Origin of the sequence: Mesorhizobium sp. M1088, from assembly GCF_040318575.1 — a bacterium.
GTDB lineage: Bacteria > Pseudomonadota > Alphaproteobacteria > Rhizobiales > Rhizobiaceae > Mesorhizobium.
Genome location: NZ_JAMYMO010000002.1, coordinates 57672 through 114735, shown reverse-complemented (window position 1 = coordinate 114735; position 57064 = coordinate 57672). Strand labels below are relative to the sequence as shown.

Below are 57064 nucleotides of genomic sequence, written 5' to 3'. Positions count from 1 at the left end.
TGCCGCGGCCATAGCCGCCGACGGCGACGACCGCCATGCGCTCGGCCGAAGACGGGTTTTTGACGCGATAGACATGGGTGGCGGCGAAATCGTAGAGCGCGCGGATGATCTCATCCATCAGATGCGACAGCCGGGCGGCGCAGGCGGTGCCGCTGCCATCGTCCATCAGCATGCGTTCGGCGACCGTGCGGCCGTCGGCGAGCCGGCTTTTGAGAAGCTTGAGGACGCCGCTGCGCGCGGCCTTGCCGGAGCCGTCGCCTGCCGTGGCCGCGGTCAGTTCGGTCATCTCGCGGCGCAAGGCTTCGCCGTCGATCAGTTCCTCGAGCTTCAGGGATATTCTTGCCATAGATGCCGTTCGGCCTCGCCGTTTCGGCGGCGTCTATAGCGCGTTTTCGCGGCGCTGGGTATGGGGCGGACGGACGCGTTCTCCGCAGCCGCCGACAGGAGGATCATCTCGCGCCCGCGGCCGGTTCGGTTAGCGCCTGGCCACGAAAAATCGAAATCGGCCCTTGACCTTCCAGTTACTGGAAGCACTACCTCCGCCGCAACATCGAAATACAGGGGCTTTCGGCATGACGCATTCCGATCACCATCATCACGCCCATGGCAGCTGCTGCTCGGCAAAAGGCGCCCCCTCTGCTGCGGACGCCGTCATCCGCGATCCGGTCTGCGGCATGACCGTCGATCCGGCTGCCGGCAAGCCGACGGCCGAGCATGACGGCCGTCGCTATCATTTCTGCAGCGAGAGCTGCCGCGCGAAATTCGTCGCCGAGCCGGAAAAATACCTGACCGCTACCGATCCCGTCTGCGGCATGAGCGTCGATCGCGCCACGGCCAAGCACTTTTTGCGGCACGAGGGCCGGGGCTTCTATTTCTGCTCGGCCGCTTGCCAGGCGAAGTTCGAGGCCGAGCCGGCAAAATATCTCGGCGACAGGCCGGCGCCGCAGCCGATGCCCAAGGGCACGCAATACACCTGCCCGATGCATCCGGAAATCATCCGCGACAAGCCCGGCTCCTGCCCGATCTGCGGCATGGCGCTGGAACCGATGGGCGTGCCGACCGGCGACGAGGGGCCTAACCCGGAACTGGTCGACTTCACCAGGCGCTTTTGGGTGAGCGCGGTGCTGTCCGTGCCGTTGCTGCTCATCGCCATGGCGCCGATGCTCGGCCTGACGTTTCAGGCCTTCATCGACGACCGCGCGAAGGTCTGGCTGGAGCTGGCGCTGGCCAGCCCGGTGGTGCTGTGGGCGGCATTCCCGTTCTTCCACCGCGGCTGGGATTCGATCCTCAACCGCAGCCCCAATATGTGGACGCTGATTTCGCTCGGCGTCGGTGCCGCCTACCTCTACAGCGTCATCGCCACGCTGTTTCCAGGCCTCTTTCCGCACCAGTTCCGCGGCCATGACGGCACCGTACCGGTCTATTTCGAGGCGGCGGCGGTAATCGTCGCGCTGGTGTTCCTCGGCCAGGTGCTGGAATTGCGTGCCCGCGAGAAAACCGGTTCGGCGATCCGTGCGCTGCTCGACCTGGCGCCGAAGACGGCGCGGCTGATCGGCGCGGACGGTTCCGAAGACGACGTGCCGCTCGAAACCGTCAAGGCCGGCGACCGCTTGCGCATCCGCCCAGGCGACGCCGTGCCGGTCGACGGCATTGTGCTCGAAGGGCGCTCCTCCATCGACGAATCGATGATCACAGGCGAGCCGCTGCCGGTCGAAAAGACCGACGGCGACAACCTCACCGGCGGTACGCTCAACAAGAACGGCTCGCTGATCATGCGCGCCGACAAAGTCGGCGCCGAGACGACGCTGGCGCGCATCGTCGAGCTGGTCGCCAAGGCGCAGCGTTCACGCGCGCCGATCCAGGGGTTGGCCGACCGCGTCTCGTTCTACTTCGTCCCGGCCGTCGTTCTGGTTGCGATCATTGCGTTCGTCGCCTGGGCGATCGTCGGACCGGAACCCAGCCTGGTCTTTGCCATCGTCTCGGCGGTCTCGGTGCTGATCATCGCCTGTCCCTGTGCGCTCGGCCTTGCCACGCCAATGTCGATCATGACCGCCACCGGGCGCGGCGCGCATGCCGGCGTGCTGATCAAGGAAGCGGCGGCGCTCGAACGCTTCGCCTCGGTCGATACGCTGATCGTCGACAAGACGGGAACGCTGACCGAAGGCCGGCCGCGACTGACCGATGTCGTTGCCGTCGAAGGCATGGCGCAGGACGAGCTGCTGTCGCTCGCCGCCGGTCTCGAAAAAGGCTCGGAGCATCCGCTGGCCGAGGCGATCGTCGAAGGCGCCCGCGAACGCGGCGTGAAGGTCCCCGACTCCGGCGGTTTCGAGGCCGTCACCGGCAAGGGCGTTTCCGGCACGGTTTCGGGGCAGAAGGTGGCGCTCGGCAATGCCGCGATGATGGCCGATCTCGGCATCGACACGGCGTCGGTCCTGGCCAGCGCCGAGGCGCTGCAGGCCGACGGCAAGACCGCGATGTTCGTCGCTGTCGCAGGCAAGCTCGCCGGCCTCGTCGCCGTTGCCGACCCGATCAAGGCGACCACCGCCGAGGCGATCAAGGCGCTGCATGACAGCGGGCTGAGGATCGTCATGGCGACCGGCGACAACGAGCGCACCGCCAAGGCCATCGCAGCCAAGCTCGGCATCGACGCGGTGCGTGCTGGGCTTTTGCCCGAGCAGAAGGGTGCGCTGGTCGAGGAATTGCGTGCAAACGGCGCCGGCGTCGCCATGGCCGGCGACGGGGTCAACGATGCGCCAGCACTGGCCGCTGCCGATGTCGGCATCGCTATGGGCACCGGCGCCGATGTTGCGGTCGAAAGTGCGGGAATTACGCTGGTCAAGGGCGATCTCAACGGCATCGTCAGGGCGAGGACGCTGGCCCGCGCGACGATCCGCAACATCCGCCAGAACCTGTTTTTCGCTTTCCTCTACAATGTGCTTGGCGTGCCGGTTGCTGCCGGCGTGCTTTATCCGCTCACCGGCACGCTGCTGTCGCCGATGATTGCGGCGGCGGCGATGAGCCTGTCTTCGGTTTCGGTCATCGCCAACGCATTGCGGCTCAGGACGTTGAAACTCTGATTAAAACTTCCAGATAGACCCTGTTCAAAAAAGGAGACGATGAATGACCCTGGCCAAGAAGATCGTGCTGCTGATGATGGCGGCGGGAATGCTGCTTGCCGTTTTCCTCGAAAGCGTTCCGGCACAAGCCGAGGAGATGAAGCACGACATGGGCGCAATGGGCGCGCAGAGCCCCTCGACCGAGGGCTATAAGGCGGCGATGGACAAGATGCATACCGACATGATGGCAATCGAATATTCCGGCAATGCCGACGTCGATTTCGCTCGCGGCATGATCCCGCATCACCAGGCGGCCATCGACATGGCCAAGGTTGAGCTCGCCAATGGCAAGGATCCGGAAATCCGCAAGCTGGCCGAAGCAGTGATCGCCGCGCAGCAAGCCGAGATCAAGCAGATGCAGGACTGGCTCGCCGCCCATCCGGTGAAGTAGGCGTCACGCTGTCGGGAAATCCGGGCGAGAGGCCTCACCTGGATTCTGCTTCACCTGGATTTGCCTTGGCGACTGTGGTGCTATCCGGGCCTCGGACTGGAGCATGCCATGCCATCGACGATAAGAACGACCACCCTGCCCTGCGGCGAAGCCGTGCCGGTGCTCGGCCAGGGCACCTGGAAGATGGGCGAGGACGGTCGCCGCCGCGGCGATGAGGCCAATGCCCTGAAGCTCGGGCTGGATCTCGGCATGACGCTGATCGACACCGCCGAAATGTATGCCAGCGGCGGCGCCGAGGAGGTGGTGGCGGAGGCCACCGCCGGTCGCCGCGACGAGGTTTTCCTGGTCTCCAAGGTGCTGCCGTCCAATGCCTCGCGCGCCGGCGTGAAACGGGCATGCGAGAACAGCCTGAGGCATCTCGCCACCGACCGCATCGATCTCTATCTCTTGCATTGGCCGGGCAGCGTGCCTTTGATGGAAACGGTAGAGGCGTTCGAAGCGTTGAAGGCGGCCGGCAAGATCCGCCATTGGGGCGTCAGCAATTTCGATACCGACGAGATGGAAGAGCTGGTTCGGTTGCCGGCCGGCGGCAACGTCCAGACCAACCAGGTGCTCTACAATCTGTCGCAGCGCGGCGTCGAGTTCGACCTCGCCCCGTGGAGCCGGCAACGCGGCATGCCGCTGATGGCCTATTCGCCGGTCGATCAGGGGGTATTGGCACGCAACGCCAGGTTAGATGCCATCGCCGCCCGCCACGGTGCGACGCCGGCGCAGATCGCGCTTACCTGGGTGATGGCGCAGGAGGGCGTGATTGCCATTCCGAAGGCCAGCCGCCCGGAGCATATCCGGCAGAATGTCGCGGCGTTGGAGATCGAGCTCACGAGCGAAGATTTCGCCGAAATTGACCGCGCCTTCCCACCACCGAGGCGGAAGTCCGGCTTGGCGATGATTTGAGGGGTGGGGCGGAAGGCAAGCCAAAGCAGCGTTCCGTCACACCCCCTCTGTCCTGCCGGACAGTCCGGCAGGACAGAGGGGGGGTGCCGTAGAGCGCTATCGGACGAGCACTACTTCCCAGCCAGCCCCTTCAGCCGGTACAGCGCTTCCAGCGCCTCCCTTGGAGTCATCTCGTCGGGATTGATCTCCGCTAGCGCCGCGCCCAGCCCGTCACTCTTCGCCGGCTTCGACGCTTCCCGCTGCGCCGCCACGGAAAACAGCGGCAGGTCGTCGACCAGACGGTTGGCCTTGCCCGAGACCTCGCCTGCTTCAAGCTGGTGCAGCACTTCCTTGGCCCGGCCGACGACGGCCTCTGGCAGGCCGGCCAGCCGCGCAACCTGGACGCCGTAGGAACGGTCGGCCGCACCCTTGCCGACCTCGTGCAGGAAGACCACGTCGCCCTCCCATTCCTTGACCCGCATGGTGACGTTGGAGAGCCGCGGCAGTTTTCCGGCCAGCGCCGTCATCTCGTGGAAATGCGTGGCGAAGATCGCCCGGCAGCGGTTTTTCTCGTGCAGATATTCGACCGCCGCCCAGGCGATGGACAGGCCGTCGAAAGTGGCGGTGCCGCGGCCGATCTCATCGAGGATGACCAGTGCGCGTTCGCCTGCCTGGTTGAGGATCGCCGCCGTCTCGACCATCTCGACCATGAAGGTGGAGCGGCCGCGCGCCAGGTCGTCGGAGGCGCCGACCCGCGAAAACAGCCGGTCGACGACGCCGATATGGGCTGATGCCGCCGGCACGAAGGAGCCGGTCTGGGCGAGGATGGCGATCAGCGCGTTTTGCCTGAGGAAGGTCGATTTGCCGCCCATATTGGGGCCAGTCAGCAGCCAGATCGCGCCGGCCTTGGCATCGCCTTGCGGCGACAGATCGCAATCATTGTCGACGAACGGACCTTCGCCGGAACGCCGCAGCGCCTGTTCGACCACCGGGTGGCGTCCGCCCGCAATCTCGAAGGCAAGGCTCGCATCGACCAGCGGCCGGCACCAGGCCTCGCTCTCGGAAAGCAAGGCAAGCGCGGCCGAAACGTCGAGCACGGCGAGCGCTTCGGCGCCGGCGCGGATCGTGTCGGCTTGGCCGACCACTTCTGCCATCAGCGCCTCGAAAGCGGCAAGCTCGATCGCCAGCGCCCGGTCGGCGGCGTTGGCGATCCTGGTTTCCAGCTCGGCGAGTTCGGTGGTGGTGAAGCGCATGGCGTTGGCCATGGTCTGGCGATGGATGAAGCGCGCCCTGGCGCCGTCGCTGCCGGTCATCAGCGCATGGTGGTTGGCGGTGACTTCGATATAATACCCCAGCATATTGTTGTGCCTGATCTTCAGCGAGCGGATGCCGGTCTCGTCGATCAGCGAACGCTCCAGCCCGGCGATCACCTTTCGCGACTCGTCGCGCAGTGCCCGCATCTCGTCGAGTTCGGCGTGGTAGCCGCCGCGGACGAAGCCGCCGTCGCGCTTGAGCAACGGCAGCTCGTCGCTGAGCGCCTGCGCCAGATGCGTCGCCAGTTCATTCGGCAGTGCCTTGATAGCTCCCAACGCCGTGCTCAGTTCGCCCGGCAAGGCGGTTTGGCCGAACAGTTCGGCGATGGCGCCGGCTGCTTCGAAACCGGCGCGCAGCGCGCCGAGGTCGCGCGGGCCGCCGCGGTTGAGCGCCAGCCTGGACAGCGCGCGCGGCATATCGGCAACGCTCTTCAGGCTTGTCCGCACCGCCTGGCAAAGGCGCGTCTCGGAGCGGAAGAACGACACCGAGTCCAGCCTTGCGGCGATTGCCGCCGGATCGGTCAGCGGCGCCATCAGCCGGTCGGCGAGCAGCCTTGCACCGCCGCCGGTCACCGTGCGGTCGATCGCCTTGAACAGCGATCCGTCGCGGCTGCCGGACAGCGTGCGCAGCAGTTCCAGATTGGCGCGCGTCGCCGGGTCGATGAACAGCGTCGAACCCTGCTCCTCGCGCTGCGGCCGCGACAGCGGCGGCCGCTCGGCCTTCTGCGTCTTTTCGACATAGGCGATGACGCCTGAGATCGCCGACAGTTCGGCGCGCGAAAACGTGCCGAAACTGTCCGGCGTTGCCACCTCGAAGAAGCGGGCGATGCGGCCGGCGGCCGAAGCCGAATCGAACAGCGACGGCGGCTGCGGGCTGGCGACGCGGCCAAGCACGTCGAAGACCGGTTTCAGCTCCGGGTCGTAAAACACCGGCTCGGCGACGATCAGCTCGCGCGGATCGACGCGGAAGACATCGGCGAGCAGCCGGTCGGCGGTGGTCTCGGCGACGCGGAAGACACCGGTCGAGATCTCGATCCAGGCTAGGGCGAAACTTCCTTGGTTCCCTGTCGCGCTGCCGCGCTCCCCGCCTCTTGTATCGCTGCTGCCGCCCTTGACCCGTCCCAGCGCCATCAGAAAACTCGATTCCGACGGCGCCAGCAACTTGTCCTCGGTGATGGTGCCCGGGGTGACCAGCCGCACCACGTCGCGGCGCACCACCGATTTGCCGCCGCGCTTCTTCGCCTCGGCCGGATCCTCGATCTGCTCGCAGACGGCGACGCGGAACCCCTGGCCGATCAGCTTCTGCAGATAATCGTCGGCGGCATGCACTGGCACGCCGCACATCGGGATGTCGAGCCCCTGGTGCTTGCCGCGCTTGGTCAGCACGATGCCGAGCGCCCGGCTTGCCTTCTCGGCATCGTCGAAGAACAGCTCGTAGAAATCGCCCATGCGGTAGAACAGCAGCGAATCCGGGTTCGCCGCCTTGATCTCGATATACTGCTCCATCATCGGCGTCGCCGGCGCGAAGGCCGGCGTGGCGTTGTCGCTTCGAATGGGCGTCTCGTCGTTCAAGAAGCTGCTTCCAAAATTTTGCAAGCCATGCTTGGCGGTTTACAGCGGCGAAGTGTAGCCTTAATCCCGAACCTTCCACAAAAGAAAGCATGCGCACCCATCTCAAGCGGTGCCGTACGGGCGAGGAAACCGAAAGTACCATGGTCAAGAAAACCGAAAGCAACGGGCCCTCCGTCAGCGCCCAGGAGGCATTGGAATTCCATGCCATGGGCCGCCCTGGCAAGCTGGAGATCGTCGCCACAAAACCAATGGCGACGCAGCGCGATCTCAGCCTTGCCTATTCGCCGGGCGTCGCCGTTCCGGTCCTCGCCATCGCCGAGGATCCGAGCCGCGCCTTCGACTATACGGTTCGCGGCAACATGGTCGCCGTCATCTCCAACGGCACCGCCATCCTCGGCCTCGGCAATCTCGGCGCGCTTGCTTCGAAGCCGGTGATGGAAGGCAAGGCGGTGCTGTTCAAGCGCTTCGCCGATGTCGATTCCATCGATCTCGAGGTCGACACCGAGGATGCCGACGAATTCATCAACTGCGTGCGTTTTCTCGGCCCCTCCTTCGGCGGCATCAACCTCGAGGACATCAAGGCACCGGAATGCTTCATCATCGAGCAGCGGCTGCGCGAGCTGATGGACATACCGGTCTTCCATGACGACCAGCACGGCACCGCCATCATTTCGGCCGCCGGCCTGATCAACGCGCTGGAAATCACCGGCCGCGACATGAAGACCACGAAAATGGTCTGCAACGGCGCCGGCGCTGCCGGCATCGCCTGCATCGAATTGATGAAGGCGATGGGCTTTGCGCCTGAGAATATCATCCTGTGCGACACCAAGGGCGTGGTCTTCCAGGGCCGCACCGAAGGCATGAACCAGTGGAAATCGGCGCACGCCGTGAAAACCGGCGCGCGCTCGCTGGCCGAGGCGCTGGACGGCGCCGACGTGTTCCTCGGCCTCTCGGCCAAGGGCACTCTGACCACCAGGATGGTGCAGTCGATGGCCAAGAACCCGATCATCTTCGCCATGGCCAATCCCGACCCCGAGATCACGCCGGAGGAGGTCGCCGAGATCCGCACCGACGCCATCATGGCGACGGGGCGGTCCGACTACCCGAACCAGGTCAACAACGTGCTTGGCTTCCCCTACATTTTCCGCGGCGCGCTCGATGTGCGGGCGACCACCATCAACGACGACATGAAGATCGCCGCGGCCAAAGCGCTCGCAGAGCTGGCGCGCCAGGACGTGCCCGACGACGTCGCCGCCGCCTACCAGGGCATGCGGCCGAAATTCGGCCCCAACTACATCATCCCGGTGCCGTTCGATCCGCGCCTGATATCGGCGATCCCGATCGCCGTCGCCAAGGCGGCGATGGACTCCGGCGTCGCGCGCAAGCCGATCCTCGATCTCGACCGTTACGCGCAGGAGCTTTCCGCCCGCCGCGACCCGATCGCCTCGACGCTGCAGCGCATCTACGACCGGGTGCGCCGCCAGCCCAAGCGCATCGTCTTTGCCGAGGGCGAGGAGGAGCAGGTGATGCGCGCCGCCGTCTCCTATGTGAACCAGCGGCTCGGCACCGCCATCCTGCTCGGACGCGACGACATCATCAAGGAAAACGCCAGGAACGCCGGCATCGACCTCGGCAAGCAAGGCATCGAGATCATCAATGCGCGGCTGTCGCGCCGCAACTCGATCTACACCGACTATCTCTACGAGCGCATGCAGCGCAAAGGCTTCCTGTTCCGCGACTGCCAGCGGCTGATCAACAACGACCGCAACCATTTCGCCGCCTGCATGGTGGCGCTGGGCGATGCCGACGGCATCGTCACCGGCGTTACCCGCAACTATTCGACGGCGCTCGACGACATCCGCCGCGTCATCGACGCAAGGCCCGGCCATTGCGTCATCGGCGTGTCGATCGTGCTCGCGCGCGGTCGCACCGTCCTCGTTGCCGACACCGCGGTGCACGACATGCCGGATGCCGTCGAGATCGCCGACATCGCCGAGGAGGCCGCCGGTTTCGCCCGCCGCATGGGCTACGAGCCGAGGCTCGCCATGCTCGCCTATTCGACCTTCGGCCATCCGCAGGGCGAGCGCTCCGAGCGCGTCCAGGAAGCGGTGCGCATCCTCGACAAGCGCCGCGTCGATTTCGAGTATGACGGCGAGATGGCCGCCGACGTGGCGCTCAACGCCCGTGCCATGGCGCAGTACCCGTTCATCAGGCTGACCGGCCCGGCCAACGTGCTGGTCATGCCGGCCTTCCACTCGGCCTCGATCTCGACCAAGATGCTGCAGGAGCTCGGCGGCTCGACCGTCATCGGCCCGCTGCTGGTCGGCCTGAACAAGCCGGTTCAGATCGTCTCGCTGAATGCCAAGGATTCAGACATCGTCAACATGGCGGCGATCGCGGCGTATAGCGCGGGAGCTTGACGAGCGGGGGCAGCAGCAGCGCCTCTCCCTTCTCCCCTTGTTGTGGGAGAAGGTGGCCGAGCGAAGCTCGGTCGGATGAGGGGTGTTCCAGCTTGGCACCGGCAGCACTCCGTCCAGCACCCCTCAACCGTCTCGGCGCTGCGCGCCGATCCACCTTCTCCCACAGGGGAGAAGGAAGAGATGCCGCTACAGCAGCCCCGCCTGCTCGGCCTCTCTGCGCAAATTCTGGCGTGGCCTTGGGCCGATCTGCTGGATGACCAGCCCGGCCGCTAGCGAGCCGAGATCGCCGCAATCCTTGAGGCTGCGGCCTTGCGTGTAGCCGTAGAGGAAGCCGGCGGCATAGAGGTCGCCGGCGCCTGTCGTGTCGACCAGCTCGCGGATCCTGGTCGCATTGATGGTCACGGTCTCGTCGCCGCGCACGATCACCGAGCCCTTTTCCGAGCGGGTGACGGCGGCGATCTTGCAGTCCCTGCGGATCCGCGCCAGCGCCTCGTCGAATGAAGCGGTCTGGTAGAGCGACTTGATCTCGTGGCTGTTGGCAAAGACGATATCGACGGTGCCGGAGCGCATGAGATCGAGGAACTCGTCGCGGTAGCGGTCGACGCAGAACGAGTCCGACAATGTCATCGACACTTCGCGCCCGGCGGCATGGGCGAGCTTCGCCGTCTGCCGGATCGCCTCCTTGGCGCGCGGCGGGTCCCACAGATAACCCTCGAAATAGGTGACCGCGGCGCCCGACGCCTTGTCGGCCTCGACGTCCTCCGGGCCGAGCTCGACGCAAGCGCCGAGATAGGTGTTCATCGAGCGCTCGCCGTCCGGCGTGACGAAGATCATCGAGCGCGCCGTCGGCGGTTCGCCGTTAAGCGGCCTGGTGTCGAAGGCGACGCCCTGGGCATGGATGTCATGCGCGTAGATTTCGCCGAGTGCGTCGTTGGAGACCTTGCCGAAGAAAGCGGCGCGGCCGCCGAAGGAGGCGACGCCCGCCGCGGTGTTGCCGGCGCTGCCGCCCGAGGCTTCAATGGCCGGGCCCATGCGGCTGTAGAGCAGTTCGGCGCGCCTCGTGTCGATCAAATTCATCGCGCCCTTGATGATGCCGTTGGTCTCCAGGAACGCCTCGTCGCACTGGGCGATGATGTCGACGATGGCATTCCCGATACAAAGCACGTCATAGTCCGGCATCAATTCATGTCTCCGCCAAAAACCCACCGGCTTTCTGCCACGCCGGGCGCGGGCGGGTCTAGCGGTTTGATGCGGCTTTGCCTAGGCCGCGAGTTATAAATCCGGGCAGAACGCAGATGCTTCGTATCGCGGTTTGCGCTTGTCTCGCGACCTGTCTCCGCCTATCCCGAAATATCGCCCATGGCCTCGTTTGACATGGAATTGGAAACGCCGTGATCCTCGACGCCGCCCGTGCCGCCTTGAGCCGGCTGTTCTCACCCGAATTCCGTTCCGTGTTCCTGAAGACGCTGGGGCTGACCTTGCTGGCGCTGGCGGCGCTTTGGTTCGGGATCAAGAGCCTGTTCGAATGGCTGGCCTGGCCGTGGATCGATGCATGGCTGCCCGCCCTACCCTCCTGGGCCGGTTGGCTGGGCGCCATCGTCGTCGGCATCGGCCTTGCGCTGGGCTTGGCGCTGCTCATCGCGCCGGTGACGGCGATCATCGCCGGCCTGTTCCTCGACGACGTCGCCGAAGTGGTCGAGCGCACGGATTATCCAAACGACCCGCCCGGCCGCGCCGTGCCGCCGTTGCGCTCGCTGGTGCTGGCGATCCGCTTCTTCGGCGTCGTCATCCTCGGCAATATCGTCGCCCTGCTGCTGCTGCTGGTGCCGGGCATCAACATCGCCGCCTTCTTCGTCGTTAACGGCTATCTGCTCGGGCGCGAGTTCTTCGAATTCGCCGCCATGCGCTTTCGCCCGGAGGCCGAGGCCAAGGCGCTGCGCAGAAAGCACTCGATCACCGTGTTCCTGGCCGGGCTGGTGGTCGCCGCTTTCCTCGCCGTGCCGCTGCTCAACCTTCTGACGCCACTGTTCGCCGCCGCCATGATGGTGCATCTGCACAAGGCGATCTCGGCACGGGAAGGGAGCTATCTCAGCAGAAAACCCCTGCCCAGTTCGTCGTCGTCCTCGACGATGAATTCGGCCCGCCCTGAGTAATAGGCGCGGCCGCCGACGCGGGCGATGATGGCGTCATGCGGCCCGGCTGTGGCCGTGCGTACGACGGCGCCGGAAAAGCGCGAGCCGGCGATGCTCTCGAACAGCCGCGTTCGGCCAATCTCGATCTGGCCCTTGGCGTGCATGACGGCCAACCGCGCGGTGACGCCGGAGCCAGTCGGCGAACGGTCGACCTCGGCCTCGGCGAAAACGCAGATGTTTTTGGTCGGCGTATCGGAGAACGCATCCTGTCCGTCGGTCAGGATGGTGCCGTAGAGAAAGGCGAGATCGGCATGGTCGGGATGCGACAGCGGCAATTCGGCCTTCAGCTTATCACTCAGCGCGGTCGCCGCATCGACGAAATCGCGCACGCGGTTCCTGCCGAATTCCAGCCCGAACTGGCGGCAGTCGGCCAGAGCATAGAAGGCGCCGCCATAGGCGACGTCGAAGCCGACCGGACCATAGCCCGGCAGCTCGATCCGCTGGTCGCCGGCGAACAGAAACGCCGGCACGCTTTCGAAGGACACCGCGCCGGCCTTGCCGTCCCTCACCTCGACCGCAGCCGAAATCAGCCCGCATGGCGCCTCGATATTGACGGTCGTCATCGGCTCGCGTGGCGCCACCAGCCGCTCGTCGACGGCGTAGCGGCCGAGCGCGACGATGGCGTGGCCGCACATCGTCGAATAGCCCTCATTGTGCATGAACAGCACCGCGAGGTCGGCGCCCGGCAGGTCGGGCTCGACCAGCAGCGCGCCATACATGTCGTAATGGCCGCGCGGCTCGAACATCAGGATCTTTCTGAGATGATCGAGATGGTCGCGCACATACGCACGCTTTTCGAGGATCGTGCCCTTGGGAATATCGGGGTAGCCGCCGGTGACGATCCGCAGCGGCTCGCCGCCGGTGTGCATGTCCACGACCGTGAGCGTCATTTGCCGGACCCGACCTAGGCGGAAGGTTTGGCAAATAGCGCCTGCAGCTTGCCGAACGGCATGGCGGCGCGGGTGAAGCCGAAGGTGCCATCCTGCTGGATCTCGCGCGCCGCGGTCTCCAGCATGCCGAAGGCGAAATTGGTCAGCCATGGGCCGAGCGAGACGCGCTTTACCCCCGCCATGGCCAGGTCGGCGATGGTGAAGCCGGGCCCGGCCATGACGTTGACCGGCTTGGTCAGCGCCGAGCAGACGGTTCGCACCATCTCGATGTCGCCCAGCCCCGGTGCATAGAGCACGTCGGCGCCGGCCTTCTCGAAGGCCTGCAGCCGCTTGATCGTATCGTCGAGGTCGGGCTTGCCCCACAGGAAATTCTCGGCCCGCGCGGTGAAGACGAAATCGCGTTTCAGTGCCCGTGCCGCTTCCGCCGCCGCCGCGACGCGCTCGACGGCATGCGCAAAATCATAGATCGGCTTGTCGGGCTCGCCGGTATGGTCCTCGATCGAGCAGCCGGCGAGGCCAGCCGCCTCGGCGGCGAAGATGGTCTCGCCGGCACTTGTCGCGCTGTCGCCCTTGCCCTTTTCGAGGTCCGCCGAAACCGGCAGCCCGGTCGCCGCTGACACTTCACGGCAATGATGGATCATCGCCTCGAACGTCACCGCGCCGTCCGGCAGGCCGCGCGAAAAGGCAAAGCCGGCGCTGGTCGTGGCCAGCGCCTTGAAGCCGAATGAGGCCAAGAGCTTGGTCGTGCCGACGTCCCAGGAATTGGCCATGACGAAGATCGAGGCATGCAGGTCGCGAAAAATCTTGCCCTTGTCCATGGATGCTCCCCTCCAGTGCAGAATGTGAGGCAAATTCTAGCCCGGCGGAAGGCGCCGGGCAAACAAATGCGGTTGGCTCAGAAGCGTTTGGCGTTGTCATCTGCCAATCGATCCAGCGCGTCGGAATCCTTGACGTAGCGCGAAGCATTTTTGTCCCAATGATAGGTGACGGAGATGTCGCGCGAAGACGCCTCTGGCGGCGGCTGGCCGTCGCAGCTTTCTTCTCCCGGCAGCGTCGCGTCGGTCACCGTGACCTTGATGGCTGCATAGGGCTGGCCGTCGGCGATCACCTGGAACGCCGCATTCTGTGTCCTCCTATGGGTGCAGAGGTTTTCGTCGAACGTATAGATCATGTCGATCAGCTCGAACCTGTCGTTGCGGACCATGATCAGCGGCGTGATCCCATAGCCCTGGCTCGAATTGAAATGCATGCTCATGCTGATGATGGCGTCATCGCCGGGCCCGATCGACAGCTTGCCCGGATCGCGAAAGTAGGTGCTGCGGTCGACGGCGACATTGACCGCGTCGAGCAAGGCCGGCTTGCCGGTGATGTCGTAGAGTGCCAGCACGGCATAACCCTCGGCGCTGTCAGGCGAGTCGCCGAGGTCGAGCAGCATCGCCAGCCGGTCCTTGCCGCCGGCCTTGATGCCGAGCACGTCGCCGCTGGAAAGACCCGACGTCGCCGGCGGCGAGCCGTCGTAGTCCGGTCCAGCGACGTGGCGCATCTCGATCGGCATCGAACCTCGGAAAAAACCGTTCTTGTCCGCGGTCAGATCGGGAATGACCATCCTGGCGAGATCGAGATAGGTGACATCGCCGTGGCCGGGGACAGCGCTGCCGAGCTCCGGGAAACTGACGGCCTCGGCGCTGGCCGCCATCCAAAGGCAAGGCAGCAGCAGGCAGGCAAAGATGAAACGAAGCAGGGAGAAGGTCATGCGCGCGCTCGTTATGTCGGGCGCGCGCAAGCTAGAGCATTTTGCGACCAAGAGGAAACACCTGGCGTTGCCTCACTATGTTGGCTTGGCTTGGCTCGCCAGGGTCTGCTGGAAAACCGGCACCAGCTGATCCATGGCGGCTGCGAGCCACGCGCCGAGTTCGTCGGGCAGAGTGTCGTGGATCCAGACCAGGCGGCTCCGGCCCTCGCCCTCGGCAAAGACCTGCATGAAGGTATTATCGTGGGTGACCTCGTCGCCGAGCCATCCCCACACGATCCGCCGGCTCTGCTCGTCGCGGGCGATGAGCCGCTCTCGCACAATCTTGCCGTCGGCGAAAGTAAGGGCCCGTACGTCGCCCTCATCCACCCGGCAGTCGACGAAAAACGCCTGGGGCTATCCGTTGGGCGCCGCCGGCGAAGTCGCCCACCGTCCCGTCGCATCCTCGATACGGCGACCGCACTGTTTTCTCTGGAGGGGGTCCGTGCAGTCGGGATCGACCGCATCATCGCCGAGGCCGGCGTTGCCAAGGCGACGTTCTATCATCACTTCGCGGCCAAGGACGACCTCGTCCGCGCCTATATCGAGGAGCTCAGCAAGGGAGGACGGGCGGCAATCGCGAGCCTTGGCCGGCGGCCACCTCGCCAGATGATCCTTGCCATATTCGATCTCATCGCCGACGCGGCGGATCAGCCGGGCTACCGCGGCTGCCCGTTTCAGAACGCCGCTGCTGAATATCCGGACCCCAGCAGCCCGGTTCGCCAGGCGATCGATCAGCATCGTCACTGGAAGTGGGGCACCCTCAGGGACTTGCTGATCGCCGACGCAGATCCCGATCCGGACCGCACCGCGGACGCGCTAACGGTGGCGGCCGACGGCCTCCTTGTCGTCAGTCATCTCGACAGGCCGGCCAATCTGCGCAGTCTCATACGCGACACGGTCGACCGAGTACTTGGGGCGCCGCGCCCGGTCTGAGATCGGGCGCGCATGCAGGCTGCGCAAAGGCGATCAGTGGATCGGCACCAGCCCGGCCAGTTCACGCATGTCGTCGAACAGGATGCCGCCGGCTTCGATCAGCCCGTCGCGGTCGGAAAGCGGGTCGCCGTGGTAGGAATAGACGCGCATGCCGGCGGCGATGCCGGCTGCCGTGCCGGCGACGCTGTCCTCGATGACGATGCAGTCGGCGGGTGCGAAGCCCATCGTCGCTGCCGCATGCAGGAAGAGGTCGGGGAACGGCTTACCGCGCGAGACCATGGTCGAGCTGAACAGCGCATGCTCGAACAGCGGCAGCAGCCCGGTCTGACCGAGCGTGATGTGCATTTTCGGTACCCGTGCCGACGAGGCGACGCAGGTGGCGATGCCGGCGGCGTGCACGGTTTCGATGAACTCGCGAACGTAGGGGATGGCCTCGACGCCATGCGCAAACAGGTCCGGCAGGCCGGCGTTCCAACGCTCGACGAAATCGGCGCCGAGGCTGACGCCGGTCGCCTCGACTTCCTTCTGCACCGAGACCATGCTGCGGCCGGAGAAATTCTTGCGGCAATATTCGAAGCTGGCCGGAAAGCCGGCCGCGGTCAGCCACTCGGCGAGGCGCCGATTGGCCAGGTTCTCGGTGTCGACCAGAACCCCGTCGCAATCGAAGATGACGAGCTTGGGTATTTTCATCAGGCCGTGCCGGTCGATCCGAAGCCGCCCGAGCCGCGCGCCGTACCGCCAGCCAATGTGCGCTCCTCGACGGTCGCCTGCGTCACCGGGGCGAAGACGATCTGGGCGATCCGCATGCCCCGCGTCACCGCGAAATCCTCGTCGCCGAGATTGATCAGCAGCACCTTGACCTCGCCGCGATAGTCACTGTCGATGGTGCCCGGCGTGTTGAGGCAGGTGAGCCCGTGCTTGAAGGCGAGGCCCGAACGCGGCCGGACCTGGCCTTCGACGCCCTCCGGAATTTCCAGGACCAGCCCGGTCGGCACCAGCGCGCGCTTTCCCGGCAGGATCAAAAGCGGCCTGTCGTCCGGGACGGCGGCGCGCAGGTCCATGCCGGCGGCGCCCGAGCTTTCATAGGCCGGAAGCGGCAAGCCCTCGCCATGCGGCAGCCTGACGAAGCCGACAGCCGGACCGATGACGGAGGTGGGATAAAGTGCTGCGCGCATGAGGCTGATCCTATCGTCGCGAACGCCGGCTCAGTCAACTCGGCGGCAATGCTATCAACGGCTTTCTTTCAGTGCGGTTCCGCCTCAGCGCAGTTCCATCGGAACGACCGTGGTCTCCTTGATCTCCTCCATGACGAAGGAGGCCGAAACGTCGGATAGTGCCACCTTGGCGATCAGCCGTTGATAGAGCCGGTCATACGCCTTCACATCGGCGACGCGGGCGCGCAGGACATAGTCGAGATCGCCGGACATGCGGTAAGCGCCGGTGATCTCGGCAAAGCCGGTCACCGCCGCCCGGAATCTTTGCAGCCAGTCGGGATCGTGGTTGGAGGTGCGGATCAGGATGAACACCGAAAGGCCGAGCCCAAGCTTGTCGGCATCGACCAGCGCCACCCGGCCGGTGATGACGCCGTCCTCCTCCAGCCGCTTCACCCGGCGCCAGCAGGCATTGCGCGACAGCGATATTCTTGCCGAGAGCTGGTCGACGGACAGCGTGCCGTCGCGTTGCAGCTCGGCCAGCAATCTCCGGTCTATTTCGTCTATTTCCGGCGCCATGTGGGATGTTTGTCCCAAAATTCAGCCTTTCACAAGGACAATTTGAGACCGATGAACCGAACACCCATGCCAGTATACTCATCGCCGGCTCTTCATGCCGGCAGGAGGGATCGACATGACCGCACGGCTCGCAAGACTTTTCACCTCTCACCCGGCCGCGGTCGGCGAGAGTTATTTCGGCCATATGGCTTTCGCCGCATGGTTCTCGTCGCGATTGTTCATGGCGGCCTTTGCCGCGCTCGTTCATGCTTTCTTGCCGTTTCTGTTCGAGACCACGGCAAGCGGCATCATCCGTGAGCTCTATGAGCGGACGCACAACAGAGGACGGTAAGCCGCAGAGGTACCGAGCGCAGCGAGGCCGCTGGACAGCGCCGACCCTCAACAGGCCCCGCAGCGCAATCCCGATCAAGCGCCGCCATCGTCGAATGCCGAGCCAGGCTTGTATCCACGCGCCAATCCGCCATTTTGAGGATCGCGGCGCGATAGCCCGGAGCATTCACCATGGATATCGTCTTTTCCTCGACCACCAAACTGGCCGCGGCCATCCGCGACCGTACGGTTTCCGCAATAGAGGTGCTGGACGAGCATCTGGCGCAGATCGACAGGCACAATAAGGCGGTCAATGCCGTCGTAACCCTCGATCGGGACGGTGCGCGGCAACGCGCCGTCAAAGCCGACGACGCGCAGGCGCGCGGCGAGGCTCTTGGGCCGCTGCATGGCGTGCCGTTCACACTGAAAGACACGCATGAAACCGCCGGCATGAGAACCACCGTCGGCTTCCCGGCCTTCGCCGACTATGCTCCGAGGGCAGACAGTCCGGTCGTTGCCCGGCTGAAGGCGGCAGGCGGCGTGCTGGTGGGCAAGACGAACGTGGCGACGATGCTCGGTGACTGGCAGTCTGACAATCCACTGTTCGGCCGCACCGGCAACCCCTGGAACCTCCAGCGCACCGCCGGCGGCTCCAGCGGCGGTGCGGCGGCGGCGCTCGGCACTGGTATGACGCCGTTCGAGGTCGGCACCGACATGCAGGATTCGATCCGGCTGCCGGCCGCCTTTTGTGGCGTCTACGGCCTCAAGCCGACCGAGCACCGCGTCTCGCTCGCCGGCGCCTTCCCCGACCCGGGCGGGGCGCCGCGCAGCGTGCGGCTGATGTCCTGCCTCGGACCGCTGGCGCGCAGCGTCGAGGACCTGGCACTGATCTACGGCCTCATTGCCGGGCCGGATGGAAGCGATACCGACCTTGCGCCGGTACCGGTCGAAACCATGCCGGAGCTGGATCTCAGAAATTTGCGCATTGCCGTCGCGCCGTCCTTTCCGGGCTTTCCGGTGGCCGGCGAGATCAGCGCGGCGGTCGAAAGTCTGGCAAAGGAGCTTCAGTCGGCAGGCGCCATCGTCGAGGATGCCAAATTGCCGGAGCTCGACCTGCACGACGACCTAGCACAAGGCGGTGCGCTGATCGGCATGATGCTGGAGGCGGCCCAGCCCAAACCACCGGAGAAGCCGACGCCGGTCTCGCGCTGGTTCGAGGCGCTCGCCCGCCGCGACAGCTCCATCCTGGCGTGGGAACGGTTCTTCGACGGCTGCGACGCCTTGCTGTGCCCGGTCGCCATGGCCACCGCCTTCCCGCATTGCGAGCCGGGAACGCCGATCGAGGTCGACGGCAAGACGCAAAGCTACTTGATGCTGCCGGCCTATGGCGCGGTGTTCAACTACAGCGGCCATCCGGCACTGTCGCTGCCCTGCGGACAAGATCGCGACGGCCTGCCCATCGGACTACAGCTTGTCGGCAAACGCTGGTCGGAGCGGCGCCTGCTCGGAATCGCCAGGGCAATCGAGCCGCTGGCCGGCGGCTTTCGCCGCCCGCCCGGCTATTGAGTAAACCGCGCCAGTCCGTAGGGATCAAGCAGCGGATCGCGCTCGCCGTCGAGGATTTCGCGGGCGGCGAACAGGGCGACGGCCGGCGCCAGCGTGATGCCGGAATGCATAACGGCGACATAGACGCCGCTCGTGCCTTCGGCGCGGCCTATGATCGGAAAGCCATCGACCGGCGTGGGCCGATAGCCAATGGTGTGGAAATCGAGTTCCAGCCCATCCGCGCCGCGCAGCATCGCCTTCATCGCCGCAAACAGCTCGCGGGCGGTGGCCGGGGCATCCATGCCGGGATCGGCGCCACCGAAATCCGAGCCGGCGATGACGCGGCCTTCCGCCGTCTGGCGCATATGCAGGCGGTCGCCGATCACCAGGCCGTTGAGCAGCTTTTCGTAGGGGCGCGAATGCACGATCAGGCCGGGCGGCGTTTCGATCGGCAGTTCTATCCCGGCTGTGGCAGCGATTGCCGGGGAGCCGGCTCCGGCCGCGATCACCACCTCGTCGGCAGCAATCCGCCCGCCGGATGTATCGACGCCGGCAATCCTGCCGTTGGCTTGCACCAGAGCGGTGACGGTCGTCCCGGCTACAATTCGCGCGCCGCGCCGTTCGGCGTCGGCCAGCAGTGCTTGCGTGGCGGCGACCGGCTCGGCAACGCCTTCCTCGGCGACATAAAGGGCGAAATCGGGAAGCTCGGTCAGATTGGGCTCGATGCGGGCCGCTCCGGCAAGGTCGACACGCTCGATGCCGTAGCCCCATGCGGAGTGCTCGGCCGCATAGGCTTCGAGTTCGGGACGTGGCAGGTCCCAGCACAGGCCGCCGCACCATTGCAACGGGATGCCGGGCACCTCGTTCGCCAGTCGCGTCCATTCGGCCATCGATCGAGTCCGTAGTCGGAAGTAAGGCTGCGGATTACCCCAGCTGGCATTGATCCAGGCAAAGGAATTCGGTGTCGCGACGCCGCCGGCGCCGCTGCCGGCAACGACCGTCACCTTTGCTCCAGCCCTGGTCAGGTGCCAGGCGATGGAGGCGCCGATGATACCGGCGCCGATGACGATCACTTCTTTCGCAGCTGTCATGCTTCACTCCTCGTTCCAACGCCACCACTGCGATGCCATTGCCCGTGGGTTCTGCCAAGAGCGAGCCGTATCAAATGTGCCTCTTGACTTTAATACGTACGTACGTATTTTACCTGGCATGGCTAGACATTCACTTCGCGAAAAACTTCTCGACGCCGGTTTCAAAACCATCTGGAGCTCCGGCTATTCGGCCGCCGGCGTACGCGACATCGTCGCCGCGGCCGATGCCCGTCCGGGGTCCTTCACCAATCATTTTGCCTCCAAGGAGGCGTTCACCGGCGAGGTGCTGGACCGCTATTTCGCCTATGTGAGCGGTTTGGCGGAGCAGGCCCTTGCCCGGGACGGCACACCCCCGGTCGGGCGCTTGCGCCGCTATCTCGAAATCATCACGTCGAAGCTGGAGGCGCATGATTGGGCACGGGGCTGCATGATCGGCAATCTCAGCCTCGAGACGGCGGCTCACAGTGAGGCGCTGAGGCTGCAACTCGTCGCCATCTTCGAACGCTGGCGCAAGCCCTTTGCCGAATGCATCGCCGAGGGCCAGGCGGCTGGCGACATCACCGACGCGTTCGATGCCGAGGACCTCGCCGATTTCCTGTTGAGTTCCTGGCAAGGCGCGATGCTGCGCATGAAGGTGGAGCGCAGTCCCGAACCGCTCGAGCGTTTCAAGAATATCGTCTTCAAAACAGTCTTCGTAAAAAAGGAGCTGATCCGATGAACCCGAAACTCGAAAAGCAGCAATCCCGCACAACGGTGCCGCGCTCGGAAGTCGCGGTACTCGATTCCACCATCTCCTATGTCGAGGCAGGTACTGCCGGTCCGACGGTGCTATTCCTGCACGGCAACCCGACGTCGTCCTACATCTGGCGCGACATCATCCCGCATGTGGCGCCGTTCGGCCGCTGCATTGCGCCCGACCTGATCGGCTATGGCCAATCCGGCAAGCCGGACATCGACTATCGCTTCTTCGACCACGTCCGCTATCTCGACGCCTTCATCGAGACGCTTGGCATCAGTGACGTGGTGGTCGTCGCGCAGGACTGGGGCACCGCGCTCGCCTTCCATCTCGCGGCCCGGCGGCCGCAGCGGATCCTCGGCCTCGCCTTCATGGAATTCATCCGCCCCTTCGAGAGTTGGGACGATTTTCACCAGCGTCCGCAGGCGCGCGAATTGTTCAAGGCAATGCGCACGCCTGGCGTCGGTGAGAAGCTTGTCCTGGAAGACAACGTCTTCGTCGAAAAGGTGCTTCCGGCTGCGGTGCTGCGCACGATGAGCGATGAGGAAATGGCCTCCTACCGGGCACCGTTCCCGACGCCCCAATCGCGCAAGCCGATCCTGCGGCTGCCGCGCGACCTGCCGATTGAAGGCCAGCCCGCCGATGTCGCTGCCATCAGCGAGCACGACCATCGGGCGCTCCGGCTCTCCTCCTACCCGAAGCTGCTTTTCTCAGGCGATCCGGGGGCCCTCGTCTCGCCGCATGCGGCACGGGAATTCGCGGCCGGCCTGAAGAACTGCCGGTTGATCGATCTCGGACCCGGCGCGCATTATCTACAGGAGGACCATGCCGGCAGGATCGGCGCCACAATTGCCGAGTGGATTCCGGAGGTGGCCTTCGAGAGCCATGCGGCCGAACCGGCCTGATGTCGGGACGTGAACCGGCGGCGGCTGCAGCCGGAAAGGTTGACAAGCACTGCACTCAGGTTCCAGGCGATGGAAGCGCCGATGAAGAGGATGTCTTTGCTCACGGCCCTCCACCTTTAAACGGCAGGACTTCATACCCTCCCGCCGTCGTGATACATGCACACCTTTGGTGCGTCGTGGTGTTCCGTTCTCGAAACGGTCGATGACATCGTCTTTGCGAGAAAGCTTTCCGCTGTTGAGTTCCCGACCAGAGATCATGTCCCCGCCACAAAGGGCTCGTTTGCGCCGCTGGACGCGAGGTCTGGCTCTTGGCACTGCCATGGTCATGATCGTCTATGCCGTCTTCTTCGGCCCACTGCCGTTCATTCGATCGTGGTGGCAAGTCGGTGACTACAGCTGGCATGATCCCTTGCATAAACGCCATCGCATCGCCGACAGCCTGGTGCTGACCGGGTGGTTGGTTGGGAAATCGCGGGCAGAAGTCCTTGCGGCGCTCGGCGCGCCGCCTGAGACCGACAAGTTTTCCGATTGGAGCCTGGTCTATGTCCTTGGCCCGGAAAGGGGATTGCTTTCGATCGACTATGAATGGCTCGCCATCCGCACTGATAGTGCCGGTTCGGTCACTGAAGCGGCTGTGATCCGTGACTGAACTCGCGGCCCGCAGTGACATTTGCATCATCTGGCATTGAGGGCGAAGGGTGGTGTTTCCGTTCGACAGGCCGGAAAAGCGCTGCTAGAAGCCCGCGCCACAGACAGGATTCCATGAAATTGGCTGAAGACATCGAACAAGCGGTATCGCGCCGCCGCACTTTCGCGATCATTGCCCACCCCGACGCCGGCAAGACGACGCTCACCGAAAAACTGCTTTTGTTCGGCGGCGCCATCCAGCTTGCCGGCGAGGTCAAGGCCAAGAAGGACCGCATCCAGACCCGCTCGGACTGGATGAAGATCGAACGCGAGCGCGGCATTTCGGTGGTCACCTCGGTGATGACCTTCGAATACGAGGACACCGTCTTCAACCTGCTCGACACGCCCGGCCACGAGGATTTCGCCGACGACACCTATCGCACGCTGTCGGCGGTCGACAGCGCGGTCATGGTGATCGACGCCGCCAAGGGCATCGAGCCGCGCACGCTGAAACTGTTCGAGGTCTGCCGGCTGCGCGACATCCCGATCATCACCTTCGTCAACAAAATGGACCGCGAAAGCCGAGACCCGTTCGACATCCTCGATGAAATCGAGCAGAAGCTGGCACTGGATACAGCGCCGATCACCTGGCCGATCGGCCGCGGCAAGACCTTTTCCGGGACCTACCATCTGGCGCTGAACGCGGTGCGCAAGGGCGACGCCGAAAAGGAGCGCACGCCGGTCAATGGACCCGATTCCAACCGCGTCGCCGGCCTGTTGCCGGAGAACGAGCGCGAGGCCTTCATCGAGGAGCTGGAGCTGGCGCGCGCGGCCTGTCGACCGCTCGACCTCGATGCCTTCCGCGAGGGCCATTTGACGCCGGTCTATTTCGGTTCGGCGCTGCGCAATTACGGCGTGCGCGACCTGATCGAGGCACTCGGCGCCTACGGGCCGCCGCCGCGCGCGCAGGAGGCCGACAGCCGCAAGGTCGAGGCGACCGAGGACAAGATGACCTCCTTCGTCTTCAAGATCCAGGCCAATATGGACCCCAACCATCGCGACCGCATCGCTTTCGTCCGCGTCTGCTCCGGCAAGCTCGAGCGCGGCATGAAGGCCAAGCTGGTGCGCACGGGAAAACCGATGAGCCTGTCGGCACCGCAATTCTTCTTCGCCCGCACCCGCGTCACGGCCGACGAGGCGTTCGCCGGCGATGTCGTCGGCATCCCCAACCACGGCACGCTGCGCATCGGCGACACGCTGACCGAAGGCGAGGAGATCCTGTTTCGCGGTGTGCCGAATTTCGCGCCTGAAATCCTGCGCCGCGTTCGCCTCGGCGATGCCATGAAAGCCAAGAAGCTCAAGGAAGCACTGCACCAGATGGCCGAGGAAGGCGTCGTGCAATTGTTCTCGCCGGAGGACGGCTCGCCAGCCATCGTCGGCGTCGTCGGCGCCCTGCAGCTCGACGTCTTGAAGGAGCGGCTAAACTTCGAATACACACTGCCGGTCGATTTCGAGATGTCGCGCTTTTCCGTCTGCCGCTGGATATCGGCCGACGATAAGGCCGAACTCCAGCGCTTCATCGAGGCGCATCGCGGCGACATCGCGCGCGATCTCGACAACGATCCGGTGTTCCTCGCCCAGCACGCCTTCTCGCTCAACTACGAGGCCGAGCGCTGGAAGGCGATCCGCTTCACCGCGGTCAAGGATTATCAGGTCCGCGACAGGGCGGCTTGAGCTGTTGGTTTTCCCTTCTCCCCTTGTGGGAGAAGGTGTCGCCGAAGGCGACGGATGAGGGGTGTTCCAGAAAACACCAACGTCTCATTCCGTCCCACACCCCTCAACCGTCTCGGCGCTTCGCGCCGATCCACCTTCTCCCACAGGGGGGAGAAGGCAAGATCGCGTTCCATTCACCCCTTGGCTGCCTCTTCGATCTTGGCGATGTCGATCTTGCTCATCTGCATCATCGCCTGCATCACGCGGCCGGCCTTTTCCCTGTCGGCGTCCAGCAGCAGCCTGGGCAGCTGCTCGGGAACGACCTGCCAGGAGAGGCCGAATTTGTCCTTCAGCCAGCTGCACTGGCTGGGCTGGCCACCGCCCGCGATGAGCCTGTCCCAGAAATAGTCGACCTCTTCCTGCGTCTTGCAGTCGATGGAGAGCGAGACCGCCTCGGTGAACTTGAATTGCGGCCCGCCGTTCAGCGCCTGGAACTGAACGCCGTCGAGCTCGAATGAGACCATCAGCACCTTGCCCTCATTATCGCCGCTGCCCTTGGGCCAGCGCATCACGCTCAGCACCTTCGAATTCTTGAAGATGGAGACATAATGGTTCATGGCCTCCTCGGCCTGATCGTTGAACCACAGGCAGGGGGTGATCTTTTGCATTCTCTTGCTCCTCGGGCTGGTTTTGGCTTTGTTTTCACTCGCAAAACGGCTGGCTGGCAATTGATGCCCGGTTCCGCCGTCTGCCCAAGGACGCTCGAACGAGACCCGATCCGACAGCACCTCTGACTTTTTTACGGTCTGGGCCGGCTGCGTCTTTGGCTGGCCGCTCGTTCCGCACCCTGGCGCAGCGCAAAATTGTGGCCAGACCAGAGTGTGCCGTCTATAAGGCCTGCGGCTCAATTCCGGTTTTCCGCACCTTTGGGCGCGACGCAGACAGCAAGGACAGTTCAATGCCCGCCTACCGTTCCCGCACCACCACCCATGGCCGCAACATGGCCGGCGCCCGCGGCCTGTGGCGCGCTACCGGCATGAAGGATTCGGATTTCGGCAAGCCGATCATTGCCGTGGTCAATTCCTTCACCCAATTCGTGCCGGGCCATGTCCATTTGAAGGATCTCGGCCAGCTGGTTGCCCGCGAGATCGAAAAAGCCGGCGGCGTCGCCAAGGAGTTCAACACCATTGCCGTCGATGACGGCATCGCCATGGGCCATGACGGCATGCTCTATTCGCTGCCGTCGCGCGAATTGATCGCCGACTCGGTCGAATACATGGTCAACGCGCACTGCGCCGACGCGATGGTCTGCATCTCGAATTGCGACAAGATCACGCCCGGCATGCTGATGGCGTCGCTGCGCCTCAACATCCCGACCGTCTTCGTCTCCGGCGGGCCGATGGAGGCCGGCAAGGTGGTGCTCGCCGGCAAGACCCAGGCGCTTGACCTGGTCGACGCCATGGTCGCAGCCGCCGACGACAAGGTGTCCGACGAGGACGTCAGGATCATCGAGCGCTCGGCCTGTCCGACCTGTGGCTCCTGCTCCGGCATGTTCACCGCCAATTCGATGAACTGCCTGACCGAGGCGCTCGGCCTCTCGCTGCCCGGCAACGGCTCGACGTTGGCCACGCACGCCGACCGCAAGCGGCTGTTTGTCGAGGCCGGTCATCTGATCGTCGATCTCGCCCAGCGCTATTACGAGCAGGACGATGACACCGCGCTGCCGCGCAGCATCGCCTCGAAGGGCGCCTTCGAGAATGCCATGACGCTCGACATCGCCATGGGCGGCTCGACCAACACGGTCCTGCACATCCTCGCCGCGGCACATGAGGGCGAGGTCGACTTCACCATGGAGGACATCGACCGGCTGTCGCGGCGGGTGCCGGTGCTGTGCAAGGTGGCTCCGGCCAAGGCTGACGTCCACATGGAGGATGTCCATCGCGCCGGCGGCATCATGGCCATCCTCGGCCAGTTGGATAGCGCCGGGCTGATCAACCGCGACCTGCCGACGGTGCACACCGCAAGCCTCGGCGAAGCGCTCGATCATTGGGACATTTCGCGCACCACCAGCCAGAATGTCCGGGATTTCTTCCTGGCGGCACCCGGCGGCGTGCCGACGCAAGTCGCGTTCAGCCAAGACCGCCGCTGGGACGATCTCGATCTCGACCGCGAGAAGGGCGTCATCCGCTCGGCCGAACATCCTTTCTCCAGGGATGGCGGCCTTGCCGTGCTGAAAGGCAATCTGGCAATCGATGGCTGCATCGTGAAGACGGCGGGCGTCGATGAATCGATCCTGAAATTCACCGGTCCGGCAAGAGTGTTCGAAAGCCAGGACGCCAGCGTCAAGGCGATCCTGTCGAACGAGATCAAGGCCGGCGATGTCGTCGTCATCCGCTATGAAGGGCCACGCGGCGGACCCGGCATGCAGGAAATGCTCTACCCGACCAGCTATTTGAAGTCGAAAGGTCTCGGCAAAGCCTGCGCACTGATCACCGACGGTCGTTTTTCCGGCGGCACCTCCGGCCTGTCGATCGGCCATGTCTCGCCGGAAGCCGCGGAAGGCGGTCTGATCGGGCTGGTCAGGGAAGGCGACACGATCGAGATCGATATCCCCAACCGCACCATCAGGCTTGCTGTCGACGACGCCGAACTCATCGCCCGTCGCGCCGCGATGGAGGCCAGGGGAACGGCTGCCTGGAAGCCCGAAGAAAAGCGCAAGCGCAAGGTGACGACGGCCTTGCGCGCCTATGCGGCGATGGCGACAAGTGCCGCCAAGGGGGCGGTGCGGTACGTGCCGGAATAGAGGCTTTTCCTTCTCCCTTTGTGGGAGAAGGTGGATTGGCGCGCAACGCCAAGACGGTTGAGGGGTGCTGGACGGAGTGGCGCCGGCGGCAAGCTGGAACACCCCTCATCTGGCCGCTTCGCGGCCACCTTCTTCCACAACAAGGGGAGAAGGGAAGGGCCGCGCCTGAAGGTTCCGCCTTGCGGCAGCACGCTGCATGGAAAGAAACGGCTTTTTTGAACGAGGTGGCGCTAGATGGATTTTGACCTTGTGGTGCGCGGCGGGACGCTGCCCGACGGCAGGATCGCGGATATAGGCATCGTCGGCGAAACGATCGCAGCGATAGAGCCCGAGCTGAACGTCAGCGCCGGCACGGCGATCGATGCCCATGGCAATCTGGTCTCGCCGCCCTTCGTCGATCCGCATTTCCATATGGACGCCACGCTTTCGCTCGGCATTCCGCGCATCAATGTCTCGGGCACGCTGCTCGAAGGCATCTCGCTTTGGGGCGAGTTGAAGCCGCTTCTGACCCACGAAGCGGTGCGCGACCGTGCGCTCGCCTATTGCGACTGGGCGGTGTCGATGGGCCTGCTCGCCATCCGCACCCATGTCGATGTTTGCGACGACCGCCTGCTGGCGGTCGAGGCGCTGCTCGACGTGAAGAAGACGGTTGGCCCCTATATCGACCTGCAGCTGGTCGCCTTCCCGCAGGACGGGTTTTACCGCTCGCCGACGGCGCGCGACAACACCATCCGGGCGCTCGACATAGGCGTCGATGTCGTCGGCGGCATTCCGCATTTCGAGCGCACAATGGCCGACGGCACGCGCTCCGTCACCGAGCTCTGCGAAATCGCGGCGAAGCGCGGCCTGATGGTCGACTTGCATTGCGACGAGACCGACGATCCGCTGTCGCGCCACATCGAGCAGCTTGCCTATGAGACGCAGCTGCTCGGGTTGCAGGGCAGAGTGGCCGGCTCGCACCTGACATCGATGCATTCGATGGATAATTACTACGTTTCGAAGCTATTGCCGCTGATTGCCGAGGCCGGCGTTTCGGCGATCCCCAATCCGCTGATCAACATCATGCTGCAGGGCCGCCACGACACCTTTCCCAAGCGCCGCGGACTGACGCGGGTCAAGGAGATGCTGGCGCAAGGCATCCGCGTCGGCTGGGGCCAGGATTGCGTGCTCGACCCCTGGTATTCGCTGGGCACCGCAGACATGCTCGACGTCGCCTTCATGGGCCTGCATGTCGCGCAGATGTCGAGCCCGGCCGAGATGGCGCGCTGCTTCGACATGGTCACCAACGTCAATGCAGCCATCATGGGCCTCGATCACCTTGGCCTGGCCGTCGGCAAGCGCGCCAGCCTGGTCGTTCTCGATGCCGGCAATCCGGTCGAAGCGCTGCGGCTGCGCCCCGAGCGCCTCTGCGTCATCGCCAGGGGCAAGGTGGTGGCCGAGCGCAGCCGGCAGGACACGCGGCTTTCGATCGCCGGAAGGCCGGGCACGGTGAACCGGCGCCACGCTTAAAGCGCGTCGCGTTTGAACGGACCCACGCGACGCGCTTTAAGGTCTTGTTTTTAAGCGTGTCGTTATCGCAAAACCGCTGCACACTTTTGCGCGACATGCATTAGTCCAGCCGATTTCCGGCGCTGGTCTTACCGAATTCTCGATTTTCGCCTCGTCATGGCCGCAGCTTGCGACTACGACGCGGGTCACCGTACCCCACGGCGAGGAACCGGTAACGGCATGGCGCGGCCCGCAGCCCAGTACTCAACGATCATGAACGTGCTGCTGGCCGGCATCCTGCTGATGCTCGCCGGCGATTTCTTGTTTGCGTTGAACGATGCGATGGGCAAGTGGCTGGTCGCCAGTTTTTCCGTCGGCCAGGTCGTGCTGATCCGCTCGATCGGCGCCTTTTTCATACTCGGGCCGATGATTGCACATCAGGGCCCGGCCAAGCTGTTTCGCATGGAGCGGCCGGAGCTGCAGCTGCTGCGCGTGGTGATGACGACGCTCGACACGGCGCTGTTCTACGCGGCGGTCGTCTATCTGCCGCTCGCCGATGTGATGAGCTTTTACATGGCCGGGCCGATCTATGTCGCGGCGCTGTCGCACTTCCTGCTCGGCGAAAGGGTCGGCTGGCGCCGCTGGGCGGCTATCCTGGTCGGTTTCTGCGGCGTGCTGATCATGCTGAAGCCGTCCTCGGCCGCGTTCTCGCTGTCGTCGATGTTCGCGCTCGCCGGCAGCATTTCCTTTGCCTTCGCCATCATCCTCAATCGGCGGCTGCGTGGCACCAGCGACACCTCGCTGGTCACCTGGCAAACCATCGGCACGCTGCTGGTCGGCGCTGCGTTGACCCTCGGCAGCTGGAAGACGCCGTCCTCGCTCGATTTCGGCGCCATGCTGCTTCTCGGCATCGTCTCCTGCGGCGCGCATCTGATGATCACCAGGGCGTTGAAGCTGGCGCCGGCCTCGACCTTGGCGCCGCTGCATTACAGCCTGCTGTTGTGGGCAGTGGTCTTCGGCCTCGCCTTCTTCGGCGATGTGCCTGGGCCGCGCATCCTGATCGGCTCGGCCATCGTCGTGCTGGCCGGCCTGTTCATCTTCCACCGCCAGAAGGTGGTCGACACGGTACCGCCCGAAAACGTGCCAAAGGGCGTGAATTAACCCCGGCGCGCTGCCGCGAGATGCCGCGAAAATTCCGGCATCTCCATCAGTGCCTTGCAGCGCGCAAACCGGCCGTCGGCATAGGCGCGAAAGTCGTCGGCCGGATTTTTGTTGGCAAGCTGGATCAGTCCCCACAGCGTCCACAGCAGGTCGCACATCGCCTTGTAGATGACGATGCGGGCGCGCTCCGCCGGTCTCGGCTCGCCGCCGAAATAGGCCAGCGTCATCTCCTCGTCCTGCGCGGCGTCGAATTGCCCTTCGACGCTGAGGTCGCCGAGATCCCAGAGCGGATCGTTCATGCCGGAATATTCCCAGTCGACGATCCACATCCTGTCGCCCGTATCGAGAAAGTTTTCGCAGAGCGGGTCGCAGTGGCAGGCGACGATCGGCAGAGGGTGAGCCGCAAGTGCTGAGCGCACTGCCTCCGCCTCGCGGACCACGTCGTGGTAGCCGGCAGGCAGGGCGACGTCCTTGGTTGACAGCACTTTCAGATAATCGTCGATCATCGCAAACAGCTCGAAGCGGAAGGGGAACACCGCGCCGGATGTGTGCAGTTTGCGAAAGGCCTTGCCGGCGCGTGCCGGACTGCCCGGCCGAGTCTTGAACTTTTCCGGTGACATCGTCTCGGCACCGGCGATGAAGCGGGTCACCAACACGCCGGTCTCGGCATCGACATGCAGCACATCGGGGCTGACGCCGGCCTCCGCCGCTTCCCGCGCCGCCACTGCCTCGTTGGCGCGGTTGATGTATTCCTCGGTACCCTTGCCGGGGATACGCAGGCAGAAATCCTTACCCCTGAAGACGAGGTTGGTGAGACCGCCGAGCCGTTCCAGAGGGCCGTCATAGCCGGCCAGCATCGGAATGGCCGCAATTGCGGCGCGCGCCCGGTCGTCCGCCATGGATTTCGCTCCTTTCCCCGTATTATTGGGACGACGACGGTTCCACAGTTTTCGCCGTTTGGCTATGATCGCGTTGCGGATCGATACCAGGCGACGGAAAGCGATGACGGACAGCAATCAGCAGAGCGCACTCGCCGCAGCCTATGCGGCGAAGCGGCCGGAAGACGTCGCGGCGCTTTACGACAGGTGGGCAGGAACCTATGACGCCGACATGTCGGCGGCTGGCTATCGCCATCCCACCATCTGCCTTGCCTTGCTGGCCCGCCATCTGGCGCGCGGCGCCGCTCCTCTGCTCGATGCCGGCGCCGGCACCGGGCTCATCGGCGAATGGCTTGCCATTACCGGTTATCCGCAGGTCGAGGCGCTCGACATCTCGGAAGGCATGCTGGCGCAAGCCGCGCGCAAGGGCGTCTATTCAGCGCTGCACTGCCTGGCGCTTGGCGGACCGCTGCCCTTCGTGGACGACGCCTATGCCGGGATCATCTCAGCCGGCGTCTTCACGTCCGGCCATGTCGGGGCCGAGGGTCTGGACGAGCTGATCCGCATCTGCCGGCCGGGCGGGGTGATCGTGCTGACAGTGAAGAACACGCTGTGGGGTGCCGGGTTTGCCGCGCGGATCGCCGAGCTCGAGGCGCAAGGCACCGTCACGCGCGCCGAAGAAACGCCGCCCTATGTTTCGATGCCAGGCGAGGCCGATACCGTGCCGAGCCGGGGGCTGGTGCTCATCGTGAACTGAGGCTGAAACCGGAAGGCTCTATGCCTTCACCTTTGCTCCTGCCGGATCGTAAAGCGGCTCGAGGTGTATCTTAGCCGGCGTCCGTTCCATTGCCACCACCAGCTCGTAGTTGCCGCAGGTAAGGAAATCATCGTTGACGCCATCGGCATTGCGCACATAGCCGTAGCCGATGTTCTTGCCGATGGTGTAGCCATAGCCGCCGCTGGTGAGATAACCGACCGCCTCGCCGTTGCGCAGGATGGTCTCGCGCCCGAGCAGCACGACGTCCGGATCATCGACGGTGAAGCCGGCAAAGCGTTTGCTGAGCGTCGAGCCATCGAGCTTTTCAAGCGCCCGCCGGCCGAGGAAATCGGTGTTCTTCCTGAGCTTCACCGCCCAGCCGAGGCCGGCCTCCTGCGGCGTGTCGTTGGGTGTAATGTCGGCGCCCCAGGCGCGGTAGCCCTTTTCCAGCCGCAGCGATTCTAGCGCCCGATAGCCGACCGGGCGAATGTCGTGGACAGCGCCCGCCGTCATCAGCGCGTCGAAAACCTCGCCCGTCGCCGCGATCGGCGCATGCAGTTCCCAGCCGAGTTCGCCGACATAGGTGACGCGCAGTGCCCGGACGGCGTGACCGGCAATGGCGATCTCGCGAACATGGCCGAATGGAAAGGCGGCATTCGAGACGTCGGCATCGGTCACCGCTGACAGCACGTCACGGGCGCGCGGCCCCATTAGCGACAATGTGCCGAAATCCTCCGTGACGTCGGTCAGCGTCACGTCGAACTCCCTGCCGATATGATCGGCAATCCAGGAGAAATCATGCGTGCGGAAACCGGTGCCGGTGACGATGTAGAATTTTTCCTCACCGAGCCTCGCCACGGTCAAATCGGCCTCGATGCCGCCGCGCGTGTTGAGAAGCTGCGTGTAGGTCAGCCGGCCGACCGGCTTGGCGACGTCGTTGGCGCAGATCCAGTCCAGCGCCTTCAGCGCGTCGGCTCCGGTCATTTCGTATTTGGCGAAAGACGACTGGTCGAAAATACCGATCTTTTCGCGCACGTGGCGGTGCTCGTCGCCAACCGCCAGGAACCAGTTCTGCCGGCCCATCGAATAGACGTCCTTCGGCTTGATGCCTTCCGGCGCGAACCAGTTCGGCCGCTCCCAGCCAAGTTTCGAGCCGAACACGGCGCGATGTTTTTGCAGCCGCTCGTACAAAGGCGAGACGATGCGCGGCCGGCCGCTGACATATTCCTCATGCGGGAAGCCGATCGTGTAGTGCTTGCCATAGGCTTCCAGCGTGCGGTCGCGGACCCATTGCCGGTCGCGGTGGAGATCGGAGAAGCGGCGGATGTCGAGCACCCACAGATCGAGCGGCGCCTCGCCGTCGACGACCCATTGCGCCAGCACCCAGCCGGCGCCGCCGCCGGACGCGATGCCAAAGGCATTGAAGCCGGCGCCGACGAACATATTGGCGCATTCCGGCGCCACACCGAGGATGAAATTGCCATCCGGCGTAAAGCTCTCCGGCCCGTTGATCATCTGCTTGACGCCGGCATTGGCGAGCGCCGGGACACGCTCGATCGCCTGGCTCATATGCTGCTCGAAATGATCGTAATCATCGTCGAACAGCCGGAACTCCCAATCGTCCGGCACATCGCCGCCCGGCAGACCGGTCGTCCACGCCTGCGGGTTCGGCTCGTAGCCGCCCATCACCAACCCGCCGACCTCCTCCTTGAAATAGGTGCGGCGATCGGGGTCGCGAATTGTCGGCGCGTCGGTCGGCAGGCCATCAATCTTTTCGGTGATGATGTACTGGTGCTTCACCGGCTGCAGCGGCACGTTTATCCCGGCCAGCGCACCCACCTGCCGCGCCCATTGCCCGGCGCAGTTCACCACCTTGTCGCAGGCGATATCGCCTTTGCTGGTCTTTACCGCGGTGATGCGGCCGTCTCTCATTTCGAAGCCGGTGACCCGCACCTCCTCGAACAATTTTGCGCCATGCATGCGCGCACCCTTGGCCAGCGACTGGGTGATGTCGGAAGGGCTTGCCTGACCGTCGGTCGGCAGCCAGGACGCGCCGACGAGGTCGCCGGTTTCCAGCAGCGGCCACATTTCCTTGACCTCGGCCGGCGACAGCAGATGCATGTCCATGCCGAAGCTCTTAGCCGTCGTTGCCAGCCGCTTATACTCGATCCAGCGGTCGCCATTGGTGGCGAGGCGCAGGCAGCCAGTCATCTTCCAACCGGTGGCGAGGCCGGTTTCGGCTTCCAGCCCCTTGTAGAGATCGACCGAATATTTGAGCACGCGCGTGATCGACGCCGACGAGCGCAGCTGGCCGACCAGCCCGGCAGCATGCCAGGTCGAACCCGAGGTGAGTTTGCCCTGTTCGAGCAGTACGATTTCGGCCTTGTGGTCGCGCGCCAGATGATAGGCCGTCGAACAGCCGATGATGCCACCGCCGATGACGACGATCCCGGCCTGGGCGGGCAAGGTCATGTCCGCGTCCCGTATTTTGTCCTGTAGTTTTCCAGGGCGGCTTCGAGCCGCGCCAGGTTTTCGTCGGCGTAGGCGGCGTAGTCGACACCGGGCGCGTCGAGGTAAAGCTCGGAAACCATGCCCCACATCGCCTCACGCAGCAGCGACGCGCATTGCATGGCGGCGTGCGAGCGCCGTATCGCCGGGTCCGGCTCCTTCATGAAATAGGCGGTCAGGAAGGCGAAGGACTCCTCGTCGCTCATGCCTGCATTCGACGCCGCGCCGGCAAGGTCGAACATCGCGGTGTTGAAGCCTGCATATTCGAAATCGATGAGCCACAGCCTGTGACCGTCGTCGATTATGTTAGCCGGCAAGAGGTCATTATGGCCGAAGACGATCGGCAGCAGCTTTTGCGCGCGCTCGAGCTCGTCCGCCAGCGTCAGCAGGCGCGGCAGTTCGCCCAGCTTGCGGCTGCGGCCTTCCTCCAGCGTGCGCGCATAGTCGCGAATGACATGGAATACCCAGAACATGAAGCCGGCGCCGGAGACATGACCGGGCATCTCCCGGTGGAAACCGCGCAGCAACGCGGCAACGCGGCTGAGATCGGCGCGCACGTCCTGCGCGACATAGGCCTTGGCGCCGAGATACTCCGTCACCATGACGCCGGGTCCAGTGTAGTGGACGGCCGGAGCGAAGCCTGCCGCGTGCGCTGCCCGCGCCGTCATCATCTCGCGCTCGCGAAAGACATGGTGGAACGGATAGTCCTGGCCGAGCCGCACGACGTGCCGCCCGGCCGCGTCCTTGACCAGATAATTGGCATTGCTCAGCCCGCCCGGCAGCGGCGCGATGTCGATGCTGCCGGTCCAGCAAGGCAGCGCACGGATGCGGTCTTCGACAGTCACTTCGACAGTCACGATGTCGTCCAACATTGGGTCAATTTTCCACGCATGTCACGGCTGGCCAGCGATGACAATCGGACGGAGGAATGGAGGCAACGCGAAGATCTCGTCGGTGCAGATCTCGGGATCGGTATCCCGCACCGCACCGACGAGCCCCTTTGTGCCGGGTTCTTCGACGCCGGCATCCGCCCCCGCGGATCCTGAATTTCGGGACCCTTGCACCCGACGATCTCCCGGGCGTTCGGGCAAGCGATTTTTCGTGCGGCTCAGCCGTCGTCCTCCGTTCCGAGCCTGTCACAGCGATAATGTCGCGCCACGCTGGAGGCGTTGTCAACGCGAATTTGTGGTATTTTCTGGTTTTTTGCCCGAATTTTGCTAAATTCCTTGGAGTTAGTGGCATTTATGTCGTAGAAGCGGTCAGCGGTGCAACAATCCGACCGGATGGAACCGATGGTCCACTCGAAGCGGCATGGCGAAATCCTGCGCCTCCTCAAGGAGGAAGGCACCGTGACCATTGCGAGCCTGGCCGACCGGCTGGGCGTCTCGCTGGAGACAGTACGCCGCGACGTCAAGCCACTGACCAGCGACGGTTCCATCCTCAAGATGCACGGCGCCGTCGGCCTGCCGTCGATTGCCGGCGAAGCGCCGTTCGAGCGACGCATGCGCGAGAACGCCGATGCCAAGCGGGCAATAGCGCGCATGGTCGCCGCCACCATCCGCGACGGCGAATCGATCATGCTCGACACCGGCACCACCACCTCTTTCCTGGCCCGGGAACTGCTCGGCCACCGGCGGCTGACGGTCGTCACCAACTCCTCCGACATCGCCCGCACACTGGCCACTGTCAACGGCAATAAGGTCTACATGGCCGGCGGCGAGCTGCGCAGCGATTCCGGTGCTGCCTTCGGCGTCTCGGCCATCGAATTCGTCAGCCGCTTTTCCGTCAGCCATGCCGTGATATCGACCGGTGCGGTCGATGCCGTTACCGGCGTCATGGACTATGATCTGGAAGAGGCCGAATTCGCCCGCATGGTGCTGTCGCGCGGCCAGCGTTCGCTTGTCGTCACCGACCATAGCAAATTCGGCCGCCAGGGCCTTGTTCAGGTCTGCGGCTTCGGCGGCTTTTCCGAACTCGCGACCGACCGTCCGCCGCCGCACGACATCGGCGCCGCCCTCGCCCAGGCCGGCGCACGGCTCAGCATTGCCGATGGCTGAAGCGAGGGCTGAGCTCTATCGTGAGCTCTGTCGGGAGATCTGCTCCAGCACCCACTTCCCAGCGCCGCGTCTGCCGTGTTTAGTCCGGCCATGGCTTTCACCATCCGCCAATTGCAGTTCTTTATCGCCGTCGCCGAGCAGGGCACAGTGTCGGGCGCCGCCCAGAACCTGTCGATCTCGCAATCGTCGGTCACCGAGGCGATCAAGGAGCTGGAGCACGATCTCGGCGTCGAGCTGTTCGAGCGCCACCCGCGCGGCTTGAACATCACCCACAAAGGCCACCAGTTCCTGCGCCATGCGAGAAAGATCCTGGCCGACGTTTCCGATGCGCGCCGCGCCTTCTTCGGCGAACAGGCCGCGGCAAGCGGGCGGCTGCAACTTGGCGTCACCTCGCTGGTCGCCGGCTATGTGCTTTCCGATCTTCTTGCCCGCTACCGCCGCGCCTATCCGGGTGTCGAGGTCTCGGCAATCGAGGACAATGGCGACTATCTCGAGCACCTGTTAATTGGCGGCAAGCTCGACATTGCCGTCATGGTCACCTCGAACCTGCGCGACCGCACGGCACTGCAGTCCGAAATCCTCGAAGTCTCGGCCTACCGGCTGTGGCTGCCGCTCGGCCACCCCTTGGCCGGTGCCGACATCATCGGCATCGGCGACATCGCCTCGGAACCGCTGATCATGCTGACCGTCGACGAGATCGAGGAGAATACCGGAAAGCTGCTGACGGCAATCGGCGCCAAGCCGCATGTCGCCTTCCGCACCCGCTCGGTCGAAGCGGTACGCAGCCTCGTCGCTACCGGCGCCGGCGTGGCGCTGCTGCCCGACCTCGTCTACCGGCCATGGTCGCTGGAAGGCGACCGCATCGAATCGCGCGATATTTCGGGATCGTTGCCGGTCGTCCAGGTCGGCATGGTCTGGCGGCGCGGCTCCGGTCTGCCGCAGGCGGCGCGCGACTTCATCGGACTTGCCCAGTCGCAGCGCATGGTGCGCCAACGGCCCGAGAAGATTGGCCGCTGACGTATCGGAAAAATCGATATCGGCTTTCTGATAAATGAATTTGCGAAACCGGAAATTTCGCAGCACTTTTCGGTCAGGGAACAAAGCTGCCGTTAGAGCGCGACGTGCGTCCAATTGGACGCACATAGTACGCTCTAAGACTTTTAGTTTTCGCATCGGGCCTTCCGAAAATCGATTTCCGATTTTCGGGCCGAACGAGGAGCACGGCCCTTCAGGGCCGCGCATCCAACGTTTTTGAACGGGCGCATGACCTTCTTCCGAAACCCGAAACCGGTTTCGAGGTCATGCAAAAATGGGAGATCGACGATGAATTCATTGCTGAAATCATGCACTGCCTTGACGGTCGCGCTGAGCTTCTCCGGCCAGGCCATCGCCCAGGTCAAGGAGCTCGGCAAAGGCGAAGGCGAGGTCAATATCGTCGCCTGGCCGGGCTATATCGAGCGCGGCGAAACCGACAAGGCCTATGATTGGGTCACTTCGTTCGAGAAGGAAACCGGCTGCAAGGTCAACGTCAAGACCGCCAACACCTCCGATGAGATGGTCTCGCTGATGAACGAGGGCGGCTTCGATCTCGTCACCGCCTCGGGCGACGCTTCGCTGCGCCTTGTCGCCGGCAAGCGCGTCCAGCCGATCAACACCGACCTCATACCGAGCTGGAAGACGGTCGACAACCGGCTGAAGGATGCGCCCTGGTTCACCGTCGGCGGAGTCCATTACGGCGTCCCCTATCAGTGGGGGCCGAACGTGCTGATGTACAACACCGAAGTGTTCAAGGAGGCGCCGAAGAGCTGGAACGTGGTCTTCGAGGAAATGAAGCTTCCCGACGGCAAGTCGAACAAGGGCCGCGTCCAAGCCTATGACGGGCCGATCCACATCGCCGACGCTGCCAATTACCTGATGGCTCACAAGCCGGAGCTCGGCATCAAGGATCCGTACGAACTGACCGAGGATCAGTACAAGGCGGCGCTCGACCTGCTGCGGGTCCAGCGTACGCTGGTCGGACGCTATTGGCACGACGCCGCCATCCAGGTCGACGATTTCCAGAACGAAGGCGTCGTCGCCTCCGGTTCCTGGCCCTACCAGGTAAACACGCTGATCGCGGCCAAGAAGCCGGTCGCCTCGACTATCCCCGAGGAGGGCGTCACCGGCTGGGCCGATACCACGATGATGGAGGCCGATGCTGCCCACCCAAACTGCGCCTACATGTGGATGGAGCATTCGCTGTCGCCAAAAGTGCAGGGCGACGTCTCCGCCTGGTTCGGCTCGCTGCCGGTGGTGCCCGCCGCCTGCAAGGGCAACGAACTGCTCGGCGAGGAAGGCTGCAAGACCAACGGTTACGACAATTTCGACAAGATCAAGTTCTGGAAGACGCCGGTCTCGAAATGCGCCACCCAGAACGACCAGTGCGTGCCCTATTACCGCTGGGTGTCGGACTATATCGGCGTCATCGGCGGGCGGTGAGTTCGCCTCACCTACGAAGCTCGGCGCTGCCCCTCACCCTTACCCTCTCCCGGTGAAGAACCGGGGGGTCGCCAGCGTTGGAGCGCCTCCCTTCTCCCCGTCCACTATACGAGGAGAAGGTGCCGGCAGGCGGATAAGAGGCAGCGCTACCGCCTGAAATTTGATGAGCCTGACAGATCAGGACAGCCCCATGACCTCCGCCGTTTCCTTCCAAAACGTCTCTCGCCATTTCGGCAGCGTGCGTGCCGTTGACGCGGTCGATCTCGACATCGTGCCGGGCGAGTTCTTTGCCATGCTCGGGCCTTCCGGCTCGGGCAAGACGACGTGCCTGCGCCTCATCGCCGGTTTCGAGCAGCCGACGGCGGGCTCGATCTCGATCTTCGGCGAACGCGCCGAGGGCGTGCCGCCCTATCGCCGCAACGTCAACACCGTGTTCCAGGATTATGCGCTGTTCCCGCATTTCAACGTGCTCGACAACGTCGCCTATGGGCTGATGGTCAAGGGCGTCGGCAGACCGGAGCGGCAACAGGCGGCGGAAGAAGCGCTGGCGCTGGTGCGGCTTCCCGGCTACGGCGCCCGTCGCCCTGGCCAGCTTTCCGGCGGCCAGCGCCAGCGCGTCGCGCTCGCCCGTGCGCTGGTCAACCAGCCCAAGGTGCTGTTGCTCGACGAGCCGCTCGGCGCCCTCGACCTCAAGCTTCGCGAAAACATGCAGGAGGAGTTGAAATCGCTGCAGAAGGCGCTCGGCATCACCTTCGTGTTCGTCACCCACGACCAGGGCGAAGCGCTGTCGATGGCCGACCGCGTGGCCGTCTTCAATGACGGCAAGATCATGCAGATCGGCACGCCGGAAGACATCTACCAGCGCCCCAAGACCCGCTTCGTCGCCGATTTCGTCGGCTCGTCCAACGTGCTGCCGCCGGATTTCGTCCAGCGCTATGCCGGCCAGTATCGCTGGGGCAGCCTGCGGCCCGAATCCATCCGTATTGGCCGGGCCAACGGCGAAGGGGTTGCCGCCCGCCTGGTCTCGACCAACTATCTCGGCGCCACGACAAGACTGGCGCTCGATGCAGAGGGCTTGCGACTGCATGCCATCGTGCCGGCGGGTGCTGTGCTGCCGGGGGAAGGCGAGGCGGTGGTGCTCACCTTCAAGCGCGAGCATTTGCATCTGATGGACGAGCTCGGATGAGCCTGGACGCTGCCATGCCGCGGGCCACGGCCCCCGCCATCCTGCCGCGAAGTGGTGGCGTACGCGGCGGGCTCTCCGATCTCTTCTGGCGCCGGCCGCAATTCTTGCTGCTCTTGATGCTGCTACCCCCGGTTCTTTGGCTCGGCATCGTCTATATCGGCTCGCTGTTTGCGCTGCTTTTGCAGAGCTTCTTTTCGATCGATGAGTTCTCCGGCCTGATCAACCGCGAGTTCACGCTGAAGACCTATGGCGACCTGCTGCAGGCCGCCAATCTCGACATCATCCTGCGCACGGTGACTATGGCGGCGCTGGTGACGCTGGCGGCGGCGGTCATCGCCTTTCCCATCGCCTATTACGCGGCGCGCTATGCGCGCGGCCGTTGGAAGGCGCTGTTTTATCTCGGCGTCATGCTGCCGCTGTGGTCGAGCTACCTGGTCAAGATCTATGCGTGGAAGCTGATTCTCGCCAAGGAAGGCATCCTGACCTGGCTGCTGGCCAAATTGCATCTTCTGTGGCTGCTTGATGCCTGGCTGTCGCTGCCGGTCGTCGGCGGCAACTCGCTGTCGGTCTCCTCAACCGGTACCTTCATCGTCTTCGTCTATGTCTGGCTGCCGTTCATGATCCTGCCGGTGCAGGCCGCACTCGAGCGCGTGCCGGGCAATTTGGTCGAGGCTTCGTCCGATCTCGGCGCCTCGCCCGGGCAGACCTTCGGCAACGTGCTGTTCCCGCTGGCGCTGCCCGGCATCGTCGCCGGCTCGATCTTCACCTTCTCGCTGACGCTCGGCGACTACATCATCCCACAGATCATCGGCACCTCGCGGCTGTTCATCGGCCAGGCCGTCTATTCGCAGCAAGGCACCGCCGGCAATATCCCGCTCGCCGCCGCCTTCACCGTGGTGCCCATCGTCATCATGGGCTTCTACCTCTGGGGCGCCAAGCGCATGGGGGCTTTCGATGCGCTCTGACCGTGGCCCATCCGCGCCGATCGGCCTGAAGCTCGCTGCCACCGGCGGCCTGCTTTTCCTGCATTTGCCGATCCTGCTGATCTTCGTCTATGCCTTCACCACCGAGGAGAAGAGCTTCGTCTGGCCGCCGCCGGGCCTGACCACGCAATGGTTCGCCGTCACCTGGAACCGCCCCGACGTCTGGCAGGCGCTGTCATTGTCTGTGCGGGTCGCGGCGATCTCGACTACCATCGCGCTGGTCCTGGGCACGCTGTGCGCCGCTGCCGTGTCCCGCACAAAATTCTTCGGCCGCGAAACCATCTCGCTGCTGGTCATCCTGCCGATCGCGCTGCCCGGCATCATCACCGGCATCGCTCTGCGCTCGGCCTTCGCGCTGGCCGAAATCCCGTTCTCGTTCTGGACGATCGTGCTCGGCCACGCCACTTTCTGCGTGGTCGTCGTCTACAACAATGCGGTCGCCCGCTTCCGCCGCACGTCCGGCTCGATGATCGAGGCGTCGATGGATCTCGGCGCCGATGGTTTCCAGACCTTTCGGCATGTCGTGCTGCCCAACATCGCAACCGCGCTGCTGGCCGGCGGCATGCTTGCCTTTGCGCTGTCCTTCGACGAGGTCATCGTCACCACCTTCACCGCCGGCCAGCAGCAGACGGTGCCGATCTGGATGCTCGAAGAATTGATCCGTCCGCGCCAGCGTCCGGTCACCAATGTCGTGGCGATGGTGGTAGTGCTGGTGACGCTGCTCCCCATCCTCGCTGCCTATTACCTGACCCGCGACGGCGACCAGATCGCCGGTTCGGGCAAATGATCTCGTTCACAAGGGAGAGACTTCCATGGACACGCAGATGCTGATCGGCTCTAAATTCGAAAAAGGCACCGAGACCGAGGAGCCGATCCTCAACCCGAAGACCGGGGCGACCATCCTCAATCTGCCCGAGGCCAGCCCAGCGCAGATCGAGGCGGCCGTGCTTGCTGCCGAAAAAGCCTTCGTCACCTGGTCCCGCACAACACCGGCGCAGCGCGCCGGCTATCTCCTGAAGATCGCCGATCGCATCGAGGCTGCTGCACAGGATTTCGCGGCGCTCGAGGCGCTGAACTGCGGCAAGCCGATCAATGCCGTGCTCAATGACGAGATCCCGGCGATCGTCGACTGCTACCGCTTCTTTGCCGGCGCGGTCCGCTCGATGCCCGGCCAGGTCGCCGGCGAATACATTCCCGGCCACACCTCGATGGTCCGCCGAGACGCCATCGGCGTTGTCGCGTCGATCGCGCCGTGGAACTATCCGCTGATGATGATGGCCTGGAAGCTGGCGCCGGCGATTGCCGGCGGCAACACCGTCGCCTTCAAGCCGTCGGAACAGACGCCGCTGACCGCGCTGAAGCTGGCGAAAATCCTTGCCGAGATCCTGCCGGAAGGCGTCGTCAACGTCGTGCTCGGTCGCGGCGACAGCGTCGGCAACACGCTGATCAACCACCCGAAAGTCAACATGATCTCGATCACCGGCGACGTCGCCACCGGCAAGAAGGTGCTGCAGGCTGCCGCCAAATCGGTCAAGCGCACGCATCTCGAGCTCGGCGGCAAGGCGCCGGTCATCGTCTTCGACGACGCCGATCTCGGCGCGGTGGTCAACGGCCTGCGCGCCTTCGGCTATTACAATGCCGGCCAGGACTGCACCGCCGCCTGCCGCATCTACGCCGGCAAGAAGATCTACGACAAGCTCGTCGCCGACCTCTCCGCCGCCGTCTCGACTATCAAGTATGATCGTCCTGACGATACCGAAAACGAGATCGGCCCGCTGATCTCGCGTCGCCAGCGCGACCGCGTCTCGAGCTTCGTCGAGCGCGCCTCTGAGCTCAAGCACATCGAGATCACCACGGGCGGCAAGCCGGGCGAGGGCTCCGGCTTCTTCTACCAGCCGACCGTCGTCGCCGGCGCGCTGCAGGAGGACGAGATCGTGCGCCGCGAAGTGTTCGGTCCGGTGGTCTCGGTCACCCGCTTTTCCGAAGTTGACGAAGCGGTGAACTGGGCCAATGATTCTGACTACGGCCTGGCGTCGTCGGTGTGGACCAAGGACGTTTCGCGGGCCATGGCGACAGCCGCCCGGCTGCAATATGGCTGCACCTGGATCAATACCCATTTCATGCTGACCAACGAGATGCCGCATGGCGGGTTGAAACAATCCGGCTACGGCAAGGACATGTCGCTCTACGCGCTGGAGGACTATACCGCCGTCCGCCACGTCATGGTCGCTCACGGGTAGCGCCCGCGAGGAGACGCCTATTCTTCCGCCTCCTCCGCCTCGCCTGCGGCCGGCGCCACCAGCAGCACAGCGGCGCCTAGGAGCGCGGCGATGAAGGAGCCGGCGAGGATGCCGACCTTGACCGCGTCCTGCAGGGCGGCGTCGCTGGCGAAGGCGAGCAGGCCGATGAACAGGCTCATGGTGAAACCGATGCCACAGAGCAGCGAAATGCCGACCATGTGCAGCCAGCCGGCATTGACCGGCAGATCGGCGAAGCCAAGCCGGATGGCAAGCGCGGAAGACCCGAACACGCCGACCAGCTTGCCCAAGACGAGGCCGGCGGCGACGCCGAGCGTCAGCGGCTCGGCCAGGGCGGCAGCGCTGAGACCGGCGAGCGAGACGCCGGCGTTGGCAAAGCCGAAAATCGGGATGACGAAAAAGGCGACGACTTTGTGCAGGCCGTGTTCGAGCCGGTGCAGCGGCGAATGGTCGAGATCATGGCCGCTGCCCGGCGATATCTTCAGCGGTATGGTGAGGGCCAGCGCGACGCCGGCGAGCGTCGCATGGACGCCCGATTTGAGCACCAAAACCCACAGAACGATGCCGAGCAAGATGTACGGCAGCAGCGTCAGCACCCGCATGCGGTTGAGCACCACCAGCAGCGCGATCACGGCGAAGGCGGCGCCGAGATAGGCGAGCGAGAGGCCGCTGGTATAGAACACCGCGATGATGAGCACCGCGCCGAGATCGTCGATGATGGCAAGCGCCGTGAGGAATATCTTCAGCGAACCCGGGACGCGGCTGCCGAGCAGCGACAGCACGCCGAGCGCAAAGGCGATATCGGTGGCGGTTGGGATCGCCCAGCCGGACAGAGCGGCTGGATTGTTGCGGTTGATGGCGACGTAGACCAGTGCCGGCGCTGCCATGCCGCCGGCGGCGGCGATGCCGGGCAGCACGCGGCGCGGCCAGGTCGACAGCTGGCCGTCAAGCATTTCGCGCTTGATCTCGAGACCGACCAGCAGGAAGAACACCGCCATCAGGCCGTCATTGATCCAGTGCGAGACGCTGAGCGGTCCGAGATAGGCATGGAGGGCGGAGAAATAAGCCTCGCCCAGCGGCGAATTGGCGACGATCAGGGCCAAGGCCGCCGCAGCCATCAGGATGAGGCCGCCGGCCGCCTCGCTGTCGAGGAATTCGCGCAGCATGGAGACCAGCCGCTTTTCGTCCTGCATGTCGCCTCCGTCGTATCAGCGGCAAGGTCCGACACCGCCAAGCGATGATGCGCAAACAGCGCTGGCCGGGCAAGCCTGTAATGAGAGCCCTTTAGCGCGGCGCGCGCTTGGCGAGGATGCGTTGCAGCGTGCGGCGATGCATGTTCAGGCGGCGTGCGGTTTCCGAGACGTTGCGGTCGCACATTTCGTAGACGCGCTGGATGTGTTCCCAGCGCACACGATCGGCCGACATTGGATTTTCTGGCGGCGCTGCGCGTTCGCCCGCGGTGCGGGTCAGGGCGGCAAAAATATCGTCGGCATCGGCCGGCTTCGACAGATAGTCGATGGCGCCGAGCTTTACCGCTGTCACCGCGGTGGCGATGTTGCCGTAGCCGGTGAGGATGATGGCGCGGGCATCGTCGCGCTTCTCGCGAATCGCGGCGACGACGTCGAGGCCGTTGCCGTCGGCCAGCCGCATGTCGACGACCGCATAGGCCGGCGGATTGGCGCGCGCCTTGGCAACCGCCTCCTCGACGCTCTCCGCCGTCTCGACCACGAAACCCCTGGTTTCCATGGCGCGGGCAAGCCGCGTCAGGAACGGCTTGTCGTCGTCCACGATCAGCAGCGAGGTATCCTCGCCTTCGACCATTGCGCCAATCGTTTCGTCAGTACTCATCGTGCTGAAAATCCTGCTGCCTGATTTTTACGCAAATATAGTTTCGCAACGCTATTGTCCAATTTAGGCCGTGTCGAACATGGTGGCCGAAGCCTGCTCGGGATTGAGGAAGATGCTGCGCGGCCACGATATCTGCACGATAGCGCCCTCGCCGGGCTCGCTTGAATTGCGGAAATCGAGCGTCGCGCCGGAGCGTTCGAGCAAGGTCTTGGCGATGAATAGGCCGAGGCCGAGGCCGCCGCCGGCTTCGGTGCCTTGTCGCGTCGACATATAGGGTTCTCCGATACGGTCGATGATCTCCGGTGGAAAGCCCGGCCCGTCGTCGATGATCGAGAAGCTGACGGCGGCTTCATTCCAGTTCCAGCGCACTGTCACGCTGTTGCGGGCGAAGTCGACCGCGTTCTCGACCAGATTGCCGAGGCCGTAAATGACGCCGGGATTGCGCCGGCCCACCGGCTCCGGGCCGATGCGCTCGCCCGGCCGAAGCTTGATCGAAATGCCGAAATCGCGGTGCGGCGCCGTCACCTCCTCGACCAGCGAGGTCAGCGGCAGGCGCGAGAGGTGCACCTCGCTCTCGGAGGACAGGCTGGTCAGGCGCTTCAGGATTTCGCGGCAGCGCTCGCTCTGCGAACGCAGCAGCTTCACGTCCTCGCCGTATTTCGGATCTTCGCCAAGCGCCTTCTCCATCTCCTTGGCAACAAGCGTGATGGTGGCGAGCGGCGTGCCGAGTTCGTGCGCGGCGGCCGCGGCGAGGCCGTCGAGGGCCGAGAGATGCTGTTCTCGCTGCAGCACCAATTCCGTGGCGGCAAGCGCGTTGGCAAGCAGCCGCGCCTCCTCGGCCACCCGGAAGGCATAGATCGCGGTAAAGGCGATGGAGCAGAACACCGCCATCCACATGCCGGCGACATAGATGAACGGCATCGCCAATGGCGCCCCCTCATGCCAGGGCAGCGGCAGGTGGTAAAAGACCAGCAGCGTCGCCGCCACGATCACCAGCGCGCCGAGCATGGCGGTCAGCCGCAGCGGCAGCGACGTCGCCGAGACGACGACGGGCACGGTCATCAGCAGCGAAAACGGATTCGTAAGGCCGCCGGTCATGTAGAGCAGGCCGGCAAGCTGCAGGCTGTCGAAGGTCAGGATGGCGAAGGCCGAGAACGGGGTAAGCCGATGCGCCGCCGGATAGCGGAAGGTCAGCAAAAGGTTCATCCAGGCCGAACAGGCGATCAGCGCAAAACACATGCTGACCGGCAGCGGAAATTTCAGCCCGTAAGCGACGACAAGCACGGTCAGGCTCTGGCCGACGATGGCAAGCCAGCGCAACCTGATCAGCGTATTGAGGCGCAGCCGCTGACTTTGCTGGAAGTCGGGTGCGTGCAGGATGTTTATCATGGGCGGTGATTATAGAGGGGAAACAGTCGGAGGTCTTTTCCGAAAACCGCCGAAGCTGGGCCGGTTCGGGATGACAGTCTGGAAGCATCAGGTACCGCGCGGCTTGGCGCGGCTAGTGGCGGCGGCGAGAAGCGGGTTCTCCGGCCAGACATGCCTGGGATAGCGGCCGCGCATCTCTGCCCGCACATCGGCCCAGGAGCCGCGCCAGAAGCCGGGCAGGTCGCGCGTCGTCTGGATCGGCCGGTGCGCCGGCGACAGCAATTCGAGCGTCAGCGGCACAGTGCCGTTGGCGATCGCCGGATGCCGGTCGAGGCCGAACAGTTCCTGCACGCGGATCGCCAGCACCGGCCATTCGCCGTCATAGCGGATCGGCAGCCGGCTGCCCGACGGCGCGTCGAAATGGGTCGGCGCCAATGTGGCGATCTTGCGCTGCAATTCGTGCGGCACCAGCGTCATCAGGCCTTGCGAAAGCACGCTGGGATCGATTGCCGCAAAGGATGCCGCGCCGGAAAGGAACGGCAGCAGCCAGTCGTCGAGGCGCTCGAGGAGCGCGGCATCGGAGACATCGGGCCATGGCACGCCGAGGCCGCGATGCAGCCAGCCGAGCCGCTGCCGCAACGTCTCCGCCTCGCTGTTCCACGGCAACAGGGACAGGCCGTGTTCGCGCAAGGCGTCGAGGATGGCGCGATCCGCGTCGGCACCGGTCGGCGCCGGCAGCATGCGTTCGGACAGCGTGATGGCGCCGAGGCGAACCGTTTCGCGCACCCGCACCGCGCGCCTGTCGCGGTCGAAGCTCACCTCGCGGCGGGCCTCGATCTTTTCCGCCAGCGCCGTGCGGATGTCGGCCTCATCGATGGCTGCCGCTGCGGTGATGCGGGCGTTCTGCGCCTTGCCCTGCAGGTCGGCGACGACGAGCCAGGTCTCGCCGGCCAGCGGATCGGAGGCGTCGAGCATGGCGCCCGAGCCGTTGGCAAGCACGAAGCGGCCACGCTCGCCGCGCGCTTTGGCGACCCGATCCGGCCAGGCATGGATGAGGAGAGCGCCGGCTGTGCTGCCCTCCCCCTTGAGGGGGTCGGAAGGACGGGCGAGACCCGTGGCTCGCCCCGGCGCGTCGATCCGCGTACCGGATAGGGGTGGGGCCGCTTCGGGCACGCCATCGACGACTCCGCCCCGTCTCGCTCGTCTCGCTGCGCTCGGCTCGCTTGCCGACCCTCCCCTAGAGGGGAAGGGTGAAGCCTGCTTTGCCAGCCTCTCAGCCAGCTGCCGGGCGGCGGTGGCGCGCGGCGATCTTTCGGCGCGAAAGCGCAGCAGCCGCCGTTCGAGATCGGCACCATCGCCGCCAAGGCCACGCTCGGTCAATAATACGGCGAGCATCGCCGCCTCGAGCGCCTCTCCGGTCCTTGCCGCCTCGGCGACCATATGGGCAAGCCGCACCGGTAGCGCCAGCCTACGCATCGCGGCACCGGCATCCGTCAGGCGTCCTGCCGCATCGACAGCATCGAGCGCACGTAGCAGTACCCTCGCCTCGGTGAGCGCCGGAGCCGGCGGGGGGTCGAGGAAGGATAGACTGGTCGGATCGGCGACGCCGAACGCTGCGCTATCGAGCAACAGGCCGGAAAGATCGGCCTCGAGGATTTCCGGCGGCGTGAAGGCCGGCAGGGCCGCCGTCTGCTCGGCCCGCCACAACCGGATGGCGACGCCCGGCTGCGTGCGCCCGGCACGGCCGGCGCGCTGGTCGGCGGAAGCGCGGGAAGCACGTACCGTCTCCAGCCGCGTCAGGCCGCTCGCCGGTTCATAGCGCGGCAGCCGCGACAGGCCGGAATCGATGACGACGCGCACGCCGTCGATGGTGATGGAGGTTTCGGCGATCGACGTCGCCAGCACGACCTTGCGGCGGCCGAGCGGCGCCGGCTTGATCGCCGCGTCCTGCGCCTTGTTGTCGAGCATACCATAGAGCGGCACGATGTCGGTATCGGCGCCGACCTTGCCCGCCAGCCGCTCGGCGGTGCGCTCGATCTCGCGCTGGCCGGGCAGGAAAGCGAGCACGCTGCCCTCCTCCCCGGCAAGCGCCGAGCGGATCGCCTTGGCCATGGCGTCCTCGATGGTGACGCCGGCCGGCCGCTCGTCATAGCGGATGTCGACCGGGAAGGCGCGGCCTGCGCTCTCGATCACCGGCGCGCCGGACAGCAATTTTGCGACACGCGCGCCGTCGAGCGTTGCCGACATCACCAGCAATCTGAGTTCGGGCCTCAGCGCACCCTGCACGTCGAGCGCCAGCGCCAGCCCGAAATCGCCGTCGAGCGAGCGTTCGTGGAACTCGTCGAATAGCACCGCCGCGACACCAGGCAGTTCCGGGTCGTCGAGGATCATGCGGGACAGCACGCCTTCGGTGACGACGAGAACCCTGGTCTCTGCGGAACTGCGGTTTTCCATGCGCATGGCATAGCCGACGGTTTCGCCGGGCTCTTGGCCGAGCAATTCGGCCATGCGGCGGGCGGCAACGCGGGCGGCGAGGCGGCGCGGCTCGAGCAGGATGATCTTTCCGGCGCCGAGCCATTCAGCGTCGAGCAGCGCCAGTGGAACCAGCGTCGTCTTGCCGGCACCGGGCGGCGCCACCAGCACGGCGCTGTTACCATGGCTCAGCGTTTCATTGAGCGCCGGCAAGACAACGGAGACCGGCAGGTCCGGCAAGGGTTTTGTCGTCATTGTGCTATGCTGTGCAGCCAGTTGGCAGCAACCGCATATCAGCGGTGGCGGTCGCGGCGCAACCTCGGCGCCGACTCAAAGCCTGGTCCGCGAAAACGGGTTCCAGCGCACCGTGCCGAGCCGCACCTCCTCGCGCACCATGGTCAGCAGGCCGGAACCGCCGACCACGGCCAAACCGACCAGCGACAGAAAATCCGGATATTCCCTGAAAAACAGCGCACCCAGAACCACCGCCCAGACGATCTGCGAGTAATGCGTCGGCGCGATGCGGTTGGCCGGTGCGTATTTGACCGCCAGCAGATGCAACAGCTGGCCGCCGGCGGTAAAGGCGCCGGCCAACACCAGCCAAGCCCATTGCCTGCCATCCGGCAGCGAGAACGAGGTAGCCGCCGCACCGGCGCCGTTGAAGAGCAGGCCGTAGCCGATCAGCACGCCGAGCATCGTCGTGCGCTTTTCCTGCGCGGCGAGCGAACGCATCAGGATCACATTGGTGGCGGCCAGGAAGGCGATGATGAACGCCGCCAGATGACCAAGATGCAATTCGCGAAACCCCGGCCTGACGACCAGCATGACCCCGGCAAAGCCGGCGACCACCGCCAGCCACCGCCACGGGCCGACCTTCTCCTTGAGGACCAGCGTGGCTAGGATGGTGACGAACAGCGGCGCCAGAAAGATGAGCGCATAGACTTCCGCCAGCGGGATGGTGGTGAAGGCATAGACGCTGAGCACGCCCGAGGCGATGCCGGCCCAGGCCCGGGCCTGTACCGCCCAGGGCCGGTTGGTGCGCCAGAAATCGAGCCAGCGCTCGCCTGCCGGCCTGGCAAAGAGCAGAAAGCAGCCGGCAAACAATGTCGAGAAGAAGCCGATCTCGAAGACGTTGAACTGCCCGCCCAGGCTTTTGACAACGGCGTCGCTGCACGAATAGCTTGCATAGGCGATGAGTGCGAGCAGAATTCCGTTGGGCACGTTTTTCCATTTCCGGGAGAGATGAGAGTGAAGATATTGGCGCTTGGCGCGCATTCGGACGACATCGAGATCTTCATGTTCGGTACGATGGCGGCCTATGCCGCGCAAGGCGCAGAACTCTTTTTTGCCATAGCCACGGATGGCACCAGGGGCGGCTACGGCGATCCCTCAGCGCTGGCCCGCACGCGCCGCAAGGAGGCGACGGCGGCGGCCGGCCTGCTTGGCGTGACGCCGCGCTTCCTCGACTTTCCCGATGGCGGGCTGGTCGCGGATGCCACGCTGATCGGGGCGCTCAAAGCACTGATCGGCGAGATAGGGCCGGATCTGGTGATAACGCATGCGCCGAACGACTATCATGGCGACCACCGCGCGCTGTCGGATGGCGTGCGCATCGCAGCGTCATTCTCGGTGCCGGTGCTACATGCCGACACGTTCGGCGGCACCGGGTTTGCGCCAACGCACTACGTCGACACCTCCAGGCATTTCGATCTCAAGGCGGAGGCGATCCGGGCGCACCAGTCGCAGGATCCCGAGCGTTTCGTCGACGCGGCGCGCACGCAGAACGCCTTTCGCGCCGGCCAGTGCAACGGCCCGGCCGGATCGTTTGCCGAGGCGTTCCGCTTCGAGCCAGTCTTCCCCTTCGCCGATATCCGCGCGCTTTTGCCGCCGGCCCCAGTGATCCGTCCGGTGGCCGTCAGCAACAAGACGGTGACCTAGACAGGTCGCCGCAACTTCTCACGTTGCTTTCCTGTCCAGCATGCTGCGGTGCAGCAACGAATTCGCTTGCCTTGTTTAGTAAAAATTGCATCACTAAACAAATTACTAAACATCCGGTGCGCCGCCGCGTCGTTGTGTTTGGGCCCCCGAGGAGGGGTTTAGCGGGCTCTTGAAACCGTCATCCGGACGCGTTTCGCAAATGGGAGGAAGGCATGAAATCGACCTTGAAATTGGCGTTGGGACTGGCATCGACACTCTTTGCGTCGACAGCCGTTTCGAATGTCGCGCAGGCAGAAGATCTGACGCTTTGCTGGGCAGCCTGGGACCCGGCCAACGCGCTTGTGGAATTGTCCAAGGACTTCACCAAGGAAACCGGCATCGGCATGAAATTCGAATTCGTGCCGTGGACCAACTATGCCGATCGCTTTCTCAACGAGCTGAATTCGCACGGCAAGCTGTGCGACCTCATCATCGGCGACAGCCAGTGGATCGGCGGTGCCGCCGAGAACGGCCATTACGTCAAGCTGAACGACTTCTTCGACAAGGAGAAGATCAGCATGGACGATTTCGTGCCGGCGACCGTCGTCGGCTATTCGGAATGGCCGAAGAACTCGCCGAATTACTGGGCGCTGCCGGCCATGGGTGACGTGGTCGGTTGGACTTACCGCAAGGACTGGTTCTCCAAGCCGGAGCTGCAGAAGGAATTCAAGGAAAAGTACGGCTGGGATCTCGGCCCGCCGACGACCTTCGACCAATTGAAGCAGATCGCCGAATTCTTCCAGAAGCGCGACATCGACGGCAAGACCGTCTATGGCGCGTCGATCTACACCGAGCGCGGCTCGGAAGGCATCACCATGGGCGCCATGGACGTGCTTTACAGCTTCGGCTTCCAGTACGAAAACCCGAAAAAGCCCTACGAGATGGAAGGCTTCGTCAACTCCGATAAATCGGTGAAGGGCCTGGAGTTCTACAAAGCCCTCTACGATTGCTGCACCCCTCCCGGCGCCTCGAACAGCTACATGGGCGAAGGCGTCGATGCCTTCAAATCCGGCCAGGTGGCGATGCACATGAACTTCGCCTTCACCTGGCCAGGCCTGCAGAAGGACGAGAATGTCGGCGGCGACAAGATCGGCTATTTCGTCAATCCCAAAGGTCCGGACGGGGACCAGTTCGCCCAACTCGGCGGCCAGGGCATCTCGGTGGTCTCCTATTCCGACAAGCAGGAAGCCGCGCTCAAATACATCAAATGGTTCGCCAATAAGGACGTGCAGTCCAAATGGTGGTCGCTCGGCGGCTATTCCTGCCTCAACGCGGTCGTCAAGGACCCGGCCTTCCCGGCCAGCCAGCCCTATGCGCAGACCTTCCTCGACTCGATGGCCATCGTGAAGGACTTCTGGGCCGAGCCGAGCTATGCCCCGCTGTTGCAGGCATCGCAGAAGCGCTTCCACGACTATGTCGTTGCCGGGCAAGGCTCCGCCAAGGATGCGCTTGACGGCCTCGTCAAGGACTGGACCGAGGTCTTCCAGGACGATGGCAAGATGTAGCCGGGGCAAGATGTAAACGGCTCCTCCCGAGCCCGTGACCGAACCGTCCCGTGCCACTTGGCACGGGACACAGTTCAGATAAATTCCATTGTCGAGACGAGCCAAGTGACCGAAGCAGGACTGACCATGCTCAATCGGACGGCGGACAGCGTTGCCCGGGCTACGCCCGAGCCGTTGGCCCGCAAGGTCCGGGGCATCAGCGACAAGGGCCTCGCCTGGCTGTTCATCTCGCCGACGATCCTGTTGCTGTTAGCTATCAACATCTTTCCGCTGTTCTGGGCAATCTATCTGTCCTTCACCAATTTTCGCGCCAATCGGCCCAACGAGGTTGTGAAGAACCTCGGGCTGGCCAACTACAAGCGCATCCTCGCCGACCAGGACATCTGGATCGCCATGCAGACGACGGCGCATTTCGTGTTCTGGACCATCCTGCTGCAGACGCTGATCGGCTTCACTCTGGCCTGGTTGATCGACCGCAAGTTCCGCGGCCACGCCTTCTGGACGACCATCATCCTGGTGCCGATGATGCTATCGCCGGCGGTGGTCGGCAATTTCTGGCGCTTTCTCTACGAGCCGCAGATCGGGCTGTTCGCCTACGCCGTTTCGTTCGTCACCGGCATTCCGGCAACCGAGATCAGCATGCTCTCCAACGTGTCACTGGCGCCATGGTCGATCATCATCGTCGACACCTGGATGTGGACGCCTTACGTAATGCTGATCTGCCTCGCCGGCCTGCGCTCGATCCCCGAATACATCTACGAAGCGGCCGAGGTCGACCGCGCCTCCAACTGGCGGCAGTTCTGGTCGATCACGCTGCCGATGGCGCTGCCCTTCATCATGCTGGCGGTGCTGTTTCGCGGCATCGAGAACTTCAAGATGTTCGACATGGTCAATTTGCTCACCGGCGGCGGGCCGGGATCGACCACCGAAGTGGCCTCGATCACGCTGAAGCGGCAGGCCTTCGAAAGCTGGCGGACGGGCTATTCCTCGGCTTTCGCCATCATCCTGTTCGTCGCAGTGTTTGGCCTCGCAAACATCTACGTCAAGGCGCTCAACAAGGTGAAGCAGAGATGAGCCTGACGTCAGCCCATTCCGTTGTCGCGCCGTCGGCCACGTCGAAGCGCGTCGCCGGCGCCATCATCGTCGCCTACGCGCTGATCTCGATCGTGCCGCTGCTGTGGATCTTCGCCACCAGCTTCAAGACGCCGCCGGATTCGATCGCCTATCCGCCGAAGATCCTGTTCCAGCCCAGCCTCGAGGGCTACTGCAATTTGTTCTCGACCCGGACTCGGCAAACACCGGAATACATCAACTCGCTGGGACCGGCGACGGGCCTGTGCGACGAGACGGTGCGCAAGCGCAATATGGTGATCGCCGGCCCGTCCAACTTCATGCCGCGCTTCGTCAATTCGCTGATTATCGCGTTCGGCTCGACGTTTTGCGCGGTTTTCCTCGGCACGCTGTCGGCCTATGGTTTTTCGCGCTTCAAGGTGCCGCTGGCCGACGACCTTCTGTTCTTCATCCTGTCGACGCGGATGATGCCGCCGATCGCGGTCGCCATCCCGATCTACCTGATGTACCGGGAGCTTGGCCTGTCGGACACGGCTCTCGGCATGATCCTGCTTTATACGGCGGTCAACGTGTCCTTGGCGGTGTGGCTGCTGAAAGGCTTCATCGACGAGATCCCGCGCGAATATGAAGAAGCGGCGATGATCGACGGCTACACCAGGCTGCAGGCGTTCTGGCGCACGGTGCTGCCGCAGGCGACCACCGGTATTGCCGCAACCGCCATCTTCTGCCTGATCTTTGCCTGGAACGAATATGCCTTCGCTGCGCTGCTGACCTCGGGCACGGCGCAGACCGCGCCGCCCTTCATTCCGACCATCATCGGCGAAGGCGGTCAGGACTGGCCGGCGGTCGCGGCCGGCACGACGATCTTTCTGGTGCCGATCCTGGTCTTCACCATCCTGCTTCGCAAGCAATTGCTGCGCGGCATCACCTTTGGCGCGGTGCGTAAATGAGCATGACCGCAAAACGCAAATCGCGCTGGCCCGTCTGGGCCAGGCGCGGGCTGATGGAAAACGTCGCCACCGCGATCATCGCCATCGGCTTCCTGATGCTGTTCCAGCCCTTCGCACTGGTGCTCTACACCTATTCCTTCATCACCATGCTTGCGGGCACGGCGATGTTCATCATCGTCTCGAAATTTCCGGAGTAGACGATGGCCGAGATCAGGGTCGAACATCTGAGGAAGGCATTCGGCGATTTCGTCGCCGTGCAGGATTCCAACTTCGTCGTCGAGGACGGCGAATTCTTCGTCATGCTGGGGCCGTCCGGCTGCGGCAAGACGACGACGTTGCGCATGATCGCTGGGCTCGAACTGCCGACCGGCGGCAAGATCCTGCTTGGCGGCGAGGACGTCACCATGCGACGTGCCCGCGAGCGCGACATCGCCTTCGTCTTCCAGCTGTTCGCGCTCTATCCGCACATGAATGTGCGGAAGAACATCGGCTTTCCACTGCTGGCGCAAGGCATGCCAGGCGCTGAAATCCGGAGCCGAGTGGAGGAGACGGCGAAGCTTTTGCGGATCGACCATCTGCTCAACAAATCGGTCTCCGGGCTTGCCGGCGGCGATCGCCAGCGCGTGGCGCTCGGCCGCGCCATCGTACGGCGGCCAAAATGTTTCCTGATGGATGAGCCGCTCGGCACGCTCGACACCGAATTCCGCGACCTGATGGTCCATGAATTGCGAGAACTGCACAACCGCATCCACGCCACCACCGTCTATGTCACGCATGACCAGATGGAAGCGATGTCGATGGCCGACAAGATCGCGGTGATGAACCACGGCGTCATCGAGCAGTTCGGCACGCCGCGCGAGATCTACGACCGGCCGGCGACGATGTTCGTCGCCGACTTCATCGGCTCGCCGCCGATGAATTTCCTCGGCTTCGGCGGCGGGCTTTCAAAGGGCGCCAGGGAAATTGTTGTGCAAGGCGCGAAGGTGGCCGTGCCGGAGATCCGCGAGGACGTCGCGCCGGCCGAGATGGCGCTTGGCATCCGACCGGAGCACATCCGCTTCGACGACGCTTCGAAGCTGCGCGGTGCTATTTACGGCACGGAATATCTCGGCACCACTCAGATCGTCGCGGTGGAGACAGCGGACGGCATCATCAAGGCCAGGGTGCCGGCCGAAATCCGGCTCAATCCGGGCGATCATGTGGGCCTGGCGCTGAGCAGCGCGCGGCTGTCGCTGTTCGCAAAAGGATCCGGCCGTGCGGTGCGCACCGAAATCCATGACTCGGCCTCCCAGGGGAGAGCACATCATGGCTGACGTTCACATCAAAAGCGTGACCAAGGCTTTTGGCGAGCATGTCGCCGTCGACAATCTCGACCTGCATATCGCCGACGGGGAATTCGTCGTGCTGCTCGGGCCGACCGGCGCCGGCAAGACGACGACGCTCAGGCTGATCGCCGGGCTGGAGCGTCCGGAAGCGGGCTCAATCCATATTGCCGGCCACGACACGACGACGCTGTCGCCGGCCGAGCGCGACACCGCTTTCGTATTCCAGCAATATTCGCTCTATCCGCATCTGTCGGTTTACGACAACCTCGCCTTTCCGCTGCGCTCGCCAGCACGGAAAATGCCGGAGGATCAGATCCGCCGCCGCGTCGAGGACGTGGCCAAGATGGTGCGCATCCACCACAAGCTGAATAATCGCTCGACCAAACTCTCTGGCGGCGAGATGCAGCGCGTCGCCATCGGCCGCGCCTTGGTGCGCAAGCCGTCGATCTACCTGATGGACGAGCCGCTGTCGTCGCTCGACGCCAAGCTGCGCGCCGATCTCAGGCTAGAGCTGAAGCGCATCCAGGCGGAACTCGGCGCCACAATGCTCTACGTCACGCACGACCAGATCGAAGCGATGACCATGGCCGACCGCATCGGCATTCTCGCCGACGGCGTGCTGGTGCAGATCGGTTCCCCGCGCATGATCTATTCTGAGCCGGCAAACCTTCACGTCGCCGCAAGGCTCGGCCAACCGGCAATCAATTTGTTGCCGGTCGGACTGCTGCCGGATGGCGGCGCGCCGGCGGGAACAAAGACGATCGGTGCTCGTACCGAACATCTTTCGATCGAGAAGGTGGCGAACGGCCATGCCGACGGCGTCGTCGATTGGGTCGAGCATCTCGGCGACCAGAACCATCTGCATGTGACGGTGGGGGCCAGGAAGCTGGTGACGCTAACCGACCCCGACACCGACCTGGCGCAGGGCGACAGGATCATGATCCGCTATCGCTCGCCGCTGTATTTCGGCGCCGATGGGCGACGGCTGATGTGAGCGCTGCGCGAGTGTTTTCCTGGCACCTTTCAACCGGCAATTTCGGGCACCGGACTGGACCAATTCGATGAAGCATTTTTTCAATCGCAGGGATACGATCGTAACTGAGGCCCTGGACGGCTTCCTCGGTACGACCGGCGCCGGCGATCTCGCTCGCCTCGACGGCTATCCCGAGATCAAGGTCATTCTCCGCGCGGACTGGGATAAGACGAAGGTCGCGGTCATTTCCGGCGGCGGGGCCGGGCACGAACCTGCCCATGCCGGCTTTGTCGGCATTGGCATGCTGACGGCGGCGGTTTCGGGCGAGATCTTTGCTTCGCCGAGCGTGGAAGCGGTATTGGCCGCCATCCGCGCGGTGACCGGTCCCGCCGGGTGCCTGCTGATCGTCAAGAACTATACCGGCGATCGCCTCAACTTCGGCCTGGCAGCCGAGAAGGCGCGCGCCGAAGGTTTTCGGGTCGAGATGGTGATTGTCGCCGACGATATCGCCCTGCCGGACATTGCCCAGCCGCGTGGCGTGGCCGGCACCTTGTTCGTGCACAAGATCGCCGGCCACCTGTCGGAAGCCGGCATTGACCTGGCGACGGTTGCCGCTGCGACGCGGGCCGCGGCGGCGGATATCGTTTCGCTCGGCATATCGCTGTCATCCTGCTCGATCCCCGGTCAGAGCCATGACGAAAGATTTGGCGCCGACGACGCTGAACTCGGCCTCGGCATCCATGGCGAACCGGGCGTTGAGCGGATTGCGGTGCAAAGTGCCGAAAGGCTGGTTGCGATCATGTCGGAGCG

Annotated in this window: 51 protein-coding genes (2 of these 51 only partly in view); 31 read left to right on the top strand and 20 right to left on the bottom strand. The window is 64.4% G+C overall.

Annotated elements, in window-relative coordinates; translation table 11 throughout:
• Positions 1-346, bottom strand: the 5' end (the start) of a protein-coding gene (locus NKH49_RS03305) for a [protein-PII] uridylyltransferase (protein ID WP_352613825.1). It extends 2453 nt beyond the left edge of the window; only the first 346 of its 2799 coding nucleotides appear in the window; it begins with the start codon at positions 344-346; its stop codon lies beyond the left edge, outside the window.
• Between the two features lie 226 nt (positions 347-572).
• Between NKH49_RS03305 and NKH49_RS03300 the strand changes: the two genes are divergently transcribed.
• From NKH49_RS03300 to NKH49_RS03290, 3 genes are all read left to right on the top strand, one after another.
• A complete protein-coding gene (locus NKH49_RS03300; protein WP_352613824.1) occupies positions 573-3077 on the top strand; it encodes a heavy metal translocating P-type ATPase in 2505 nt (834 codons plus the stop codon).
• A gap of 43 nt (positions 3078-3120) precedes the next feature.
• Positions 3121-3507 (top strand): CopM family metallochaperone, encoded by a 387-nt coding sequence (gene copM, locus NKH49_RS03295; protein ID WP_023676379.1) that lies wholly within the window; start codon positions 3121-3123, stop codon positions 3505-3507.
• Between the two features lie 108 nt (positions 3508-3615).
• Positions 3616-4461, top strand: a complete 846-nt coding sequence (locus NKH49_RS03290) for an aldo/keto reductase (protein WP_352613823.1) — start codon at positions 3616-3618, stop codon at positions 4459-4461.
• A gap of 110 nt (positions 4462-4571) precedes the next feature.
• Here the strand turns inward: NKH49_RS03290 and mutS are convergent, their stop codons facing one another.
• A complete protein-coding gene (gene mutS / locus NKH49_RS03285) occupies positions 4572-7262 on the bottom strand; it encodes a DNA mismatch repair protein MutS (protein ID WP_352925221.1) in 2691 nt (896 codons plus the stop codon).
• Between the two features lie 203 nt (positions 7263-7465).
• Here mutS and NKH49_RS03280 point away from each other — a divergent pair, with 203 nt between their 5' ends.
• On the top strand, positions 7466-9745 hold the full coding sequence (locus tag NKH49_RS03280; protein ID WP_352613822.1) for an NADP-dependent malic enzyme: 2280 nt from the start codon (positions 7466-7468) through the stop codon (positions 9743-9745).
• A 186-nt stretch (positions 9746-9931) separates the two neighbouring features.
• On the opposite strand, the gene NKH49_RS03275 is transcribed toward NKH49_RS03280, so the two are convergent.
• Complete coding sequence (locus NKH49_RS03275; RefSeq protein WP_352469968.1) at positions 9932-10924, bottom strand: adenosine kinase; 993 nt, start codon at positions 10922-10924, stop codon at positions 9932-9934.
• Positions 10925-11136: 212 nt separating this feature from the next.
• Between NKH49_RS03275 and NKH49_RS03270 the strand changes: the two genes are divergently transcribed.
• Positions 11137-11898 carry a sulfate transporter family protein gene (locus NKH49_RS03270; protein WP_352469967.1) on the top strand — a complete coding sequence of 254 codons (762 nt, stop codon included), beginning with the start codon at positions 11137-11139 and terminating at the stop codon, positions 11896-11898.
• Here the strand turns inward: NKH49_RS03270 and NKH49_RS03265 are convergent.
• The 4 genes from NKH49_RS03265 to NKH49_RS03250 form a co-directional block, all read right to left on the bottom strand.
• Entirely contained in the window at positions 11829-12827 is a 999-nt protein-coding gene (locus tag NKH49_RS03265) for a proline racemase family protein (RefSeq protein ID WP_352469966.1), read from the bottom strand. The genes NKH49_RS03270 and NKH49_RS03265 overlap by 70 nt on opposite strands.
• A 14-nt stretch (positions 12828-12841) precedes the next feature.
• Positions 12842-13645 (bottom strand): isocitrate lyase/PEP mutase family protein, encoded by an 804-nt coding sequence (locus NKH49_RS03260; RefSeq protein ID WP_352469965.1) that lies wholly within the window; start codon positions 13643-13645, stop codon positions 12842-12844.
• Positions 13646-13722: 77 nt separating this feature from the next.
• The gene (locus NKH49_RS03255) at positions 13723-14580 is read right to left on the bottom strand and encodes a hypothetical protein (RefSeq protein WP_352614546.1); all 858 of its coding nucleotides are present in this window, start codon (positions 14578-14580) and stop codon (positions 13723-13725) included.
• Between the two features lie 75 nt (positions 14581-14655).
• Positions 14656-14808, bottom strand: coding sequence for a hypothetical protein (locus tag NKH49_RS03250; RefSeq protein ID WP_352872187.1), 153 nt, complete (start codon positions 14806-14808; stop codon positions 14656-14658).
• Positions 14809-14820: 12 nt separating this feature from the next.
• Between NKH49_RS03250 and NKH49_RS03245 the strand changes: the two genes are divergently transcribed.
• Complete coding sequence (locus tag NKH49_RS03245; protein ID WP_352872189.1) at positions 14821-15552, top strand: TetR/AcrR family transcriptional regulator; 732 nt, start codon at positions 14821-14823, stop codon at positions 15550-15552.
• 33 nt (positions 15553-15585) lie between these two features.
• On the opposite strand, the gene NKH49_RS03240 is transcribed toward NKH49_RS03245, so the two are convergent.
• The 3 genes from NKH49_RS03240 to NKH49_RS03230 all read right to left on the bottom strand — a co-directional run bounded on the left by NKH49_RS03240 (position 15586) and on the right by NKH49_RS03230 (position 17282).
• Positions 15586-16242, bottom strand: coding sequence for an HAD family hydrolase (locus tag NKH49_RS03240; RefSeq protein ID WP_352614552.1), 657 nt, complete (start codon positions 16240-16242; stop codon positions 15586-15588).
• Positions 16242-16727 (bottom strand): dUTP diphosphatase, encoded by a 486-nt coding sequence (gene dut / locus NKH49_RS03235; RefSeq protein WP_352448498.1) that lies wholly within the window; start codon positions 16725-16727, stop codon positions 16242-16244. Before dut ends, NKH49_RS03240 begins: the two co-directional genes overlap by 1 nt.
• Before the next feature lie 84 nt (positions 16728-16811).
• Positions 16812-17282 (bottom strand): Lrp/AsnC family transcriptional regulator, encoded by a 471-nt coding sequence (locus NKH49_RS03230; RefSeq protein WP_023676368.1) that lies wholly within the window; start codon positions 17280-17282, stop codon positions 16812-16814.
• A 115-nt stretch (positions 17283-17397) separates the two neighbouring features.
• On the opposite strand from NKH49_RS03230, the gene NKH49_RS03225 reads away from it, so the two are divergent.
• Positions 17398-17613, top strand: a complete 216-nt coding sequence (locus NKH49_RS03225; RefSeq protein WP_352469961.1) for a DUF6356 family protein — start codon at positions 17398-17400, stop codon at positions 17611-17613.
• A gap of 170 nt (positions 17614-17783) precedes the next feature.
• Entirely contained in the window at positions 17784-19157 is a 1374-nt protein-coding gene (locus NKH49_RS03220; RefSeq protein WP_352614557.1) for an amidase, read from the top strand.
• On the opposite strand, the gene NKH49_RS03215 is transcribed toward NKH49_RS03220, so the two are convergent.
• Positions 19151-20227, bottom strand: coding sequence for an NAD(P)/FAD-dependent oxidoreductase (locus tag NKH49_RS03215; protein ID WP_352469959.1), 1077 nt, complete (start codon positions 20225-20227; stop codon positions 19151-19153). The two genes, NKH49_RS03220 and NKH49_RS03215, sit on opposite strands and share 7 nt — an antisense overlap.
• A 118-nt stretch (positions 20228-20345) precedes the next feature.
• Between NKH49_RS03215 and NKH49_RS03210 the strand changes: the two genes are divergently transcribed.
• The 4 genes from NKH49_RS03210 to NKH49_RS03195 all read left to right on the top strand — a co-directional run bounded on the left by NKH49_RS03210 (position 20346) and on the right by NKH49_RS03195 (position 24229).
• The gene (locus tag NKH49_RS03210; protein WP_352614617.1) at positions 20346-20945 is read left to right on the top strand and encodes a TetR/AcrR family transcriptional regulator; all 600 of its coding nucleotides are present in this window, start codon (positions 20346-20348) and stop codon (positions 20943-20945) included.
• Positions 20942-21868, top strand: a complete 927-nt coding sequence (locus NKH49_RS03205) for a haloalkane dehalogenase (protein ID WP_352614559.1) — start codon at positions 20942-20944, stop codon at positions 21866-21868. The genes NKH49_RS03210 and NKH49_RS03205 overlap by 4 nt, the downstream gene beginning before the upstream one ends.
• 319 nt (positions 21869-22187) lie before the next feature.
• On the top strand, positions 22188-22517 hold the full coding sequence (locus NKH49_RS03200) for a hypothetical protein (RefSeq protein WP_352614561.1): 330 nt from the start codon (positions 22188-22190) through the stop codon (positions 22515-22517).
• 119 nt (positions 22518-22636) lie between these two features.
• The gene (locus NKH49_RS03195) at positions 22637-24229 is read left to right on the top strand and encodes a peptide chain release factor 3 (protein WP_352540500.1); all 1593 of its coding nucleotides are present in this window, start codon (positions 22637-22639) and stop codon (positions 24227-24229) included.
• Positions 24230-24402: 173 nt separating this feature from the next.
• Here the strand turns inward: NKH49_RS03195 and NKH49_RS03190 are convergent, their stop codons facing one another.
• A complete protein-coding gene (locus NKH49_RS03190) occupies positions 24403-24876 on the bottom strand; it encodes a VOC family protein (RefSeq protein ID WP_352540429.1) in 474 nt (157 codons plus the stop codon).
• 290 nt (positions 24877-25166) lie between these two features.
• Between NKH49_RS03190 and ilvD the strand changes: the two genes are divergently transcribed.
• From ilvD to NKH49_RS03175, 3 genes are all read left to right on the top strand, one after another.
• Entirely contained in the window at positions 25167-27011 is a 1845-nt protein-coding gene (gene ilvD, locus NKH49_RS03185; RefSeq protein ID WP_352614564.1) for a dihydroxy-acid dehydratase, read from the top strand.
• 234 nt (positions 27012-27245) lie between these two features.
• The gene (locus NKH49_RS03180; protein WP_352925179.1) at positions 27246-28520 is read left to right on the top strand and encodes an amidohydrolase family protein; all 1275 of its coding nucleotides are present in this window, start codon (positions 27246-27248) and stop codon (positions 28518-28520) included.
• Between the two features lie 219 nt (positions 28521-28739).
• Positions 28740-29660: a DMT family transporter gene (locus NKH49_RS03175; protein ID WP_352614566.1), complete on the top strand. Its 921-nt coding sequence runs from the start codon at positions 28740-28742 to the stop codon at positions 29658-29660.
• On the opposite strand, the gene NKH49_RS03170 is transcribed toward NKH49_RS03175, so the two are convergent.
• Positions 29657-30559, bottom strand: a complete 903-nt coding sequence (locus NKH49_RS03170) for a phosphotransferase (protein ID WP_352614568.1) — start codon at positions 30557-30559, stop codon at positions 29657-29659. The genes NKH49_RS03175 and NKH49_RS03170 overlap by 4 nt on opposite strands.
• A 103-nt stretch (positions 30560-30662) precedes the next feature.
• Between NKH49_RS03170 and NKH49_RS03165 the strand changes: the two genes are divergently transcribed.
• A complete protein-coding gene (locus NKH49_RS03165) occupies positions 30663-31295 on the top strand; it encodes a class I SAM-dependent DNA methyltransferase (RefSeq protein ID WP_352614570.1) in 633 nt (210 codons plus the stop codon).
• Positions 31296-31313: 18 nt separating this feature from the next.
• Here NKH49_RS03165 and NKH49_RS03160 read toward each other — a convergent pair whose 3' ends face one another.
• Both NKH49_RS03160 and NKH49_RS03155 read right to left on the bottom strand, forming a co-directional pair.
• On the bottom strand, positions 31314-33767 hold the full coding sequence (locus tag NKH49_RS03160; protein ID WP_352925177.1) for a GcvT family protein: 2454 nt from the start codon (positions 33765-33767) through the stop codon (positions 31314-31316).
• Positions 33764-34648, bottom strand: coding sequence for a phosphotransferase (locus NKH49_RS03155; RefSeq protein ID WP_352614619.1), 885 nt, complete (start codon positions 34646-34648; stop codon positions 33764-33766). Before NKH49_RS03155 ends, NKH49_RS03160 begins: the two co-directional genes overlap by 4 nt.
• Before the next feature lie 447 nt (positions 34649-35095).
• Here NKH49_RS03155 and NKH49_RS03150 point away from each other — a divergent pair, with 447 nt between their 5' ends.
• The 7 genes from NKH49_RS03150 to NKH49_RS03120 all read left to right on the top strand — a co-directional run bounded on the left by NKH49_RS03150 (position 35096) and on the right by NKH49_RS03120 (position 42747).
• Positions 35096-35860 (top strand): DeoR/GlpR family DNA-binding transcription regulator, encoded by a 765-nt coding sequence (locus NKH49_RS03150; RefSeq protein WP_352872196.1) that lies wholly within the window; start codon positions 35096-35098, stop codon positions 35858-35860.
• Positions 35861-35950: 90 nt separating this feature from the next.
• Complete coding sequence (locus NKH49_RS03145) at positions 35951-36877, top strand: LysR family transcriptional regulator (protein WP_023676350.1); 927 nt, start codon at positions 35951-35953, stop codon at positions 36875-36877.
• 306 nt (positions 36878-37183) lie between these two features.
• A complete protein-coding gene (locus tag NKH49_RS03140; RefSeq protein ID WP_352540421.1) occupies positions 37184-38338 on the top strand; it encodes an ABC transporter substrate-binding protein in 1155 nt (384 codons plus the stop codon).
• Positions 38339-38528: 190 nt separating this feature from the next.
• Positions 38529-39524, top strand: coding sequence for an ABC transporter ATP-binding protein (locus NKH49_RS03135; RefSeq protein ID WP_352540420.1), 996 nt, complete (start codon positions 38529-38531; stop codon positions 39522-39524).
• A gap of 14 nt (positions 39525-39538) precedes the next feature.
• A complete protein-coding gene (locus NKH49_RS03130; RefSeq protein WP_352614621.1) occupies positions 39539-40489 on the top strand; it encodes an ABC transporter permease in 951 nt (316 codons plus the stop codon).
• On the top strand, positions 40479-41294 hold the full coding sequence (locus NKH49_RS03125; RefSeq protein WP_352469946.1) for an ABC transporter permease: 816 nt from the start codon (positions 40479-40481) through the stop codon (positions 41292-41294). Before NKH49_RS03130 ends, NKH49_RS03125 begins: the two co-directional genes overlap by 11 nt.
• 25 nt (positions 41295-41319) lie before the next feature.
• The gene (locus NKH49_RS03120; protein WP_352540419.1) at positions 41320-42747 is read left to right on the top strand and encodes a gamma-aminobutyraldehyde dehydrogenase; all 1428 of its coding nucleotides are present in this window, start codon (positions 41320-41322) and stop codon (positions 42745-42747) included.
• Between the two features lie 17 nt (positions 42748-42764).
• Here NKH49_RS03120 and nhaA read toward each other — a convergent pair whose 3' ends face one another.
• From nhaA to NKH49_RS03095, 5 genes are all read right to left on the bottom strand, one after another.
• Positions 42765-43958, bottom strand: a complete 1194-nt coding sequence (gene nhaA / locus NKH49_RS03115) for a Na+/H+ antiporter NhaA (RefSeq protein ID WP_352454677.1) — start codon at positions 43956-43958, stop codon at positions 42765-42767.
• 91 nt (positions 43959-44049) lie between these two features.
• Entirely contained in the window at positions 44050-44613 is a 564-nt protein-coding gene (locus NKH49_RS03110; protein WP_023676342.1) for an ActR/PrrA/RegA family redox response regulator transcription factor, read from the bottom strand.
• 63 nt (positions 44614-44676) lie between these two features.
• Positions 44677-46002, bottom strand: coding sequence for an ActS/PrrB/RegB family redox-sensitive histidine kinase (locus NKH49_RS03105; RefSeq protein ID WP_352813812.1), 1326 nt, complete (start codon positions 46000-46002; stop codon positions 44677-44679).
• Positions 46003-46089: 87 nt separating this feature from the next.
• Positions 46090-48708: an ATP-dependent helicase HrpB gene (hrpB, locus tag NKH49_RS03100; RefSeq protein ID WP_352849795.1), complete on the bottom strand. Its 2619-nt coding sequence runs from the start codon at positions 48706-48708 to the stop codon at positions 46090-46092.
• Between the two features lie 75 nt (positions 48709-48783).
• The gene (locus tag NKH49_RS03095; protein ID WP_352448474.1) at positions 48784-49674 is read right to left on the bottom strand and encodes a DMT family transporter; all 891 of its coding nucleotides are present in this window, start codon (positions 49672-49674) and stop codon (positions 48784-48786) included.
• Positions 49675-49701: 27 nt separating this feature from the next.
• On the opposite strand from NKH49_RS03095, the gene NKH49_RS03090 reads away from it, so the two are divergent.
• From NKH49_RS03090 to NKH49_RS03055, 8 genes are all read left to right on the top strand, one after another.
• Positions 49702-50391, top strand: a complete 690-nt coding sequence (locus tag NKH49_RS03090) for a PIG-L deacetylase family protein (RefSeq protein WP_352919293.1) — start codon at positions 49702-49704, stop codon at positions 50389-50391.
• 212 nt (positions 50392-50603) lie between these two features.
• Positions 50604-51935: an ABC transporter substrate-binding protein gene (locus NKH49_RS03085; protein ID WP_352454682.1), complete on the top strand. Its 1332-nt coding sequence runs from the start codon at positions 50604-50606 to the stop codon at positions 51933-51935.
• A 126-nt stretch (positions 51936-52061) separates the two neighbouring features.
• A complete protein-coding gene (locus NKH49_RS03080; protein ID WP_031211681.1) occupies positions 52062-53009 on the top strand; it encodes a carbohydrate ABC transporter permease in 948 nt (315 codons plus the stop codon).
• On the top strand, positions 53006-53956 hold the full coding sequence (locus NKH49_RS03075) for a carbohydrate ABC transporter permease (protein ID WP_352448471.1): 951 nt from the start codon (positions 53006-53008) through the stop codon (positions 53954-53956). The genes NKH49_RS03080 and NKH49_RS03075 overlap by 4 nt, the downstream gene beginning before the upstream one ends.
• Entirely contained in the window at positions 53953-54153 is a 201-nt protein-coding gene (locus tag NKH49_RS03070) for a hypothetical protein (RefSeq protein ID WP_023676334.1), read from the top strand. Before NKH49_RS03075 ends, NKH49_RS03070 begins: the two co-directional genes overlap by 4 nt.
• A gap of 3 nt (positions 54154-54156) precedes the next feature.
• Positions 54157-55269 (top strand): ABC transporter ATP-binding protein, encoded by a 1113-nt coding sequence (locus NKH49_RS03065; RefSeq protein WP_023676333.1) that lies wholly within the window; start codon positions 54157-54159, stop codon positions 55267-55269.
• Positions 55262-56275, top strand: a complete 1014-nt coding sequence (locus NKH49_RS03060; protein ID WP_352925174.1) for an ABC transporter ATP-binding protein — start codon at positions 55262-55264, stop codon at positions 56273-56275. Before NKH49_RS03065 ends, NKH49_RS03060 begins: the two co-directional genes overlap by 8 nt.
• Before the next feature lie 67 nt (positions 56276-56342).
• On the top strand, positions 56343-57064 hold the start of the coding sequence (locus NKH49_RS03055) for a dihydroxyacetone kinase subunit DhaK (protein ID WP_352925172.1). 922 nt of this gene lie beyond the right edge of the window; only the first 722 of its 1644 coding nucleotides appear in the window; the start codon lies at positions 56343-56345; the stop codon falls past the right edge of the window.

Excerpts from the sequence above, each read along its gene's own strand:
- NKH49_RS03105 (WP_352813812.1), bottom strand. The coding sequence starts at position 46,002 with ATGATAAACATCCTGCACGCACCCGACTTCCAGCAAAGTCAGCGGCTG.
- NKH49_RS03290 (WP_352613823.1), top strand. The coding sequence starts at position 3,616 with ATGCCATCGACGATAAGAACGACCACCCTGCCCTGCGGCGAAGCCGTG.
- ilvD (WP_352614564.1), top strand. The coding sequence starts at position 25,167 with ATGCCCGCCTACCGTTCCCGCACCACCACCCATGGCCGCAACATGGCC.
- NKH49_RS03110 (WP_023676342.1), bottom strand. The coding sequence starts at position 44,613 with ATGAGTACTGACGAAACGATTGGCGCAATGGTCGAAGGCGAGGATACC.
- NKH49_RS03300 (WP_352613824.1), top strand. The coding sequence starts at position 573 with ATGACGCATTCCGATCACCATCATCACGCCCATGGCAGCTGCTGCTCG.
- NKH49_RS03180 (WP_352925179.1), top strand. The coding sequence starts at position 27,246 with ATGGATTTTGACCTTGTGGTGCGCGGCGGGACGCTGCCCGACGGCAGG.
- NKH49_RS03200 (WP_352614561.1), top strand. The coding sequence starts at position 22,188 with ATGGTCATGATCGTCTATGCCGTCTTCTTCGGCCCACTGCCGTTCATT.
- nhaA (WP_352454677.1), bottom strand. The coding sequence starts at position 43,958 with ATGCAGGACGAAAAGCGGCTGGTCTCCATGCTGCGCGAATTCCTCGAC.
- NKH49_RS03250 (WP_352872187.1), bottom strand. The coding sequence starts at position 14,808 with ATGCAGGTCTTTGCCGAGGGCGAGGGCCGGAGCCGCCTGGTCTGGATC.
- NKH49_RS03080 (WP_031211681.1), top strand. The coding sequence starts at position 52,062 with ATGCTCAATCGGACGGCGGACAGCGTTGCCCGGGCTACGCCCGAGCCG.
- dut (WP_352448498.1), bottom strand. The coding sequence starts at position 16,727 with ATGCGCGCAGCACTTTATCCCACCTCCGTCATCGGTCCGGCTGTCGGC.
- NKH49_RS03060 (WP_352925174.1), top strand. The coding sequence starts at position 55,262 with ATGGCTGACGTTCACATCAAAAGCGTGACCAAGGCTTTTGGCGAGCAT.
- NKH49_RS03135 (WP_352540420.1), top strand. The coding sequence starts at position 38,529 with ATGACCTCCGCCGTTTCCTTCCAAAACGTCTCTCGCCATTTCGGCAGC.
- NKH49_RS03130 (WP_352614621.1), top strand. The coding sequence starts at position 39,539 with ATGCCGCGGGCCACGGCCCCCGCCATCCTGCCGCGAAGTGGTGGCGTA.
- NKH49_RS03215 (WP_352469959.1), bottom strand. The coding sequence starts at position 20,227 with ATGACAGCTGCGAAAGAAGTGATCGTCATCGGCGCCGGTATCATCGGC.
- NKH49_RS03230 (WP_023676368.1), bottom strand. The coding sequence starts at position 17,282 with ATGGCGCCGGAAATAGACGAAATAGACCGGAGATTGCTGGCCGAGCTG.
- NKH49_RS03085 (WP_352454682.1), top strand. The coding sequence starts at position 50,604 with ATGAAATCGACCTTGAAATTGGCGTTGGGACTGGCATCGACACTCTTT.
- NKH49_RS03170 (WP_352614568.1), bottom strand. The coding sequence starts at position 30,559 with ATGGCGGACGACCGGGCGCGCGCCGCAATTGCGGCCATTCCGATGCTG.
- NKH49_RS03280 (WP_352613822.1), top strand. The coding sequence starts at position 7,466 with ATGGTCAAGAAAACCGAAAGCAACGGGCCCTCCGTCAGCGCCCAGGAG.
- NKH49_RS03240 (WP_352614552.1), bottom strand. The coding sequence starts at position 16,242 with ATGAAAATACCCAAGCTCGTCATCTTCGATTGCGACGGGGTTCTGGTC.
- NKH49_RS03165 (WP_352614570.1), top strand. The coding sequence starts at position 30,663 with ATGACGGACAGCAATCAGCAGAGCGCACTCGCCGCAGCCTATGCGGCG.
- NKH49_RS03220 (WP_352614557.1), top strand. The coding sequence starts at position 17,784 with ATGGATATCGTCTTTTCCTCGACCACCAAACTGGCCGCGGCCATCCGC.
- NKH49_RS03190 (WP_352540429.1), bottom strand. The coding sequence starts at position 24,876 with ATGCAAAAGATCACCCCCTGCCTGTGGTTCAACGATCAGGCCGAGGAG.
- NKH49_RS03160 (WP_352925177.1), bottom strand. The coding sequence starts at position 33,767 with ATGACCTTGCCCGCCCAGGCCGGGATCGTCGTCATCGGCGGTGGCATC.
- NKH49_RS03065 (WP_023676333.1), top strand. The coding sequence starts at position 54,157 with ATGGCCGAGATCAGGGTCGAACATCTGAGGAAGGCATTCGGCGATTTC.
- NKH49_RS03075 (WP_352448471.1), top strand. The coding sequence starts at position 53,006 with ATGAGCCTGACGTCAGCCCATTCCGTTGTCGCGCCGTCGGCCACGTCG.
- copM (WP_023676379.1), top strand. The coding sequence starts at position 3,121 with ATGACCCTGGCCAAGAAGATCGTGCTGCTGATGATGGCGGCGGGAATG.
- NKH49_RS03225 (WP_352469961.1), top strand. The coding sequence starts at position 17,398 with ATGACCGCACGGCTCGCAAGACTTTTCACCTCTCACCCGGCCGCGGTC.
- NKH49_RS03255 (WP_352614546.1), bottom strand. The coding sequence starts at position 14,580 with ATGACCTTCTCCCTGCTTCGTTTCATCTTTGCCTGCCTGCTGCTGCCT.
- NKH49_RS03275 (WP_352469968.1), bottom strand. The coding sequence starts at position 10,924 with ATGCCGGACTATGACGTGCTTTGTATCGGGAATGCCATCGTCGACATC.
- NKH49_RS03205 (WP_352614559.1), top strand. The coding sequence starts at position 20,942 with ATGAACCCGAAACTCGAAAAGCAGCAATCCCGCACAACGGTGCCGCGC.
- hrpB (WP_352849795.1), bottom strand. The coding sequence starts at position 48,708 with ATGACGACAAAACCCTTGCCGGACCTGCCGGTCTCCGTTGTCTTGCCG.
- NKH49_RS03150 (WP_352872196.1), top strand. The coding sequence starts at position 35,096 with ATGGTCCACTCGAAGCGGCATGGCGAAATCCTGCGCCTCCTCAAGGAG.
- NKH49_RS03070 (WP_023676334.1), top strand. The coding sequence starts at position 53,953 with ATGAGCATGACCGCAAAACGCAAATCGCGCTGGCCCGTCTGGGCCAGG.
- NKH49_RS03125 (WP_352469946.1), top strand. The coding sequence starts at position 40,479 with ATGCGCTCTGACCGTGGCCCATCCGCGCCGATCGGCCTGAAGCTCGCT.
- mutS (WP_352925221.1), bottom strand. The coding sequence starts at position 7,262 with ATGATGGAGCAGTATATCGAGATCAAGGCGGCGAACCCGGATTCGCTG.
- NKH49_RS03210 (WP_352614617.1), top strand. The coding sequence starts at position 20,346 with ATGGCTAGACATTCACTTCGCGAAAAACTTCTCGACGCCGGTTTCAAA.
- NKH49_RS03145 (WP_023676350.1), top strand. The coding sequence starts at position 35,951 with ATGGCTTTCACCATCCGCCAATTGCAGTTCTTTATCGCCGTCGCCGAG.
- NKH49_RS03175 (WP_352614566.1), top strand. The coding sequence starts at position 28,740 with ATGGCGCGGCCCGCAGCCCAGTACTCAACGATCATGAACGTGCTGCTG.
- NKH49_RS03140 (WP_352540421.1), top strand. The coding sequence starts at position 37,184 with ATGAATTCATTGCTGAAATCATGCACTGCCTTGACGGTCGCGCTGAGC.
- NKH49_RS03120 (WP_352540419.1), top strand. The coding sequence starts at position 41,320 with ATGGACACGCAGATGCTGATCGGCTCTAAATTCGAAAAAGGCACCGAG.
- NKH49_RS03265 (WP_352469966.1), bottom strand. The coding sequence starts at position 12,827 with ATGACGCTCACGGTCGTGGACATGCACACCGGCGGCGAGCCGCTGCGG.
- NKH49_RS03260 (WP_352469965.1), bottom strand. The coding sequence starts at position 13,645 with ATGGACAAGGGCAAGATTTTTCGCGACCTGCATGCCTCGATCTTCGTC.